Raw genomic sequence first — 50,264 nt, forward strand, 5'->3', positions numbered from 1 at the left:
GGTGCCGACTGCCGGAGTCGAACTGGCGACCTACTGATTACAAGTCAGTTGCTCTACCAACTGAGCTAAGTCGGCACACAAAGACTGTGTGCGATAAATACATTCTAAGAATTATTTACCTTGGCACCGAATTAATGATTGTTATCAACATATCACTAATTCAAAATGATGGTGCCCAGAGGCGGAATCGAACCACCGACACGGGGATTTTCAATCCCCTGCTCTACCGACTGAGCTATCTGGGCGTACTTGCAAAACTTGGGCTTTCACCGCGTTGTCTTGAAGACGGGGCGTATTAAACTGTTTTTCGTTTCTTGCGTCAACACTTTTTTTTCAAAAAATGTTTGTTTGGTGCTTTTTTCTTCGTATTGTTGTCATTTGAAGCGAATATCGGTTGATATTATAGCTAATGCTAATTGAATTAATAGTATTAGCTATAATTTAAAACCATGTTTATTTTTTCTCTGGTGTGTAACCTTCAATATTCGGCTCAATATTATTAAATAAAAAATCTACCATCGACTTTTCTAACACAGCACGATCGTCAGGATTCATCATATTCATTTTGTGCTCATTAATAAGCATTGTTTGTTTTTTTTGCCAATCGGTCCACGCTTCTTGACTGATGTTTTCAAAAATACGTTTACCAACGTCTCCTGGATACAACTGAAAGGCTAAACCTGGCGCTTCTTTTTGTAATTTTTGGCAAAAAACCATTCTACTCATAATTGTTCTCTATCAAGGTGTATCGAATTTGGGCGCATTATAACGTTATTAAGCTAAAATTTCCTGCTTTATCGTGTGCTTGTGAAACTGTAAATGTTTAAACGCAAAGTGAAAAGGGTGTGCGTTTTGTAGGGTGTCCGTTTGTCCGCAAAAAATAAATGTGTCCGTAAGTTAGGTGTCCGCGGACACTTATTATATAGCGACTATTAATTAAAGCTCTTTTTAAACAGTTAGTTATAAAAATGGTACGTTGTCTGCAATATCAAGTCAGTACTGATAAATGAGGATGATTGATGATCAGGGATACTAGCCAACAAGATACGCAAGTCGTTTCAAAAAGCTCAAATAAAGTAAAGAAATTTACATATATTGCCATTATAGGCGTGATGTTGTTCATTGCTTGGCAAGCGACATCTTCTTGGTTAAGTGCAGACAAAAGTATTGCACGTGACCAATTGAAATTAGCAACAGTAGAGCGCGGTGATTTATTAAGAGATATTGTCGCTTCAGGAAAAATAGTGGCAGCCAATGCGCCGATAGTTTATAGCCCTGAGCAGGGGTTAGTAACATTAAAAGTTAAACCCGGAGATATGGTTGAACTAGGGCAATCAGTTGCGGTCATAGATAGCCCTCAACTAATGGCAACCCTAGGGCAGCAAAAAACCTTAGTTCAGCGATTGAGCTCGGCATTAAATCGAGAAAAACTCGCTTCACGCAGAAAACAGCTTGAGTATCAGCAAAAGTTAGAATTAGCTAAAGTTGATTTAGCAGCCGCAGAACGTGAAGCCCGCCGTGCTAACCAATCGATTGAGCGCAATATTATTAGCCAAATTGACTTTGAACAAGCACAAGATGAACTCGCAAAATCACGTTTACGTACTCAGCATGCCGAGCAAGAAGCCACTTTAGCTATAGATACCCTAGCATTTGAAGTTGAAAACAAAGCATTAGAACTTAAAGCAGAGCAACAGCGTTTAGCTGAGTTACAACGAAAAGTTGATGAACTTGATATTTTATCACCTGTTAGCGGCATTGTTGGCAACTGGTTGGTTGAACAAAAGGCCAAAATAAATAACAACGATTCATTAATGATGATTGTTGATTTATCTGCCTATGAAGCTGAGTTACAAGTACCGGAAGCTTATGCGGATGAACTTGGTTTGGGAATGACAGTAGAAGTAAGCATGGCAGGTAAAACGTTATACGGCCAATTAGCGTCAATTTCACCTGAAGTTATAGGTAGTCAAGTGACAGCAAGAGTGCGTATGGATAAAACAAAAGGTGCTGGCTTAAGGCAAAACCAACGGGTAAGCGGGCGGATCATTTTGGAGCAAAAAGAAGATGTATTAATGGTACGCAGAGGACAGTTTTATCAAAGCGGAGCAGGAAAGTTAGCTTACTTGGTGCGTAATGATTCTGCTGAACGAATCGCCATTGAAAGCGGCGCAACCAGTATGAGTCATATTGAAATTAAAAACGGCGTGAAAGAAGGTGACACTTTAGTCATTTCAAGCCTAGAACTCTTTGATGATAAAGCGCGTGTCTTGCTTTATTAGTCTTGTTGATAACTAAAAATCAAAAAAGGAAAACAATATGTTAGTAATGTCAGATATTAATAAAGTGTATCAAACGGAATTAGTGCAAACCCACGCGTTACGGGATTTTAATTTAACCGTCAAAGAAGGTGAATTTATTGCGGTTACAGGGCCTTCTGGTTCTGGTAAAACCACATTTTTAAATATTGCCGGTTTATTAGAAAATATTTCTTCAGGTGACTATCAGCTAGATGGACAAAGTATTGTTGGTCTAAGTGACAAAGAGTTATCTCGTTTAAGGAATGAAAAAATTGGTTTTATATTTCAGGGATTTAACTTGATCCCTGATTTAAACCTTTTTGAAAATGTAGATGTTCCGTTGCGTTACCGCGGCTTTAACTCTAAAGAACGAAAGCAAAAAATTGAACATGCGCTAGAGCTTGTTGGTTTAGCGTCACGAATGAAGCATTTACCGTCACAACTTTCTGGTGGTCAACAGCAACGTGTTGCTATTGCAAGAGCATTAGCCGGTGAACCTAAGTTTTTATTAGCCGATGAACCAACCGGTAATCTTGATAGTTTAATGGCGAAACAAGTGATGGAGCTACTAGAAAAAATAAACAAGCAAGGCACTACGATCGTCATGGTAACGCACGATGCAGAACTTGCACGCAGAGCAGAACGTAATATCCAGATTGTTGATGGTCAATTGTGTGATTTTACCATGTATCAAGGTGGTGCAACCGCGAACGAACAGGAAGCAATCGCCTAAAAGGCTAAGGAAAAAGCATGTTTAGCTATTATATACAACTTGCAATAAAAAGTTTAAAAAGCACTATAGGCACTACGCTGTTAATGGTGCTAGCCATTGCCTGTGGCATTGGCATTTCAATGACCGCGTTAACGTTAAATCACATGACGGGCAATAATCCGATAAGTGAAAAGTCGGATCAATTATTTGCAGTTCAGTTGCAATCAACGGGTAGCAGTTCTACGTGGAGTACTACAGACAATGTGCCTGAACAGTTAACCTATCAAGATGCAACTAACCTGATGCGAGCATTACCTGAACTTAAGCATACACCAATGTATAAAACGGGTTTTTCTGTACGTACACTTGACCCTGAATTTGCTCCTGTTTTACGTTCAAGCCGTGTTACTACACGTCATTTCTTTTCAATGTTCGATGTTAATTTTTTATATGGTGGACCATGGAGCAAAACCGTAGATGAAAATCCTACCTTTCAAGTGGTGATCAGTGAAGAATTAAATGACAAGTTATTTGGTGGCGGTGACAACACAGGTAAAGAGATTTTCTTAAATGCAACGACCTATCAAATTGTTGGTATTACAGAATCATGGCAACCAAAACCTAAATTTTATGATGTTAACAATGGAGCATTTCAAAGCAGTGAGCAGTTGTTTATTCCCTTCGTATTATCCAGCGTTTATGAATTACAATCTTGGGGAAATAATAATGGCTGGAAAGAAGAGCGCGTTAATAACTATCAAGAAAAACTCGCTTCTGAAATCTTATGGACACAATATTGGGCCGAACTGCCAACGAAAAAAGACCAAGACAAATTTTCACAGTTTTTATCAGGGTATGTTAGCCAACAACAAAAACTAGCGCGTTTTGAGCGTGACGATGCGAAGGGTATTATTCGTAATGTTCAACAATGGTTAGACTATAACGATGTAGTTGGTGATGATTCTTATGTATTAGTTGCGGTTAGCTTTATGTTTTTAGTGGTGTGTTTAGTCAATAGTATCGGTTTATTACTTGCTAAGTTTTTACGAAATGCGCCGCATGTCGGTGTTAGAAGAGCATTAGGGGCAAGTCGTGGACAAGTTTTTGCACAGCACTTAGTTGAGGTAGGCATGCTGGGTTTGCTCGGTGGACTACTTGGATTAGCGTTTGCGTATTTTGGTTTGTCGCTATTGAAAAATAACTTTGATGGTTTTGATTTTGTTGCCTCAATGGATATCACCATGTTTTTAGCTGCGCCAATCATTGCCGTTAGCGCAACAGTTTTAGCGGGTATTTACCCAGCATGGCGAGTGTGTACTACATTGCCATCAATTTATTTAAAAACACAATAGGAGCTGCATTATGTTACATATTTCTCCCATTTTTAATGCCATGATGCGAAACAAAAGCAGTGTTGTTTTGATTATTATGCAAATAGCGCTAACGTTAGCAATCGTGAGTAACGCAGCTTTTATTATTAAAGAGCGTATCGATGATATGCAGCGCGATAGTGGTATTCCTGAAACGGAAATTGTTGGTTTTTCAATGTATTTCTATGATGAAGACGTTGATATCACTAAGCAATTACAAGTAGATCAACAAAAAATTATGGAATTACCTTACGTTGTTGAGGCAACTGGTATAAATCAATTACCGCTTTCTGGCAGTGGTGACTCTTGGGGTTTTAGAAATCAGCTTGAAATGGAGGGAGCGTTAACGTCTGGTGCAGGTGTTTTCGCCGGTAACTCAAATATTACACAAGTATTCGATCAACAAATCACCAAAGGCAGAAGCTTTCGCCCCGATGAATTAGTACTTCGAAATAGCGGCGCAGATGCACCAAAAGTAGCTATCATTACACAAGCGTTAGCAGATGAACTTTTTCCAGACGGAGATGCTTTAGGAAAATACATTTATAGTATCGATTTACCTTTTCAGGTTGTTGGCATTATGGACAAAATGCAAGGGCCTTGGGTGCATTCATCGTTAGTGGAAAAAACAGTGTTATTACCTGTTCTTTATAACCAGCAATTTATCCGTTTTGCTATTCGTGTAGAACCTGGTGAAGCTGATACCATGATCAAAAACGTGCAAGATATTCTATTGAAACTAGAAAATCGTCGCGTGATTAATACAGCATCTACCATCGCTGAGATGAAAGCGACGAGTTATCAACGTGATAAATTGATGACCAATATGTTGATGGTTATTATTGCAGTACTAATCTTTATTACCGCCTTAGGTATAGCAGGTATGACAATTTTTAATGTTAATCGCCGTCAAAAACAAATTGGTACACGTAGAGCACTAGGTGCTAGTCGCGCTGATATTCAAGGATACTTTATGACAGAAAGTGCCATGATAGCTGGCTTAGGAATCGTGTTAGGTATTATTTTAGCACTTGTGCTAAATAACTATTTGATGACCTATTTTTCTTCAGAGGCTCTTTCTTTTAATTATATTGCTGCAACATTAGTTGGGATAATTCTAGTGATAGAAGTAGCCGTATTTTTACCCGCGTTGAAGGCGTCAAAAATTTCGCCAGCAATTGCAACCCGTTCGGTATAATTTAGAATGTACAAAAAGCATTAGTGCTTATCACTAATGCTTTTAAGTAAATTAACCATCATTGATATGAATATTAATGTAATTCAACCGTTGAATTTGCTAGGCTAACATTCTTACTGGTAACCCAGTTAACCTAAGGTAACAAACTGATTTATGGAAAAAATATTAGTTGTCGATGACAATCCGTCGGTCTGTAATGCGTTAAGCATTTTATTAGAATTACATGATTATCAAGTTGTCACGGCAAGTTGTCCTGCTGAGGCTATGCCAATACTCAATTATCAGCGAATTGCATTAGTCATTCTTGATATGAACTTTACCCAAGACACCACCAGTGGTGAAGAAGGAAAGCAAGCATTTTACCAAATGCGAGAAATGTTACCCGATTTACCGATTATTTTACTCACCGCATGGACAGATTTAACAACCGCTATTGAGCTTGTTAAACATGGCGCAGCAGACTACCTTGCAAAGCCATGGGATGATGAAAAACTACTAGTGACGATTAATAATTTAATTGAACTTTATGAAGTGCGTCAAACCTCTCAAGCATTAATGAATCAAAGTAGAGAACGTGAATCGCACTTAAGCGCTGCTAAACTTTGTGGGTTAATTTTTAAAAGTACCAATATGCAGCGTTTGATTGATATGAGTATTCAAGTTGCAAAATCAGACGTTAGCGTCTTGATCACTGGCCCAAACGGTGCAGGCAAAGAAAAAATTGCTGACATTATTCATGCAAATTCATTACGTAACAAAGAACCTTTCATTAAAGTGAATGTAGGTGCGCTTCCCATTGATTTAATGGAGGCCGAGCTTTTTGGCGCTGAAGCAGGCGCTTATACAGGAGCCAATAAACGCCGTATAGGTCGTTTTGAGGCTGCCGATGGTGGCACACTTTTTTTAGATGAAATAGGTAATTTATCGCTTTCTGGGCAAATTAAGTTATTACGTGTGTTACAAACTGGCGAATTTGAACGTTTAGGCAGTCATGAAACAATAAAAGTTGACGTTAGAGTGGTTAGTGCCACTAACGCAAATCTTGCTCATGATATTAAACAAGGCACTTTTCGTGAAGATTTGTTTTATCGCCTCAATGTCATAGGCCTTGAACTACCTGCATTAAACCAACGTACCGATGATATTCTGCCTTTAGTGGAACATTTTACAAAGAACAGTAAGGTGATGCCTAAAGTAACTGCACATATACTTGAAGCGCATCCTTGGCCTGGTAATGTTCGAGAATTAGAAAATGCCTGTCAGCGCGCTATGTTACTGTCTAAATCAGAGGAATGGTTACCAGAAGATTTTGGCCTTAATAACGATGTTATGCAATCATCTCATCAAACAGAAGATGTAATCACCCAGCACATGGTTGAACAAGCTATCACTGACCACCAAGGCGTTATCTCTCGCGCTGCTAAATCATTGGGTTTAAGTCGACAGGCTTTTTATCGCCGCATGGAAAAGTTTGGGATCAACAAGTAATGTTCACTTCGTTAAAAGGGCGATTAATTGCTACGGCGCTCGTTGCTACTTGGCTTTCAAATAGTCTTTTATTTTTGTTTTTATCAACCTCCGACTGGCTGTTACTATTGCTAGTGTTAACCTTTAGTGGTTTGTTTGTTGTCGCTATCGTGCATTATTTTTTCACCTTTATTGAAAATAAGATCATCGCACTCGAGGCGGGACTGTTAAATTTTAAAGATAATGAATTTTCTAACAGTTTAGCCATTACAGGCACCGATGAATTGAGCGAATTATGTTATTTATATAATGATGTCGCAGACAAGTTGCGCGCAGAAAAACAAAGTATTTATCAACGAGAACTATTGTTAGATAAAGTGATTGAAAGCTCGCCTATTATGATGTTCTTGGTTGATGACGATGATTATTTTGTTTATTCAAATAGTGAAACGCGTCACTTTTTAAATCAAGGTAAGCGAATGGAAGGGGAGCAATTAACCCAGTTAATGAAATGCTGGCCAAAAACGCTATGCCAAGCGATAACAGAGCACCAAGATGGTTTATTTGTTATTGAAGAGCAAGATAATAGCGAAACATGGCATTTATCACGAGGCGACTTTTTGCTCAACAATAAAGGGCACCAGTTATTTTTGTTAAAACAAATGACGCGTGAATTGAATCGACAAGAAGTTGCTGTATGGAAAAAAGTGATCAGAGTGATCAGCCATGAACTTAATAATTCATTAGCGCCAATTTCTTCGGTAACACATTCAGGTCAATTGATTGCGAAAAAATACCAAGATAATAAATTACCGTTAATTTTCGACACCATTAAAGAGCGAATCGATCACTTAAATAGCTTTATAAGCGGTTACGCAAAGTTTGCAAAATTACCGACACCAAGGCTTGAACCAATTAATATAAAGGCTTTTGTTGAGCAATTGCAGACACAGCTAGAATTTAATGTGCCTGAAAAAATTGCCAATGTTGAAATCATGTTTGACCCTAGTCAATTAGAGCAAGTGATGATCAACCTAATCAAAAATGCGCAAGAGTCAGGCTCTGCGTTGTCGCAGGTATCTTTAAATATCACGGTGACGAGTCAACAAGCAATATTTGAAATTAATGATCGTGGCGCAGGTATGTCAGAGCAAGTATTAACCAATGCTTTGATCCCGTTTTATTCTACTAAGCAGTCTGGAACCGGTTTAGGATTAGCGCTTTGCCGAGAAATTATAGAAGCACACGATGGTAAAATTTCTTTGCATAACCGCGTTGGTGGAGGCCTTGCTGTATCGGTGAGCATACCTATAAAATAAATGCTTGATGTTACAATTTTAGCTTTATTGTACTTGAGTTGAGCGAAGCTCAACGGTATTTCCTTGCGGGTCTTCAATATATACAGATTGACCAAAACCCTGCGCGCCATAGCGGCGTTCAAAGCCATTAAAAGGTATATCATGGCTTTTAAGGTGTTGTTCTATGGCTTGCTCGCTGATCAATTCAAGTTGTAAACAAAAGTGATCAACGTTTATGCCGCTATCAGATGGAGCAGCTCCACCCATTTGTCCTAACTCACTATCAATTGTGACAATATCAATTAATGCATTGCCTGCACGTAACTGCGTTAATCCTAAGTTATCTTCGGTTTCGCGTTCTATTTGACAACCAAGCACTTGACAATAAAAGTGCAACATTTCATCAAGTTTGTTAGTACGAAGAACAATGTGATCAATCGCCTTTATTTTTAACATGTTAGCAGTACCTGTTGAACGTTCGAGTGAGAGTTTATAAGTTTTATCGTGATTAAATTAATTACTATCAAATACTTTGTAAACGAGTTGCTAGTAAAGTTAGCTTAGGTTAAAGCATGGTATAGCTCACGAACTTCATCAAGTATTTTACAACTAGCTGCTGCCAAACCTACGGTGTCACGGCTTGCTATGTTGTACCATAAATGAGATTCACTTTCTGAAATACGTAACTCATGCTGTTTAGGCTGGCACTCAATTAAAATTGGCGTGATATCTAAATGAAAATGACTGAATGTATGACGAAAAGCAGTAAGTGTGCGTTGTTCAATAGCTTTTACGCCTAATTCTATTAACTCGTTATCAATATTGTCTATCGTTTTTGTTTCAGGAAAACCATATAAACCGCCCCAAATTCCGCTAGGTGGGCGCTTTATCATCAGTATTTTCTCTCCTTGTTTTAATACCAACATAGTGACTGATCTTTCAGGTACTTTCTTTTTAGGTTTTTTTTGTGGAAAATGCTGTTGTTCGTTACTAGCGTTGGCTAAACAAGTTGTTGTAATTGGGCAGTGGGGGCAATCTGGTTTCGAACGGGTGCAAAGTGTTGCGCCTAAATCCATCATTGCTTGGTTAAAAGCATCAACATGTTTTGCTGGCGTTAATACTTCAGCAATCGGCCATAGTGTTTTTTCGTACTTGCTTTGGCCGTTGTACCCTTCGACCATGTAATGGCGCGATAGTACACGTTTAACATTACCATCGAGTATCGGGTGGTGTTGTTTTAATGCCAAACTTAATATTGCGCCAGCTGTAGAGCGTCCAATGCCAGGCAGTGCAATAACCTGTTCAATATGTTGAGGAAATTCACCGTTGTATTCATCCCGCATGATTTGCGCTGCTTTATGCAGGTTTCTTGCGCGAGCATAATAACCTAAGCCAGTCCAATGGTGCAGTACAAGATCTTGCTCTGCATTTGCTAAGGCAGTGATATTAGGAAAGCTTTCCATAAAGCGTTGATAAAAAGGGATCACAGTTGCTACTTGTGTTTGCTGTAACATAATTTCAGAAATCCAAACCCTATACGGGGTTTTGTTCTGCTGCCAAGGTAAGTGTTTTCTACCCTGTTTGTGGTACCAGTTTACAACTGCATTACTAAAGTCAGTTGCTGATGTTGAAGAAATCGTAATACTTTGCGTCATAGGGGCGTCAGTGTAGCGAAATTGAGCACGAAAGCCAGTGATTTCAGTGAAGAAAGTTTTTACTTACATTTATCGACTTTGGTGGACTTTTTAATACCTAACCACTATATTTGGCGAAAAATAGCCTATTAAGGATCACCATGAAATTTCAAGCTAAAAATCGTTCAAAAAGGTTGCGTAAAAAACTTAGGGTAGATGAATATCAAGAATTTGGTTTTGATGTTGCGTGGAAATTACCTGAAGACACTGATTCAGAAGGCATCGATAATTTTATTGATAAGTTCTTTATTGAAGTTATTCAACCAAACAAGCTAGGCTTTGGTGGTGAAGGTGACACTATTTGGCACGGCTTGGTGTGTACCGAAAAACTAGGTAGTTGCACTGATACACACAGAGACATAGTCGAAAAGTGGCTGAAAGAAAACGGCGCTGTTTCTGTTTCTGTTAGTCCATTATATGATGTGTGGTGGGCTGAATAGTACGCAACACCCACCAAATTGATGAGTGAACGTTAGAAATGATACTTCAAAAGTAAATTAACATTTCGCTCATCCACCCCTTTAATACCAAATTTGTTGTCCCAATGTACATATTCAATGCCAACATAAAATTTTGATTTAAGGTTTAATGCTGGCGCTAAATCATATTTTAATTGAGAAGTGAAATTCATCTGCGCATTGGCATTATCGGTTGCTGTCATATAGTCTAAGAAACCGTCGTACATTAACGGACCTATTGGCACAGCCCAACTTATAGTGCTTTGAATGTTATTATCTCCAAAATCGTTATTTTTATAATAAACATTCGTTTTAAAATACAAAAAGTTAGCTAATTTAATATTAGTGCCTAGACCGACTAAATAATTAGTAAAACCATCACCTGCTTCGGCGGTGGTTGCTAAATAAATATTTTCGAACAGGGTATTTTGATAAGAAGATAATTGAAAGCGTGGTGATATTTCAATGTAGGTTTCGCGGTCGCCATTATTTGAATGTAATCTATCGACAAATAGAAAACTATCCCCCCAACTGTACCCAGCAGCATGCTCAAAAGTAAAGACAGTGCGGTCGTTATCACCGACTTCGTAATGGTTACCTTTCAGTAGGGTGACGCTGTAATCTGACCATAAAGTTTCCGCACTGGCTTGCACAGAAGCGAACATTGCAAAAAGAACACTTGCTTTGGTTAAATTGCGCATGAATGTAAACAGTTGCTTCATAGTGATTTCCTATTCGGTTTTAAACTGAGCAACTAATTGCTCAAGCTGATGCTTTTGATGATCTAATTCGTTAATGATATCTGCTGTTGTATTAGATAAGCTTGAGATCTCTATCGCCATATCGGCAATTCGAGTAACATTTTCATTGAGTTCATTGATGACACTAGATTGCTCTTGGGTTGCGGTAGCAACTTGCGTGTTCATTGCGGTAATTTCATTGATATCAATCACAACTTCGCCGAGTACTTTTTTGGCTTCGTTAGTTTTCTCTAAACCTTCACTTACTAAAGAAGTATTCGCTTTCATAGCTGTTACGGTTTCATTAGCTTGATGTTGTAATCGTTGAATAACATCATTTATTTCTTGTGTTGAACTTTGTGTTCTGCCTGCAAGAGTACGTACTTCATCGGCAACAACCGCAAACCCACGACCTTGCTCACCTGCTCGGGCAGCTTCAATAGCAGCATTTAACGCAAGTAAATTTGTTTGCTCAGATATGCTACTAATGGTATCAACCACAGAACTGATCATTTGTGTTTGGTCGGCTAACTGAGTGATTTTTTCTTGAGTGCTCATATTACTTTTTTGTAACTGGAGCATAACCTGGCTAGTTTCATCAACTTGATGATTTGAGAAATTTATTTGTTGTTCAGAGCCTTCGGTTTTGGTTGCCGTGTTGGTCGCAAGTTCACTGACTTCCTGAATACTATGGCTCATTTCATTAGTTGCAGTAGCAACTGAGTCTGATTCCGATTGTTGATTAATGACTAACTGGTTAACGTTGCTTGCCATGTCATTTAATTGATTAAATGAAGAGGTCATAATGCGTTCAGTTTGTTTAATTTCGATCATGATTTCACGCACTTTACTGAGAATAGCGTTAAACCCTTTGGCGAGTTGACCAAGCTCATCACCACGTTCATCATCAAGATTCTGTGTTAAGTCACCGCCTTTTCCGGCCATTTCAATAAGACGCTGGCTAATTTCAACGATCGGTTTGGTGATCCTTTTAGCAAGTAGCACCATTAAAAAAATGAAAACAGCAACAATAATTAAATTAAGTAACGCCGTTTTAGTTAACGCTGAATATACCTTTGATAAAGGCTCTGAGCGTGGCAGCATGGCAATAATTTTCCAATTTAGCTCTGATAATCCAACACTTGCCACATAGTACTGTTCACCTTGATGATGAACCGTATCAAAAACATATCCGTCATTTTTACTTAATAATTTACCTGCTTTGCTAGTAAAGCCATCAAAATTGCTGAGGTTTCGTTGCGACAACGATGATAGTTTTGGATGAATAATCACCTCACCTTGATCATCAGTAACGAAAACATAACCACTCTCGCCAATTTTATTCGATAAAATATCAGCACTTATTTCATCAACACCGTACCCTAAGCCAGCAATGGCAAGATTTTTTCCTTGGTAACTAACACGGTAATTTACAAAAGCGGTAAGTTTTGTTGTGCCTTTTTCAACATCAAATGAAATTTCAAAAGGAGCATCTTTTTGTAAAAATTGATAAAACCAAGGGTCGTCTTGACGACTTATTTGTCGGGAAATACCTTGTTGAGTGTAATAATTTTGACTAATGTTAGACACCCAAAAAACGGTTAATGCATTATTTTCTGATTGTAAATAGGATAAATAATCGATTACGTTTTGTTGCTGTTCTTCGGGTTCTCCATTAATGGCCCAATCGAGCAAAAAACGGTTTTGACTTATTGATTTGGAAAGCGTTAATGGAGTACTTAGTTGTTCTCTAATTCTATATTTAACTTTATCGAGTTGATTGGGTAATAAATCCTGTTCAATATTTTCTTGGAAAAGGTCGCTAAAAATATAATTATTTAAAGAAATGCTCAGTAATGACAAGGTGATCAGTGATAGGGTTATAACGGCGATCAGCAATCGTCTAATTGACACGTTACGTAGCCAGTGAGTGGTGTTCATCGGAAAGCTCTATAGAAGTTATTGTTATTCTTTAAGTATTGCTGAAAAATTGAAATTTTCATCATTAGCAATAAAATAAAATAAGCTATTTGTGTTTAAATAGATAAACGTAGATAATATGCGCCCGTAATTTTAGCGTGACCAAAGATAATTCGTGATGACAGAAAGAACTCATAAGACTGTTGAACAAGCCGAGCAAGAAGGTAAATACATTCGCAAAGTACGTAGCTTCGTAAAGCGAGAAGGGCGGTTAACCAAAGGCCAAGCAGCTGCATTAGACTTGTATTGGCAAGAGATGGGCTTAAATCATGAAGACGGTTTATTATCTTTTGAATCTGTTTTTGGCAATGATAACCCTGTGGTGTTAGAAATTGGCTTTGGCATGGGCACTTCATTAGTTGAAATGGCAAAAAATGCGCCGTCATTAAACTTCATCGGTGTAGAAGTTCATCGTCCGGGGGTTGGTGCATGTATTGCTTTAGCAAAAGAGCAAGAAGTCACAAACTTAAGAGTGTATCAGCATGACGCTATTGAAGTATTAGCTGATTGTATTCCTGATGAATCATTGGCAACCGTTCAGTTATTCTTTCCTGATCCTTGGCATAAGAAAAAACATCATAAGCGCCGTATTGTTTCACCTGAATTTGTTGAAACTATTCGTCAAAAGTTAGCGATTGGTGGCGTTTTTCACATGGCAACAGACTGGGAAAACTATGCAGAATGTATGTTAGAAGATATGCAATCATCACTAGGCTATAAAAATTTATCTGAAACCAATGATTATATTCCTCGCCCAGATAACCGACCATTAACTAAGTTTGAACAACGTGGCCATCGTTTAGGGCACGGCGTGTGGGATTTACAGTTCAAACGAACGTAACTGCTCTCTAGTTATTGTAAAAAAGCGGCAATGTTATTTGCCGCTATTCTTCAAAAAAATGACCTAGCTTTTCCCATTCGTTGGCTCCTCACTAGACATTTGATATACATGCATGTGATTCGCTTCAATATGAAATAAGTGCTGACAGAAGCGGTATCTGCCTTGTTGTTTTAATTGTTGTTCTGTTATCAATTCTTCTGCGAGTGCATATTGTAATATGCGACTGGCATGTTTAGTCCAATATTCTGTAGCGGCTTGAATATGAATAGCGTTATTTGGATAAATATTGGAGCGTTGCTCGACTAATTGTTGTTCAATATTTGCTGCAACAAGAGGTTTAATATCTGAAAATAAAAAACCTTTAAAAGCGGTAAATTGTTTCGCTCGCCACAGTTGCCATGACATCCAGCAAAGCACTGCTACGGCAATAATTATGATTAATTCCATCAAAAACCAGGTTACTACTTATTCATGGCGATAAAATAAAGCATTTTTAGTTAAATAGCACCCTCAAATTTTAGTAACTTTTCTTTTAACGATAAACCACCAGCATAACCCGTTAATGAGCCATTGCTACCAATCACGCGATGACAAGGAATAATGAGTGCGATTGGGTTTTTTCCATTAGCACCTCCGACTGCCCTCACGGCGTTAGGATTTTTAATTTGCTCTGCTAACCAGCGATATGATTTTGTTTCACCGCAAGGTATGGAGCAAAGTGTTTGCCATACTTGCTGTTGAAAATTAGTACCTTTTGGCGCAAGTGTTAGATCAAAAGTCTTTCTTTCGCCGGAAAAGTATTCTCTTAGCTGTGTTAATGATTGCTCAAAATGATCGTTATTTTCTTTATAAGTGCTGAGTTCTACTGAAGCTGCATTTCCTTCTGTAAAGTACAAACCAGTTAAGCCTTGCGTTGATGCCGTAAGAATAATATCGCCAAAGGGTGATTGTGTTTTGGTGTAGTACATATTTATTAATCCTTTTTAGCCAGAGAATGCCATAAATAGATAGCGGCATAAGCACGCCATGGGCGCCAAGATTCAGCAAGTGCTAATATGGCTTTATTACTTGGCTTTTGTTGTTCTTGCGTTAAAGCCTTGATAATACCTAAATCGGCGCTAGGAAATGCATCAGGATCACTCAAACCACGCATAGCAATATAGTTAACGGTCCAAGGACCAATACCTTTTAACGTGCAAAGTTGTTTCTCTAATGCTTCTATAGATTGGTAAGTGTTAAAAGTTTCCTTATTTTCTTCAAAAAAATGTAGCCAAGTATAGAGGGTATTTTTGCGTGATTGCGTTAATCCAATGTCGTTAAAGTCTGCTTGTTTTAAAAGGGTGAGTGAGGGAAAGCTGTATGCTATTTCTTCGGCTAATTCCGCATTGTATCCGCCATATTGTTTTACAATGCGTTTTGCTAATGTAGTGGCTGCTTTTACCGAAACCTGTTGCCCCAAAATTGCGCGTATTGAAAACTCTAATATGTCCCAGCAGCCAGGTAACCTCAGGCCAGGCGATGTTGAAATCACGCTTGCTAATGCAGGTGTTTTTCGCAGAGCTTGGTGGATCAAGGACATATCAGCATCTAAATCAAACATTTTACGAACGCGCTGTATGACTTCATTTAGGTAGCGATAGTTAGATAATGAAACTTGTAATATTAATGCATGTTTGTGTTTATGTTGCGAGACTTTAAGCCAACCTGTACATTGTTCGATGGTGATATTTCTAGCGTAAAAACGGCTAGTGACATGCTCCATTCCTATGATTTGTCGATGTTGAAAAAACGATAGCATTAACGACCAGTCAAATGGCGGACGATAAGGTAGCAAAATTTCGATGGTTTTTGATGACGTTTTTTCTACCTGTTGTCGCAAAGAATTTGGGGTGCAGCCATATTGCTGTTTTATTGCTTCATTAAAACGTCGAATGCTTTTAAAGCCACTGGCAAATCCAATATCACTTAGCGATAATTGTGTGTTTTTTATTAATTTCCTAGCTAATAACAAACGTTGATGTTGAAAATATTGACTTGGTGATATACCTAAATGTTGTTTGAAAAGTCGGTGTAATTGCCGAGTGCTGATGTTAAATTTTTCCGCTATCGTGGCTAAGTTATCTTCGTGGTAATCAAAGTTAGCAAGCAGTTTATTTAAGTGAGTGGGAAGCACACGACCCGGAGCTAATTCAGGAAAACAACGCTTACAAGGTACAAAGCCTTGTTGTTGTGCTTGTTCTGCGCTGAGATAATATTGAACATTTTCTGGTTTTGGGGGCCTTGCTGGACAAATAGGCCGACAAAAAATACCTGTGGTTAGTACGGCAGTATAAAACTTGCCATCAAATCTAGCATCTCTACTTAAACGAGCCTGTTCACAGGTATGAATATCTAACGCCAAAATGTTTTAACCTTTTAAGGAAACTTTCGAATAAGCATATCGCATCATAAAGGATTTTCTCGCGATAATCGGACATCAATGTAAAAAAGATTGCGTAAAAGTTAATAGCAATTTTTGTAGAGTCTTTTAACTGCAATATTAACAAGGTTCATTTAAACGCACTATTTTAAAGAATGACTCAGGCGTTTTTAATTATTCGTCAGTGTTTTTTATCTTTTGATAAGCTTTTGAATTATTACGGCCATATAGTCAAAGAGACAATAAAAAAAATGACAACAAATGATGTTGATGAAAATTACCAATAAAAGGTAACAAAGGGGAGAGCAACATGGGCCAACTTAATCGAGCCGCAAAAAAGAGTAATAACAGAATCAATACGAGTAGAAGCTTAATTGCAACAGCAGTAGCTTCCACGTTCTTTATTACAACAACAGGTTTTGCACAACAAGAGAAAGCCGACACCAGTGATATTGAAGTGGTAACGGTAAATGCGCAAAAAAGAGTACAAAATATCTTAAAAGTACCTGTAACAGTGGGCACGATAAGTGAAAAACTCATTAAAGAGTCAGGATCAGTTCTTTTATCAGAGGTAGATAAATTTATTCCAGGCTTTGACTTTTCTGACAGTAATATGACGCAAGCAGGCATCACAATGCGTGGTATTTCAAGCCCGAATATTAGTGTTGGTGGAGACCCTTCTACGGCAACCTTTTATGATGATGTGTATATGCCAAGAGCTGCGCAAAATGTGTTGTTTTCTGATATGGAACGTATTGAGGTTTTAAAGGGCCCTCAAGGAACGCTATTTGGTAGAAATGCAGCGATGGGTGTGGTGAATATGGTACCTAAATCGCCAAGAGATGAAAACGAGGGCTTTTTAAAAGCAACCCTAGGTACTGATAATTTACAAAAAGTTGAAGGAATGGCTAATGTCACGCTAGGTGACAGTGTTTATTTGCGTGCCAATATTTTAGATGTATCACAAGATGGCGTAGTGAAAAATGTTGCTGAACCAGATTGGAATGATAATCATAAAATATGGGATCTTGGCGAACAAAACCATCGAGCTGCGCGTGTATCATTATTGTGGGATATATCATCTGCGACTAGCTTTCAAATTGCTTACGACTGGGATGATTTAGAACAAGGGCCTCCTATGGCTGTAGGTGTCAGTGAATATGCTTATAACGCTGGGAAAACGCCGTTTTCATCAAAAGCAGAAAATGACGTACGTAACGGGATAGAAGCGCGTGACATGTACGGTGTTACTGCCAAGTTACAGCACGAATTCGATCAGCATTGGTCAATGAAGTACGTTATGGCATTCCGTGACTGGGAAACTGAAAATCGTCAAGACGAAGATGGTACAGGTGATAATACTCGTTATTTTGATACCTCAAATAACGAAGATTCAGATATTTTTTATAATGAGTTACAAGTTAACTACGTATCAAGCGACATAAATGCTGTTGCTGGTTTCTCATACTCAAAAGAAAAAGTACACCAGACCACTGAACTGAACATGACGACTGATACAGCGGCCCGCTTAGTGACCGGAGAGGTCAATGCCTTTATAAAAGGTGGTGTAGCAGAAGAGCTTGTTTCGATGATTGGCGGCAACACTGATGCACATGCCGAAGCAGCATTCGGTCCAGGGGTTACTTTTGCTGGCGCTGTTGATAGTTTGTATGCACTTTCTGGCTTCCCAATGACGCATATTTGGGATACAAACGAGTGGTCAGGCGCGTTAAATGCATTGGGGTTTGCTGATGATATTATGGCTGCCATCGGTATGGCTGGAATGCCACTAACGCCTGATGTGGTAGCACTTACCGGTGATGTCACTTATGATATTGTTGCAATGCAATTAGGCTTTCCTGAAATATTTGGCCCTGGCTTAGGTGGCCAATTTTGGGAAGAAACAGTCAACAATACAGGTGACTTTACTAATTTTGGGGTATTTGCTGATGTTGATTACAAAATTAATGATAAGTGGAGCATAATCGCAGGGTTACGTTATTCCAAAGATAAAAAAGATTTCACTTGGCTGATCCCGCAAAATAGCTTTAATACCGTTCGCCCAGGTGTTGGAAACTTGGTTTTCCCGAACGTAGACCTTGCTGCATCCGATGAATGGGACAAAGTAACGGGACGCTTGGTGACAAGCTATCAGTTAGATGACGATCAAATGATTTTTGCGTCGTACTCTACTGGTTATAAATCAGGAGGTTTTGATTCATTAGCGCCTAGCACTTCTGCGTTTGCACCTGAAGATACCACTAACATAGAGTTCGGCTATAAAGCAGTGTTAGGCGGAAGTTTTATTGCTAACTTAAGTGCTTATTATTTAGCGCTTGATAACTTACAACGCTCCATAGATTCAAAAGCGCCAGAAAGCTCTCAAGCTATACCGACTATTATTAATGAAGATAGAAAAATAAAAGGTTTCGAGGCGGATCTTCGTTGGAAAATGTCTGATTCAGTGCAGTTAGGCATGGTGACAGAAATTCGCTCTACTGAAAACGCTTCACCTGACTTTTATAATGGTGAAGGGGACTTAGTAGTCGCCACTAAAACATCATCAAAGGCTGCAAAGAATTACACCTTTATTTTTAATTGGATGCCTGACATAGGCACTGGCCATACCAATGTTCATGTTGACTATGTCTTTAGAGAAAATACCAACAAAGACATCGCTGGATTAGAAAGTTATAAGTTAGCTGTTGACGAATACTTTGAAGATGAAGAGTTACTTAACGCACGAGTTTCTTGGTCAGATGCGAGCGATACTTATGAAATAGGTTTGTGGGGTAAAAACTTACTTGATAATCGTTACATGTTAAGTATTGGTGGTTTAACCGCTGATGTACTTGGCACACCTCAGGGACGAATAAATCGTGGCTTAGAGGCAGGTATTGATTTTAAATACTCATTTTAACCAGCTAAACAAAACCTTTTATATCGCCGCATAGTTTGTCTATGCGGCTTTTTAGTATTTAAATAACAAAGCTTTTCATTCAGTTAATTACTGATTAGACTGTAGAAAAACAAATAGACAATCTTCCATGACCACATTTTTTTTTCATGTTGCGCTAACACAGATGCTAATGTGTGCATTGCTATTATCTGCTACTCGTCATCGCAGCACACCGATTAAACTTTTTATCCTACTGATGTTCTGCGGTAGCGGCTACTTGTTAAGTTCTGTCTATGCTTCATCTGAAAATAACACCTTGTTATGGTGGCTAGGGCATATGGGCGGTAATGCACTACCAGGCGTTTTTTGGTTGGTTAGCATTAGTGTTTTTGGCGAACAGAAGTTTATTAAATCTTGGCAATATGTTGTTGCATCATTAACGCTTGCGGTGCCGTTAACTGCAAAGCTTTTTGAGTTAGCATTTAGCGTTTCACTTAGCCAATTTGAAGCGATTCACGGCTTAATAAAGTACGGAGCTTTACTATTAGAACTTGTATTAATTGGTCATGCATTATTCATTTCTGCCGTTCAATGGCGAAACGATTTAGTGCAAGACCGTCGATACATTCGCGGCGGCGTGATCACGGCTGCTGGCTTTTATATCATTATGGTGATTATCTTAGAGCAGTTATTACAGATTGAGTGGCAAGGACTAGCGTATTTTAAAGGGTTATTGCTTGCTATGTTAACAACCGCTGTTAATTATGTTCTTTTCCAGTTAAAAAGCGCCAGTCTCTTTGATATACCCGAAAAGGCGGTAAGTCTACAGAAAAAGGTGTCGGTAGAATCTAAGGAGATTCAAAAAATTCTCCAATCAATGGAGCAAGATAAATTATACCGACAAGATGGTTTAACCATAGCGGGTTTATCGAAGCATTTATCAATACATGAATATAAACTCAGAAATTTGATCAACGGTGAACTGTGTTATCGTAATTTTAATGATTTTTTGAACTACTATCGCATTGCAGAGGTGAGTGAACAACTCACTCAAAACAACTTTAAAACAACGCCAGTTTTAACTTTAGCGTTGGAAAGTGGCTTTAGAAGTTTAAGCTCATTTAATAAAGCTTTTAAGATAAAACATGGCATGACACCAACTGAATATCGAAAAAAACACGTATTTAATGATGAACCAACGTAAAATTCACCCAAATAAAATGTATTAAATAACAGTTAGTTATGAGTTTTTTTTAATATTTCGTGTACCCATTTTAGAATCACTCAGCTTTTTTTCACATTTCGTCAGACTCCATAGCTCTTCATCCCTATAGTTAAGACCATAATTAATGACTATTGGGTTGCGATGCGCGTGTTATCTTTTTTTAAAATGTTAATATTAGGGCTACTTTCAATAGCAATTGTTCCAACAGCAGCAGCTAACGAAGCGCCCGCAGTTTATGCTCAGTGTATTGCTTGTCATGGAGATAATGGCCAAGGTAATACTGCGCTTTCATCGCCAGCCATTGCGGGCTTATCTGAAAGTTATATTACTCGGCAGCTTAATAATTATGCGTCGGGAAAACGTGGCCAGCATCCAGAAGATGTGTCTGGTCAGCAAATGGTGATGATCAGTAAACCGCTAGATTTGAACAAGGACGTTCCTGCATTAGCGCACTATATTGCTAACTTACCTCAAGTAAAAGCAGTATCACAAGTATCAGGCGATTTAAAAAATGGCAGCCGATATTATCATGCAAAATGTGGTGCATGTCATGGCGGACAAGCACAAGGTAATAAATCGTTTAATGCCCCCAAGTTAGCAGGGCAACATAGTTCATATCTATCGAAACAAATGCGTTACTTTAGTTCAGGCGTTCGCGGAACTCATGCTGATGATAAGCTGGGTCGCCAAATGGCTATGATGGCAAAAACAGTGAATGAAAAAGAACTGAAAGATATTTTGTTCTTTATTAGTCAGCAATAGCCATGATAAACCAACGTTGTGTAATACATACGCTTTTGTTCATAATTAGTTTTTTGTTCATGAACGTGAGTTTTCAAGTAATGGGTAAAAAAACTGATTTTATATTGAAGTCAGATTGTCCGCCGAGTTTCGAAAAGTCAGCTGATGGTACTTGCCGACTGGTTAATCTGTATCAATTTTATAATTCAGTACAAGGACGTGGGGTTGGTGGTACTCAAACCGCTTTGCCCAAGCATCGTGATGGCTTTACACCTGCTGAGATTGATTTAGGTCGTTATTTATTTTTTGATCCGTTGCTTTCAAAAGATGGCTCTTTATCTTGTGCAAGTTGTCATCAACCTGATAAAGGCTTTAGCGATCAACGGGATCGCAGTATTGGTGTATCAGGTGAAAAAGTATCGCGTTCTGCTCCAACTTTATGGAACGTTGCCTTCCTAGATAAATTCTTTTGGGATGCTCGTGCAACAACGCTTGAAGAACAAGCCATAGGGCCATTGTTTGACCCCAAAGAAATGGGGAATAACCCTGCCAACTTATTACAGGATATAAATGCTAATAGAGTGTATCGGGCATTATTTAAACGTGTTTATCCGCAATCAACGAATATTTCGTTAGTGCAAATAACACGTGCACTATCGGCATTTCAATCATCACTAATTTCACTAAATAGCCGTTACGATCGATACGCACATGGTGCACATCATGTGTTAAGCGATAGAGAGATAGCAGGAATGAATGTGTTTCGTTCATTTGTAGCAAGGTGCGCTGAATGTCATCAACCGCCTCTTTTTACCAATAATCAAGTTGCAGTAATAGGTACACCTGAGCCTGAAGGTATGCCATTTGATGCCGGCGCAGAAATAACATTTAACGCGAAAAAACTGCGTGGGGGTTTTAAAGTACCTACTTTGAGAAATATCACTAAAACAGCGCCTTATATGCATTCAGGTGGCTTCGATAATTTATTCGATTCGGTAGAGTTTTACACCAAAGGTAGGGGGCACGCAGTACCAGAGGAAGAGTCTTTACAACTGCATTGGCACATTTGGGAACCGAATCTGACAAAAGAAGAAATTCAACTGATTGTTGAGTTCTTAGGCACATTAACAGATGAAAGCTTATCACCTGCAATTCCAACATCGGTGCCTTCTGGTTTACCGGTAGTCGATCAACAGTATCAACAACAATTAACTATGACAGAACAAAACAACAAAAACTCAGCAATAGGCAATGGGGAATAATATGAGCTCAGGTAAAATATTAGGCGCTATATTAGTGGTAGGGGCATTTGCCGGTGGTATGTATTTTGGCAGTAATCAGCAATCACCAACGATCACTAGTAGTAGCGGTGGTGCTAGCTATTCAGGTGGCTATGACCAATCAACTGATACTTTGGTAAAAAATGCGAATAAAAGTGCTGTTGCAGCCCGTACTGTAGAAGGTGTAACACATGTGATTAAGCCCGGCGACTTGATCATGGAAGCAGTTAAAAACGCAACACCAGGCGACACTATTCAAATCATGCCAGGTACATACCATGAAACTGTTTATATCGATAAAGACGATATACGCATTGTTGGTGTAATAGACCAAGGAAAACGTGCTACGTTAGACGGTCAAGGAAAACTTAATGACGCTATTTTGTACTCTGGAAATAATGTTGTTGTTGAGAACTTATTGATCACAAAATATAAAGGCAACGCCATTATGGGGCAGGCTGGTAATAACTTTGAGATCAGAAATAATATCATTGTTGATACGGGGGTATACGGCATATTCCCACAGCTAGGTAAGAACGGTATTGTAGAGCATAATATAATTTCTGGTATTGAAGATGCCGCTATTTATGTCGGTATGAGTGATAATATTCATGTCGCGCATAATGAGGTGTTTGATAGTGTTGCAGGGATTGAAATAGAAAATTCACGTCATGCAATAGTTGAAAATAACTATGTACATAACAATACGGGAGGGATACTTGCTTTTATCACTCCCGGTTTGCCGATAAAAACAACTTTTGACGTCATTATTCGTCATAACTTCATCGTCAACAACAATACGGCCAACTTTGGTGCTCCGGGCTCAACGGTGGCTGGTATTCCAGCAGGAACTGGTATTTTGATCATGGCTGCAGATGAGGTGATCGTTGAAGGCAATATTATATCAGGTAATAAAACCGCTGGTATCGTTATCACAGACCACCAGAATGCACCAAACACAACGATTGATCCTGAGTCTGATCCCTCACCTGATAAGGTGATGATTTTAGATAACTTAATGGTTAATAATGGCTACGATACCATTGATGAAGCGAAAGCCTTAATGTTGACAGAGTTCAAGCAAGGAAACCCAGATATTGTACGTGTAGGAACAAGCAGAGATAGTTGTATTATTAATCGTCACCGTTATGTAACCGTAGGTGTTAAAAACTGGCAAGAATGTAATTTCACAAATACAGCGAATGTTGATAGTTATATTCTTGATGAGCCTGTACCCGCTCGCGATATAGACCCTTCAGAACGTGGTAAAGTTGTTTATATGGGCATTTGTGCAGGTTGTCACACTTATACCGGTCGTATGATTGGTCCACCTATTCAAATCATTCAAGCATTATATATGGATAACCCTCAAGGGTTAGCTGACTGGATTGCGAAACCAACGAAAAAACGTGACGATTATCCAGAAATGCCACCACAAGATTACCTTGATGAAGACACTCGATTAGCGGTTGCTAAGTACTTGCTAAGTGTTACTCGTTAAATACAATCAAGTAAGAATAATAGCAAGTTAAGCGCTGCTATTATTCTTACTGCTACACCCTAGCAATTACCTAGGTCTACATGCTCACTTGTTTTATCAAAAGCAAGATTAAATACCTTCTTTTTTATCTGTCTCTAATGAGCAACACTGCAAGTTACTGAAAATATTGTAATTTTTATTTTGGTTCTTTATGGGTGTCCCCTAGAAGCAACACTTTTTGATGGGTTTTTCTTACTTTCTGATAAATAATTCTTTCTCTTATTTTCAAGTTGTTGATTTTATGTGTTTTTATAATGTTGGCACCAAAGTTGATACATTCTAATTGAAGCACTGAAAAATAATGGCAAGCACAAAGTTATTTGCCTTATCTAAGTGTTAAAGAAAATTTACTTAATTATTTAAGCAATGAGTTAGAGGAAAAAATTATGAAAAATTTAGCGATTATTTTATCAACTGTAATGATGTTAGCTTCTATTAATGCATATGCTGGTTCAGACTTTGACAAGTATGACATTGATGGTAATGGTGTTATAAGTGCAACAGAAGCAAAAGTGGACGCTGCACTAGCTGAACAATTTAATGAATTAGACACTAATGCTGACGGTGAATTAAGCAAAGAAGAGTTCGCAAACTTTTCAGGTGAATAATTTATTATTTAACCTCGGCTTAGTGTAAGTCATAGATATCGATAGTTATCATTTTACTGAGATTAAATAGGTTGAAGAATGTAGGGGGCTATCGTTTCTTCAACCTACTTTAACGTTAGGTTAACGAGATAACTTCAAATTTAAAAAATGGATTTTGTAGTTTGATTTGATTTATTGATACTTCTTACACTGGTTGAGGTTACTTAGTATTAAGTATTTACCTTGTATTTGTAATTCCCAACCAGTACTAGTATTTCAAATAATACGATTGATAGATGATTAGCTGCCTTTAAGTCATAAATTTAAAGGCAGCTTTTAGTTTGTTATTTCTTACATTTAAACAACTTTTAGTTTCCACAAGCCTTTATTAAATAACTTCCAGCCTACATAAGCAAAAACTGCTTGTGCTATTGTAACTGAGAGAAAAACACCGTTTGGCCCGAATGCAAGTAACTTAGCTAAACTATAGGCTAATGGAATTTGAATTAGCCAGTAGCATAGTAAGTTAACTTTCGTAGGGGTTTTTGTATCTCCTGCGCCGTTAAAAGCTTGTACTAAGATCATGCCAAGTGCGAAGAATCCGTTCCCAAGACTGATCAATCTCAAGCAGTCAACACCATATTGAATCACTAATGGATCTTGTGAAAATAAACCAATAATTTGTTTAGGTATGACTAAAAAAACCACAGCAACACCTACCATATAGTAAATATTATATTTAGCGATACGCTTTACTGATGACTCAGCTCGGTCGGGTTTATCAGCGCCTAGGTTTTGACCTACCAACGTTGCTACAGCATTACTAAGCCCCCATGCAGGTAGAATTGCAAACATAAAAATACGTATTGCAATGGTATACCCTGCTGTTGCCTCACTGCCGTAAGTTGAAACAATTCTAACTAATGCAATCCAGCTTGCGGTAGCAATTAAAAATTGAATAACGCCAAAAAATGATAAACTCAGTAATTGTTTAATTAAACTTAATTTTACAATTAAATGCTTTATGTTTATTTGAATGCGGCCAGCAATACCAAATAAGTGGTTTAATTGATATAAAACACCTACGCCTCTACCAATCGTGGTGGCAACTGCAGCACCGGTTAAGCCCATTTCAGGGAATGGTCCAATGCCGTAAATTAACATCGGATCAAGTACGATATTAATACCATTTGCTAACCATAAAGACCGCATTGCTACTGAGGCATCTCCAGCACCGCGGAATATTGCATTCATTAAAAATAAGTACAAAATCGTGATCGAGCCAGTTAACATGATAGTGGTATAGCTCTTACCTGCAGCAACAATGGCGTCATTGCCGCCCATTAAAATAAGAATATCTTCTGCAAAATTTAACCCGATGAAGCCGACAATTAGCGCAACAGCCAAACCGATCCAGAGGGTTTGCCCTGCTACTGCATTTGCTTGCTGGACATTTTTCTCGCCATATCTACGTGCGATAGTTGCCGTGACCGCCATGCTCAAACCAATAGCAACAGCGTACAACAGTGTTAACACTGCTTCTGTAAGACCTACTACAGCAACAGCTTCTGCACCTAAACCTGAAACAAAAAAGATGTCGGTAATAGCAAATATCGACTCCATAAGCATTTCAAGTACCATAGGTACTGCCAGAATAAAGGCAGCTACGCCAATTGAACCTGAGGTTAAATCTTGATGTCCACCCTTTAAAGCTTGTTTGAAAAGAGCAAAAATACTGACTTTTCTTTTTATCGCTGGAGGTGTTGTTAAATTATTATGTTCTGTGGTCAAAACGTTAAACCTTTTCCGTGTTTACGAATATTTCATTTATATAGCTATATAAATAAAGTGAATTGACTAAAATATAGATGGGATCGATTTTCTCAACGACACAGATTAAGTCATTACTTAACAGGTGTTTAAAGTGTTAAATATAGGTCGATGAGTCTTTGAATTGTAATGTAATTTAGATCAAAACCGAAAGATTATGATGGATTGATACAACTAAAAAAGATCCCAGAAGCTACAATATCAGCTGAAGCGATAGCGTTTATATTGTTCATTGTCTTACTCTCCGAGGATTTATGAATAGAAGAATAGAATGGCAGTCGTTGCTGTTAAAGTCAACGACTTTTTCATGCCTATTGAGGTCTAGATTCAAGCATTAAAAACCATAAGTGATCGCTTTAATGATTAAGTAATCATCAAGGCCATATTTAGAACCTTCTTTGCCAAAGCCTGAGTGTTTAATACCACCAAAGGGCGCAATTGGATGTGAAATTGCCGTATCATTAACACCTATCATGCCATAGTCTAAAGCGGTTGTAGTTTGTTGTAATCGGTTAATATTTTGACTAAATACATAACTGGCTAAACCAAACTCGGTATCGTTAGCTTGTTCAATGGCTTGTTCAGGTTCATCAAACGTAATTAAGGAAAATACCGGGCCAAATATTTCGCATAGGGTAATATCACTACTGTGAGTGACATTATCAATCACGGTTAGCGGAAAAAAACTTGAATCTGGAGACTGCGATAATCCACCAATCAATATTTTACCACCATCAGCTTTAGCAGATTCAACTAACTTGTGTACATTTTCAGCTGCTTCTTGATGTATTAAACAGGCAACATCGCTTTCTGCTGCTTCACCGTTGCCTTGTGTTACTTTTTCTAAGCTTGCAACTAATTGCTTTTTGAACGCATCAGCAATAGGGCGATGTAAGTAAATTCTATTAGGGCTTATACATGTTTGGCCACAATTTCTTAATTTAGCATCGACTAACGCCTTAACTGCTAAGGAAATATCTGCATCATCGTAGACAATAAAAGGGGCGTTGCCACCTAGTTCTAATGATACTTTTTTAATTGATTCAGCACATTGTTTGTTCAGCAACTTTCCAACTTTTGTTGAGCCAGTAAAAGTAAACTTTTTAACTAAAGGGTGCTGCGTTAATTGTTCACCAATTGATCGAGAATCTTTGCCAACGACAATATTAAATACGCCGTCAGGTATACCTGCTTGTTTAGCGAGCACAGCTAATGCAAGTGCGCTATAAGGTGTTTCTGAGGCAGGTTTAATCACAATAGTACAACCTGCAGCTAATGCAGCTGCAGCTTTTCGGGTGATCATTGCCGTTGGGAAATTCCATGGTGTAATTGCTGCCACTACGCCAACAGGTTGTTTAATAACACTGATCATTTTGTTATCAGCATGTTTTGAGATGGTATCGCCATATACGCGTTTTGCCTCTTCGGCAAACCAGTCGATAAAACTTTTTCCATAAGCGATTTCACCACCGGCATCAGCAAGTGTTTTGCCTTGCTCACGTGTCATGATAAGGGCAAGGTCGTCTTTGTGTTCATTGATCAATGCTGCCCATCGCTGTAGTTTGGCTGCTCGTTCGTAGCTTGTTTTTTCTTGCCATAAAGGTTGAGCCGTATTAGCGGCAGTAATAGCTTGTTCTACTTGGCTAGCAGTTGCCTCTGCTACTTTAGAAATCACTTCGTTGGTTGCTGGGTTAACAACCGGAAAACAATCATCAGATGTTTGCCATTGGCCATTGATAAACGAGCCGTGTTTCAGTAACTCGGTGTTTTTTAAATCTTTCATGTTCACCTCCGTACAATTTCCATTTCGGTTAGTTTCTCAAACAGAGCATAGTTTATAAAGTCTAGAAAAGAATATATTTATTAAATGTATACAGTATGCAATAATTGATGTGATTAATTGTTATAGAGGCTTTTATGTTAAGTATTGACGCAAGTAAGGTAAATGAAGCTCTTACATTTCCTAAATTAGTTCCTGCTTTGGAACATGCATTTGCCAGTGATGTTACGGTTCCCCCACGTTTACATTTTGATATTGAGAATCCGAAAGCTAGCAGAGAAACAACGCTATTGATTATGCCCGCATGGCAATCAGGAGAAGTGGCTGGTGTTAAGCTTGTGACTGTTGCGCCAGAAAATGCTGCAAAAAACTTACCGTCAATTCAGGGTAGTTATTTATTATTTGATGTTGATGATGGTCAATTAATTGCCATCATGGATGCACCTGCAATAACGGCTAAGCGTACAGCTGCAGCCTCAGCGTTAGCCTCAAGTTATTTATCTCGTACTGACAGTGAAACGTTGTTGATTATTGGTACCGGTACTTTGGCATCGCAGCTTATTGAAGCGCATGCATCTGTGAGACCAATTAAACAGGTTAAAGTTTGGGGGAGAACGCTCGAAAAAGCGCAATTAATTTGCGATAAAGTCGCGCATTTAGCAATTGATTGTCAAGCTGTTAGCGATATTGAAGGAAATATCGCAGATGCTGATATTATATCGTGTGCCACTTTAAGTCAGTCACCGTTAATAAAAGGTGAGTGGTTGGTACCTGGCCAACACTTAGACATGGTTGGCGCTTATCGCCCTGATATGCGTGAGATGGATGATGATTGCGTAAGAAGAGCAGCTATTTATGTCGATAATATCGAAAGTGCATTAAGAGAAACAGGAGATTTAGCAATACCTTTAGCTGATGGGGTTATTACACTTTCCGATATCCAAGCTGATTTATTTTCGTTGTGTAAGAAAGAACAAGTAGTGAGTCGCAGTGCTTCACAGATCACGCTTTTTAAGTCAGTGGGTCATGCACTTGAAGATTTAGCTGCGGCTAAGTTAGTGGCAGAACATGTAAATGCACTTAAAGTGAAGTGATATTCAAGACGATTAGCGTCAGTGAAGTTAATAAACAATGTTAACAGTTTGTAATATAAAGGAGTATTTGTTGACTTTCGTCACCTAGCTGCTTTTAATTAGGCTATCGCTGATGGATATAAGCTAATTTTAAATGAGTTCGACAGTTTCTATTAATAATAAATTAAGCCGTAGGGTATTAATTTATATACTATTATGTAGCTCATTATTGTCATTAGTGTCAATTTCTATACAGCTATACTCCGCTTTTCAAAAAGATATTGTTCGTTTGAATCAACAAATGGACAATATTGAATCGAGTTATATTAAATCAATATCTACCAGTCTATGGGATTTTAATGCGCCACTTGTAAAGCAACAAATTCAAGGGATTGTTAATTTACCTAATGTGAAATTTGTTGAGATAACCACGGGTTTTGGCAAAATATACCAGCATGGTGATGCACAAGTTGAAGCAATGAAAACGGTTGAATATCCGATCTTTTATGGCGAGAACGATCTTGGAGTGATAAAAATCGTATCAGATTACGAAGATATATATCTAAATATTCGAGAACAAGCGGGTTTTATTGTGATGTCTGAATCGATAAAAACCTTTATCGTCGCGTTCTTTATCATGTTTATTGTGCACTGGGTGGTCACCCGTCATATTTATCATATTACTTCATATTCTCAGAAAATTAGCACGGATACGCTAGACACACCATTGGTTTTACAGCATAGAAATGAACACACTGACGAGCTTGATGATTTAGCTGACGCTATTAATAACATGCGTATCGCATTGAAAAATGACATTGTGAAACTTGAAGAAGCTGAAAATGCACTAATCAAGTTAAATGGTGAGTTAGAAATTAAGGTGTACGATCGTACAGCTAAACTTGCAGCAAGTAATCAGCAATTACAGCAATCATTAGACGATTTAACCTTAGCTAAAGATCAATTGGTTCAAGCTGAGAAAATGGCGTCATTAGGCCAGCTTGTTGCAGGTGTTGCTCATGAAGTTAATACTCCTTTAGGTATATGTGTTACTTCTATTTCGGCATTAAAAGAAAAGGTTATCGAACTAAATGGCGCAGTTGAAAGTGAAAACTTAACAAAAGCGCAATTAACCAATACATTGGCTTTGTTAGTCGAATACCAAGAAATAATAGAGCGTAGTTTAAATAAAGCCGTTGAATTAATCAGAGGTTTTAAATCTGTGGCTGTTGAACAGCACACAGATCCTGAAATTAATATTAATTTAGCGCAGCATGTGAATGATGTAGTTAATACGGTTAAAACGTTGTTCAAACGAAAACACTATACGATTAATTTATCAGTTGACGAACAATTAAATCTTGTCACTTACCCTAGTGCTTGGAATCAAATTTTAACTAATTTTTTAACAAACTCACATATTCATGGTTTTGAAGACAGGGATAAAGGTGAAATTTGGATCGAATTCACTAATAAAAATGGCTTTTTGACCTTACTTTACCGTGATGATGGAAAAGGTCTGTCTGCTGATATTCGTAAACGTATTTTTGATCCGTTTGTAACCACCAAGCGCGGGCAAGGTGGTTCAGGCTTAGGAATGAACATTGTGTATAATTTAGTCACTGTGAAGTTAGGTGGCACAATTACCTGTTTAGCTACAGAGCAAGGCTGTGGCTTTCAAGTAAAAGTACCTATTGCCGAAAAAGCTCACATTGCATAAATGCGTTTGAAGATAAAAAGCTAAGCTTTAAACATACGTAACAATCAAAAGCGCGTACTTTTGTTAATTAAACCGACTGATACAAAAAGGCCTGATATCAACCTCGGTTTTGTCGTTATCGATAATTTGACCTACTAATGTCCCAGTAATAGCACCTAAGGTAAGGCCTAAATGCTGATGACCTAATGCTAAAATAATATTTTCGTGCTTAGGTGCTTTGCCAATCACAGGTAATGAATCTGGTAATGAGGGTCTACAACCTACCCATCCTTCTGAGTTAACTGCTTTTCGTTTGATTATATCTTTAATAATATAACTTGCATTGTTGTAGAGCATTTCTACTCGTTTTACATTCATTGGTTGAGTAAGACCCGCAAATTCAGCCGTGCCTGCTAAGCGCAAACCATCACGCATTGGGGTGATAATGAACTTTCTTTCTGCAGAGGCTATGGGCCGCGAAAAAGTATGTGCTGTGTTTTTGGGTAAATCTAAGCTATAGCCTCTTTCACTTTCTATTGGTAGGCGATAGCCTAATGCGCTGGTAAATTTTTTCGACCAAGCGCCAGTAGCTAATACAAGTTTGTCGAAACAATGAGTTTGATGCGCCGTAACAAGGTTTATTCCTTGATCATAATGATTTACCGCACTCACTTCTTCCTGGCATAGTTTAACACCTATAGAACGTGCATATTTTGCCAATGCTTGAGTTAACGCTAAAGGATTACAAGTATGTGCAACTTCTGTAAAATGTAACGCATAATTTATGTTATCTGAAATGTTGGGTTCAAGTTGCTTCAATTGAGTTTTATTTAAAAGCTCAACTTTGACATTCTGCGCTTTGTAGCGTTGTTGCTGTTGCTTAATTTGCTCCAGTGGTGTGTTTTCAAAAACTAATAAGCTGCCTTGATTTATAAATAAATCGCTAGCGTTTGCTTCTTGTAATAGTAATTGATAGCTTGCAATCGCTCGTTCATTTAATGAACGTAATGCTTTAGTGTTTTTTTCACGTTTTGATTTACGCATATTACCTATAAACTGGCAAAACCAAGGTATTGCTTTAGGGAAATAGCGCATTGATATAGCCACAGGCCCTAACGGATTTAACAACATGTAAGGTAACTGCCCGAGTAAACTAAATTCGGCAAGAGGGAATATTTGTTCGGTAGCAAAGTGACCAGCATTGGCTTTTGAACAACCTTCGCCTACAGGGCGATGATCAAATATCGTTACTTCGTAGCCACGCTTTTGTAATGCAATAGCGCAGTTTATTCCAATGATCCCCGCACCAATAATGGCGACTTGTTTGGTGTTATTTATTGTCATGCCTTTACCTTAATAAGAAGCCTTGCGGGAAAATATCTTGCTTATTTAGTAGGAATTCGTGAATTCCTGTGATGTAAGATCGCCCACTGACACGAGGGACCACTGCATTAATACCGTGGTAATCAAGTGATTGTGTCGCACTAACGGTCATTTTGCTACTAACGATACTTTCAATCGTAATAGGTGTACCTAAATCGACTAATTGTTGGTGATTTAGTAAGGCAATTCTTGCTGAAACACCAGTGCCAGTTGGAGAACGATCCACTTCACCGTCGGCAAAGATGCATACATGTCGAGAGTGTGATTTTGCATCTGTGGTTTTATTTGAATAGAAAATGGTGCCGTAAATAAAGCTCAGATCTTGTTCAACAGGGTGGTTTACTTGGTACTGTTTTGCGACTAGCTTTTTAATGGTCTGCCCTAAATTGATCAACTGAAGTTGGTTTTCTGGTGTACATGAAACAGAGATTTTATCAGCATCTACAAACACATAATATGCACCGCCATAGGCAATATCAAAACTCACATTACCGATACCTTCTACAAAAATTGTTTGATTGGTTACCTCTACAAAAGCGGGCACATTATCAAAGCTGACTTGTGTCGTTTTATTATGTTCATTGACGTAAGCTTTTATTAACCCAGCCGGTGTATCAATGCCAATATAATCCTTAGTATTATTATTTAATTCGATTGCTTGGGTTTCAACAGCAAGAGAGACAACAGCGAGAATGCCATGACCACACATGCTTGAGTAACCCTCATTGTGCATGAATAAAATTCCGAAATCTGCATTAGATGTACAAGGAGTGGTAATTAATGCGCCGTACATATCAGCGTGTCCCCTTGGTTCATACATCAGAAACTTGCGCAAATGATCTAAGTGCTGGGTAACATATTGACGCTTAGCTAAAATTGTATTGCCTATTATCTCTGGATATCCAGCTAGAATAATCCGTAGCGGCTCTCCTTCAGTGTGCATATCAATAGTTTTTACTGATTGGTAACCTGTTAATTTGTTAAGATTAAACTGCATTTTTCACGCTCAAATTAAAAAATTTTATATATTATACTTGTCTCGATGAAATAATTGTATACAATATTCTATGTTGATTCTAGCAATTAATAACAAAAGCTAGTTCCTTTTCATTATGTGGTAAAAATAGATGACGAAAATTAATTGGCGAGGTGTTTACCCACTGGTAATAACACAATATAACGTACGCTTTGCAATTAACTTTTCGGCAACGAAAACCATGGTAGATTCTCTTATTTAAGAAGGTATTGACGGTATCGTCGCCTTGCTTATCTGTAGGTGAAAATTGTTACCGATGAAGTATTGTTATAAGCGAAAGTAACCTCGCTTAAATGTTAGTTAATGATTTTAGGACTTAAATGAACAAAGGCACATTTTTTTGTATTGATGCACATACGTGCGGTAACCCTGTGCGTTTAGTGACAAGCGGGCACCCAGAGCTAGCTGGAAAATCAATGAGTGAAAAACGCCAAAGTTTTTTAGCTCAATATGATTGGATAAGACGAGGGTTAATGTTTGAACCTCGTGGTCATGACATGATGTCTGGTGCTTTTTTATACCCTCCATGCAGTAATAATGCTGATGCCTCAATTTTGTTTATTGAAACATCTGGCTGTTTACCTATGTGTGGCCACGGTACTATTGGTACAGTCACAACCGCGCTAGAAGCTGGTTTATTAACACCAAAAACTCCTGGGAAATTGATCATTGATGTACCAGCAGGGCAAGTAAATGTTGAATACGGTATGCAAGGCGATAAGGTGGAGTTTGTCAAAATCTACAATGTTGCTGCTTATTTGGCTCATCAGAATATTGCTTTAGATATTCCTCAGTTAGGTACAATAATTGTTGATGTCTCTTATGGCGGCAATTATTACGTAATCGTGGAGCCGCAAGAGAATTTTCCTGGGATTGAACACTGGAGTGCAGCAGATATATTACGTTGGAGCCCAGTTATACGCCAAGTTGCCAGCGAAGTATTAATTTGTGAACACCCTGAAGACCCAACCGTAAACGGTATCAGCCATGTGCTATGGACAGGCACACCAAAACATGAAAGCTCAAACGGTGCGAACGCCGTTTTCTATGGAGATAAAGCAATTGATCGTTCGCCATGCGGTACTGGTACAAGTGCTCGTATGGCACAATTATTTGCTAAGGGGTTACTTAAAGTAGGAGATAGCTTCACTCATGAAAGCTATATAGGGAGTCAATTTGTTGGGCGTATTGAAGGTACCGTCACGCTTAATATTGCTAATGAAGAAATACTCGCTATTAAACCCAGTATTCAAGGTTGGGCAAAAGTATTTGGTAAAAACTGTATCACCATTGATGATGATGATCCTTACGCATTTGGTTTTACAGTTAAATAAGATAATTGATTTAAATAAAGTAATCACAACGAAACGAAAGTGAGGCAAAATGTCTATTTCAGGAAAAAATTTAATTGCCGGAGAATGGTCTGGTGATACTTTAGGCGGTTTTACAGCAATTCATGCCGCTGAAAATAAACCGATGCAAACTACCTTTGCTGATGCAACTGAACAAGAAGTTGAAACGGCAATTCAACAAGCTAATCAAGCGTTTGAAAGTTACCATGTATTACCTGCATTACAACGCGCTAACTTTTTACGAACAATAGGCGACGAAATTTTAGCGCTTGGCGATGAATTAGTTGACATGGCGTGTGCTGAAACAGGCTTACCTTCGGCGAGAATTCAAGGTGAACGAGGCAGAACCGTAGGTCAGTTAGGTTTGTTCGCGGATTTACTTGAGTCAGGTGAATATCAAGGTGTGATAGATTTAGCTGATGATAATAGACAACCATTACCTAAACCTGATACGCGTTTAGGATATTTACCTTTAGGGGTTGTTGGTGTATTTGCTGCAAGTAACTTTCCGTTAGCATTTTCAACTGCTGGCGGAGACACAGCGTCGGCATTAGCTGCCGGCTGTCCTGTGGTAATGAAAGCGCATGCTGCGCATCCAGGAACTGCTGAGTTAGTCGCTCTAGCCATGAGCCGTGCAATTGCTAAGTGCCAACTTCACCCAGGCATTTTCTCTTTACTGCAAGGGAAGAGTTACGCAATTGCAAGTCAAGTGGTAACACATCCATTGGTTAAAGCGGTAGGCTTTACTGGTTCAGAGCGTGTTGGCATGATCTTGCAAAAACAAATTAACGAACGTGAAGAGCCCATTCCTTTTTATGGTGAATTAGGCAGTATCAATCCGCAATTTATTATGCCTAATAAGTTGAAAGCTGAGGCTGTTTCAACGGCGCAAGCACTTGTTGCTTCGTTAATGATGGGACAAGGGCAATTTTGTACTAGTCCTGGAATTTGGGTGTATGTTGAAGGCGAAGGTAGTCAGGAGTTTGAAGCAGCGGCAGCCGAAGCTGTTGCTAATACAGAAGCCGGCATTATGCTGACGCCAGCGATTGCTGGTAACTATCAAAATACAGTTGCACAATGGCAAAAGTTACCTAATGTTTCGCTCCTTGCTCAAGGCAAGTCGGGGGCCGAACATCATTGCTCTGCGGCTTTATTTCATACAGATTTCGCAACGTTTAAAAATACTGAAATGTTAAGTGAAGAAGTTTTTGGTTCTTCCGCATTAATGGTACGGGTGAAAACACTTGATGAAATGTATGAATTTTCACGATTATTAAAAGGTAATTTAACCGCGAGTATTCATGCCATAAATGATGATTTAGCACAAAGTCAATCTCTTGCTAGATTACTTGCACATAAGGTAGGGCGCTTAATATACAACCAAATGCCAACTGGTGTTGAAGTGTGCGCATCAATGAACCATGGCGGGCCATTTCCTGCGTCAACTGATATTAGAGCGACTTCTGTTGGTAGTGAAGCGATTAAACGTTTTCAACGACCGATTTGTTATCAAAATATGCCATTGGAATTATTGCCTGAGCAGTTAAAAAATTGATAAAATTTAGATAAGAAAAGGAGCTAATTTCACTAGCTCCTTTTTTTTAATGCACAAATGCTTATAATGGGCACCATCTTAAGTAGGAAAACGTTTATGAGCATAGTTTACAAAACACGTACCCAATTGGTTGTTGAGACTTTAAGGGAAAAAATTCTTAATGGTGAAATTAAGGCTGGCCAACCATTACGTCAAGCTGCGTTAGCTGAAGAATTAAATGTTAGCCGAATTCCTGTCAGGGAAGCCTTATTGCAATTAGAAGCTGAAGGACTCGTTGCGTTTGAACCGCACAAAGGCGCTACTGCGACAGAATTAAACATTGAACAGGTAGATGAACTATTCGAATTACGGGCAATGCTAGAGTGTGATCTACTGGCTGCATCAATTCCTAACCTGAGTGACGAAACACTAGAGCATGCAACACAACTACTTGGTAAATTAGATAAAGCCTTAGGCAAAGAGAATGCAGCAAATACTTGGAGTGAATTAAACTCTGACTATCACAACTGTTTATATTCAGGCGCTAATCGACCACAAACACAAGAACTTGTGAATATGCTGAATAAAAATGCTGATCGTTATATTCGAATGCATTTACTGTGGGCGGGCGGTATTTCCAAAGCAGAATCTGAACATAACGAATTACTTGCGTTATGTAAGTCAGGCGATATTGAAAAAGCTATGGTGTTAATGAAACAACATATTTTAGGCTCGCGTGACGAAATTAAAGAATTTTTATTGCAACGTGAAAATGGCTAAAATTTTCTATTTAAAATCAATAAAATAAATGCTGATTTTGACGGTTAAAAAATCAGCATTTATTGACTTTTTCTCTTCGAGTCTATAGTATTCCCGCGCTTTTTAACGCTTATCATCTTGTTTTCATACTTTTCTTCTAAGCTTTATAGATAGTAAGCGACTCTTTAATTATTTTATTTGCCGACTTTTTGGCATAGCCTACAAAACACGGGAAACTCATGTTTGAACTAAAAGCCAGCAAAGTTGGCAATTTAAAAAATGATGTCTTATCTGGTTTAACTGTTGCTTTAGCATTGGTACCAGAAGCAGTTGCATTTGCATTTGTTGCGGGTGTAGATCCATTAGTTGGTTTATACGCGGCCTTTATGGTTGGCTTAATTACGTCAATTTTTGGCGGACGTCCAGGTATGATTTCAGGTGCTACTGGTGCAATGGCTGTTGTTATGGTCAGCCTTGTCGCGCTTCACGGTGTTGAGTATTTATTTGCCTGTGTGGTGTTAACCGGTATTTTACAGATACTCGCGGGTATATTTAGGCTGGGTAAGTTCATACGATTAGTACCACACCCTGTTATGTTGGGTTTTGTGAACGGTTTAGCTATCGTTATTTTCTTAGCTCAGTTAGGCCAATTTAAAGTCGCTAACAGTGAAGGCATTTTCGTATGGATGCAAGGCAATCAATTAGCAACCATGATTGGCTTAATCGTACTTACCATGGGTATTATACATTTCTTACCGAAATTAACTAAAGCGGTTCCTTCTTCTTTAGTTGCGATTATTGTGGTTACGGTGCTGGCGCAAAGCTTAGATTTAGATGCTCGCACTGTTGTTGATTATTTACGTGATATGACAAATGATCCTGCTGCTTCTATTGCTGGAGGCTTACCAACGTTTGCTATTCCTCAAGTTCCGTTTAATTTTGAAACATTACGCATTATTTTCCCATTTGCGTTAGTGCTTGCTGCTATTGGTTTAATCGAGTCATTGTTAACGTTAACGTTAATCGATGAGTTAACAGGCACTCGCGGACGCGGCAATAAAGAATGTGTCGCTCAAGGTATGTCTAATACGGTCAACGGCTTTTTTGGTGGTATGGGTGGTTGTGCCATGATCGGCCAATCAATGATTAATGTGAATTCAGGTGGCCGTGGCCGTGCGTCAGGTATTACTGCTGCACTTGGATTGCTTTGCTTTATCTTATTTGCATCAGGGCTAATCGAACAAATACCGCTGGCGGCGCTGGTAGGGGTTATGTTTATTGTGGTGATTGGAACCTTTGAATGGTCAAGCTTTCGTATTATGCGCAAAGTACCAAAAGCTGATGCATTTGTTATTGTGTTAGTTTCTGGCGTTACAGTTGCCACTGATCTGGCTGTCGCTGTGGTTGTGGGTGTAATTGTTTCAGCTTTAGTATTTGCTTGGGAACATGCAAAACACGTTATTGTTGAACGCTTTGAAAATGAACAAGGCTCTACCGTCTACGAAGTTAACGGACCACTGTTTTTTGGCTCTGTATCAAGCTTTTTGGAACAGTTTGACATTGAAAAAGATAGCGACGATGTCATTGTCGAGTTTAAAAACTCACGTGTTGCAGATCATTCAGCGATTGAAGCGATAGACACACTTGCAGAGCGTTATATTGCACAAGGTAAAAAAATGCACTTGAAACATTTAAGTAATGAATGTTTAGAGTTGTTGGAAAAAGCCGGTGATTTGGTAGAAGTTAATGTGATCGAAGATCCAGATTATCATATTGCCAGTGATAAGCTTGCTTAAGCGAAAGTTTTGTTTAATAGGTCTATAGGTTATAGTTAATCTATAGACCCTTAACTGCGTGACGTATGCAATTAGAATTTTTTGATGTTCCAAGCCCTTGTATCGGTATTTGTCAATCAGATGACAAAGGCTATTGCTTAGGATGCATGCGTACTCGCGATGAAAGACAACTGTGGATAAATTTAACTTCGGATGATAAACAAAAAGTCATTAAACGCTGTATTCAACGTAAAAAGCGAAAAGATGGCAAGCTCAAAGCGAAGGAAAAACCACATACTACTGATGAAGATCAGCCCTCTTTATTTGACCCCCCTAGTAAAAAGTCACTCGATAGCAACAGCGATATAGATTTCGGTGATTTTGAACTGTAATACCACGTTCGCTTATATTTTGTTAAATGGTTTCTAAAGCCGCTTATTGATTTCTCGTCTATTCTTAAATGATATAGATAGTAAATGAGCAATGTTTAATTGAGTGAACAAAACACTAAACCAAGTTACCAACAATTAGAGCAAGAGCTACTGGCACTTACTTATAGTGAAAAGTTGCAGCATGCTTTATTTAAAATCGCGTCAATTTCTCATGATGATCTTGAATTACAAAGTTTGTATCAGCAAGTGCATCAGATCACCAATGCGGTTATTGAAGCGAATAATTTTTTTATCGCGCTTTTAAATGAAGAAGAACAACATATTGAACTTGTTTATTTTGTGGATGAAAAAGACGTTGACGAGAAAGACTTAACCGGCGAAATAATTCCCTTAGATCAGGGGTTAACCTCTTACGTGATCAAAACCAGAATCCCCCAACTTTTGAACCAAAGTAGTATTGAAGCCTTAATCGAGAAAGGTAAGATAAAAGACGTATTGGGTTCAGCCGAATTTACTAGTTGGATAGGTGCACCAATGCTTAGCGGAGAAACACTCCATGGTGTTATTGTTGCTCAAACATATCAAGACAGTAACCTATATACTGACAACGATTTAAAGGTATTGAATTTTGTTGCAAATCAACTTGCTAGTGCGATTGAAAGCCATGTAAATGAAAGTCAACGAAGAGATGCACAGCATAGGCTTGCCGAGCAACACCGGTTACTTAAGCAACAAAATAAGCAACTGAATATCACCATTAAACATTTACAAACTACGCAGCAAGAATTGGTGCAAAAAGAAAAGATGGCTTCATTAGGTGGTTTGGTTGCGGGGATAGCTCATGAAATTAATACGCCGTTAGGTATTTGTGTTACCGGCGTTAGCCACTTGATGGAAGAATTTAACTTTATTAAAAATAGTTATGAAAAACAAACGTTATCAGAAGAAAGCTTACAAGAGTTTTTTGCTGAACTTGAACAAGGGTTAACGATACTAAAAAGTAATACGATACGAGGCGCAGCTTTAGTGAAAAGCTTTAAGCAGGTTGCTGTTGATCAGTCTTCTAATGAAACGCGTAATATCAATGTAAAGGCATATATTGATGAAATATTATTATCGTTAAAACCTAAATTAAAACGAGTCAATCATCAGGTGATTGTTGAATGCCCTGAGCAGATAACCATGAACATTAATGCAGGCGCATTATCACAAATATTGAGTAATTTGATCTTAAACTCACTTATTCATGGATTTGCTGAGCATGATCATGGCCGTATACAAATTGTTGTGCGAGGTAAAAAAACTGCGATTAATATTCACTACGCTGATAATGGAAAAGGATTAACCGGCGAACAATTGTCTTGTTTATTTGAACCTTTCTTTACGACTAAGCGAGGTCAAGGAGGAAGTGGTCTGGGAACACATTTAATTTATAATTTGGTTCAATCTTTAAAGGGAAAAATTAAAGTAAAAAGTGAAGAAGGCAAAGGTTTAGCTTATTTAATTAGTCTACCGTACTCTTCTGATGAATAAATAAACTTTATGACTATTTAAGTGTTAACATGATTTAAAACTAAACATCTTGATACTTTTGGTTAATGTCAACGGCCAAAGCAATGTTTTCTAACATAATGCCAACTATATTGGGATCAAGATGCGTTCCAGCAGCCTCACGCAAAAAAGATTGTACTTGTTCGAGCGGCCAAGCATCTTTATAGCAACGTTTATGGGTAAGTGCATCGAATACGTCTGCAACTGATACAATACGTGCGAATAGATGGATATTTTCACCAGCTAGCCCTCTGGGGTAACCTGTACCATCAAATTTTTCATGATGTTGAGCTGCTATGATGGCGGCAGCTTGCAATATAGGCCTTTTAGAACCATGAAGAATGTTTTCACCTATCGTGGGATGTAACTTCATTTCATCCATTTCATCATCAGTTAACTTCCCTGGTTTTAATAAAATACGGTCTGGAGTGGAAATTTTACCTATGTCATGCATGGGAGCAGCTTGTTTTAATAATTCAGCTTCAGAAACATCCATGCCTGATTTGATCGCTAACATATAAGATACTTCAGCCATTCGGCGAATATGGTTACCTGCTTCATTGGAGCGAGACTCTACAACATCACCAAGACGGTAAATAAGTTCTTCCTGAGTTTCAACAATCTCTCGATTAAGTAATAAATTATCGAACGCTAAGCTAATATTTCCTGAAAATACTTCAAGAAGCTTCGCATCAATATCTGACAGTGACTCAATACCGCTTAAATAAAGTAAGCTTATTTTCTCGCTATTACTGGGAAAGTACCCAACTAACACGTTGTTTTTAAATATACTTCGCTTCTCTTTGATTGCTAAATTTAGGTATTCAAATGCTTGCTTTTTAGCAACGTTTTCATCGTTATTAGATATTTCTGCGATCACTTGAAAATCATTTTCAGTGTAAATTGCCCCTAAACCTTTAACTTGCAGTAGCATGCTTTGTTGGTTAATTTGTAATAAAGACATGATTTGTTGTAATAACCCATTGAAAAACTCTCTAAGTGAACGCTGCTCTAACACATTACCTGTTGCATCAATAACGCGTTCTAAGCCTGAACGGTATCGTTCTTGATATTTTCGCGCTTTATCGACTTCAATAATATCTCGATAAGCACGCAGTGCAGTAAATACAGTTGTGAATAGTTTTTTACGATCTAATTCTGTTTTTTCTTTGTAGTCATTAATATCAAATTCGACAATAACTTTTTCTTCGGGGGCCTGTCCGGGTTGGCCTGTGCGCAAAACGATACGGGAAAATTGATTATTGAGATCTTGGCGAATCCATTTGGCTAGCAATAATCCAGCATCGTCTGTTTCCATCACTACATCTAAAAATACCAGCGCAATATCTTGTTCTTCCATTAACACTTTTTTTGCTTCTTCTGCAGAATATGCATGCAAAAAAGTGAGTTTACGTTCATCTAATTCAAAGCGTTTTAATGCCATTTTTGTGATCTGATGAATATCTTCTTCATCATCAACAATGAGAACACGCCATGGGGGTGAGTCTACGGCTGCTTTTTGTGACAAAAAAGATAAAGGCATAACAAGTGTGTTTTAAGTTAGGGTACTTTAATGTATAGCGTACTCTTAAATATTTTGCCTAAGAAAATAAGGAGATATGTTAAATATTAGTCAATTGTTTATTGCATGATCCATGTAAACAAACGATTTGGCGGGTTAATATGTCAGTGTATTGATAATCATACTGTAGTGTAAACATATATGTGCAAAGAACAGTGACAAACATTATCTTGCAGTTCAACCCACTACATAGCGTTTATTTCGGCCACTGTTATAATGAGAAAAATTTTATCGCATGTTATTAACGATTACTAGCCATAGTAACATGCTGACTTATGGAGTGTTTTAATGTCATCTAATCTCAAGTTAAATGCGACGCATAATCCATCACTAAAAAGCTGGGTAAGCTCTGCTAACCAAGATAAATGTGATTTTCCGATTCAAAACTTACCTTTTGCTATTTTTCGTAGAAAAGGCAATGAGGAGTCTTTTCGAGGTGGCGTAGCGATTGGCGATAAAGTAGTAGATTTAGCTGCAGTGAAAGAAGCAAAAGTTTTTTCTGGCTTAGCCGCTGAAGCTATTTCTGCTTGTGCAAAAGATCAATTAAATGATTTTATGGCAATGGGTAAAGAAGCATGGAGTGAGCTTAGAAAAGTTCTATCTGACGCATTAGCAGAAGGCTCTGCGCATCAACAAGTGTTGGAAAATTGCCTAGTAGATATGTCAGATGTTGAATATGCATTACCATGCAATATTGGCGATTATACCGACTTCTATACCTCAATTCACCATGCAACCTCTGTCGGTAAAAAGTTTCGTCCAGATAATCCATTATTACCTAACTATAAATGGGTACCTATTGGGTATCATGGACGCTCATCTTCGATTGCAATTTCAGGTAGTAGTTTTAAACGACCTAAAGGGCAAACTAAAGCACCCACGGCAACAGAACCGAGTTTTGGCCCTTGTAAACGCTTAGATTATGAGCTTGAAGTTGGTATTTTTGTTGGTAAAGGTAATGAGCTTGGTGAACCGATTAGTATCGATAATGCAGATGATCATGTATTTGGTTTATGTTTATTTAATGATTGGTCAGCGCGCGATATACAAGGCTGGGAATATCAACCATTAGGTCCATTTTTATCGAAAAGCTTCGCCTCAACAATCTCTCCTTGGATAGTCACAACGGAAGCGCTTATGCCATACAGAGGTGCTTGGACGCGTGATTCAGATGATCCACAACCTATGGATTACTTGGAATCAGCAGAAAATCGTGAAGCGGGTGCTTACAACATTCAATTACAAGTGCTACTTGAAACTGAAAAAATGCGCGCTGCTAATCAAGAGGCTACACCACTGTCAACATCTAACTTTAATGACTCTTACTGGACTGTTAATCAAATGGTGGCACATCATACGGTTAACGGTTGTAATTTAAGAGCTGGTGATATGTTTGGTTCTGGTACTCAGTCAGGGCCAAATCCAGAAGAAGCTGGCTCGTTGCTCGAGCTATCTAACGCAGGATCTGAGCCTTTTAACTTACCCAATGGTGAAACTCGTACCTTTTTAGAAGATGGTGACAACGTGGTAATGAAAGGTTGGTGTGAAAAAGCAGGTGCGGTAAGAATTGGCTTTGGCTCTGTTGAGGCATTAGTGTTACCCGCTGAATAGTTTTGTGAACACTCTCACGAGCGTTCGTTGAAATTTGATCATAATTGTTAGCAAGATTTGCGCAATATATTGCTGAAAAAGTTCAATGCATGCTCGTGTTATCTTTATGTGTTTTTTGCATTATTCGCTTCTATTAAAAACGCTTCACTGTCACAGTAATTTCGATTATTTTTTATAATCTCCTTCAATAAAACTTACGCATCATATTAATATTAACTTTTGAATAAATTTAAACTTTTCTAGCCTATATATATGATTCAAGCATTATTTTTTCTTATCAATTCGGTTATTTTATGGATCTATCACCCATTTTATTGGGGTGTTTTTAAGATTTTTTTGCTATTTTATTCAGCATTTTAATATCGATATTTTATAATTTTAAAAGTATAAATTACGTCATTAACTGAAAGCTCTTCTTTATCCTCAATACTAATAACCTTTGTTTTATAAAGCTTTCTACAAGCTTTATTGAATTCAATGAGTCACTTATAGCTATTTAATATTGTATACATAATGCTTATTACGAATTATTAAAAGTTGTTAATTAAAAACTGCAAACTTGTAAACCCCTAAATCGTAGCTTATACCCAATATAGGTCTGAATTCGTGATTAAACATGAATAGACTAGATCGATAAAACTATAAAAATTAAATAAGTAAATAAGTAAATAATTAAAACGCCAGGAAGGAAATAATATGTCTAAGTTAAATCGTGCTACTAGGCTAGCACTTGCTATTAGTATAGCACTTGGTACATCCCCCTCATTTGCTGAAGAAACTGAATCGTCTAATGCTGAAAAAGAGGTTGAGCGAATTGCTGTTGTTGGCACTCGTTCAGCACCGCGTTCTGTTGCAGAATCTCCGGTTCCTGTAGATATTGTTGGTGCAGACGAGCTTGGAAAAAATGCATCAACAGATATGCTTGATCAATTACAAGCTGCAGTGCCTTCGTTTGCAGCTAGAGCACAGCCAATATCAGATGCCGCATCTTTTATTAGGCCAATAAATTTAAGGGGCCTTTCCTCAGATAGTACATTAATCTTGGTAAACGGTAAGCGTCGTCATCGCGCCTCTGTCATTGCTTTTCAAGGGGGTGGGGTAAATGATGGTGCACAAGGGCCAGATATTTCTGTTATTCCGTCTATTGCGCTTAAACAAGTTGAGGTATTGCGCGATGGTGCAGCCGCTCAATATGGATCTGATGCGATAGCGGGTGTGATGAATTTTGTATTAAAAGACGATGCAGACGGTGGCTCTATATCTGTTCGTAGAGGTGAATATGGTGAAGGTGACGGTGCCGCAACGACTGTTGATGGTAATATCGGATTGCCATTTACTAAATACGGTTTCGCGAATTTAAGTTTTCAATATAAAACAGCTGATGCCACTAGTAGAAGCGTACAGCGTAATGATGCGTTAGCACTTAGTGAAGCGGGCAATACTCATATTAATGACCCTGCAATGGTGTGGGGGAATCCTGAAATTGATGACGATATAACGGTATTCGCTAATGTTGGTCTAGATTTGGGAGATGATAAACAATTTTACATGTTTGGTAACTACTCTGAACGTACTGCAACCGGTGGTTATTATTACCGAAACCCACAAAATCGTGGGGGAGTTTTTAGTAAAGATGTTAGCGATTTCTTTTGGGATCCTGATGGCGACGGTGAAGGGAATACCACAAGAAAAGTATGGCTTGTTGGAGACTTACAAGGTTTAGATAGTAGTGGTAACAGTATTAGTGGTTGTCCAATTGACGTAACCTTAGTTGACTATGTTAATAATACGAGTGTGCCAAACATTCTTGATACTTCTGCTTATCAACAAGTTGCAAATAATAACAATTGTTGGGCGTTTAACCAGTTATTACCCGGCGGTTACACTCCTCAATTTACGGGTGATATTAATGATACTTCGTTAACAATGGGTGTTGACGGTGAATTTAAATCAGGCTTTTTAGACGGTTGGTTTTTTGATCTAAGTGGTGGTGTAGGTCGCAATGAATCAGAATATACCTTACGTAATACCGTGAACCCTTCAATGGGACCAGAGCAAGGTGATCTTTCTTTCAAAACAGGTAGTTATGTTCAATTAGAAAAAACGTTTAATTTCGATATCAATAAAACTTTTGACTGGGGCTTAGAAGACGATGCTAGCGTGGCGATGGGCATTGAGTGGCGTGAAGAAAGTTTTGAGATCAAGCCTGGTGAAAGAGCTTCGTGGGATAGTGGTGTATTAGCATCTCAAGGGTTTAGCGTTGGTTCTCATGGCTTTGCTGGTTTTAGTCCAGAATCTCAAGGTACAAAAGAACGTAGATCTTTTGCTGCATACGTTGATGTAGAAGCCCAAATGACAGATGATTTTTTATTAGGAGGCGCATTAAGGTATGAAGACTTTGATTCTTTTGGTGCTACAACCAATTATAAAATAACCGCGCAATATCAATTGACAGATAATTTATCCGTTCGAGGATCTCATAGCACAGGGTTTCGCGCACCAACAGTGGGACAAGCTAACGTTGTAAATACGCAAACGTCGTTTGTCGAAGGGGAACTCGTTCAATCAGCAACATTCCCTCCGACAAATCCGTTATCTATGTATTATGGCGGTAAAGAGCTTGAACCTGAAGAATCTAAAAGTTTTGCTGCAGGTTTAGTTTACCAACAGGGTGATTTCTTCTTAACTGCAGATATATATCAAATAGAAGTAACAGATCGTATTCAGCAAACAGACAAGTTTGAAGTGACGCGAGCTGTGTTAGATCAACTTGGTATTGAGGATAAGTCAATTTCTAGTGTTACCTTCTTCGCGAATGACTTTGATACCACCACGAATGGCCTTGATATTGTGGCAAACTATTCAATGCAGTTGTTTGGTGGGGATACTGCATTTGCTTTAGCGTATAACTTTAATGAAACGGAAGTAGATAGATTTTCTGACGCAACGGGTGAAGTTAAAGTTCGTCGTTTAGAAGAGGGCATTCCAGAGCATCGTGGCACGTTAACGATGTCACAATCTTGGGATGATATATCTATGTTTATTCGTGGTAACTATTACGGAGAATACTGGGCCGTTCATGCTGACGATGGCGGTGCAAGTGCCGATGCGGATGCTGCTGTTACTTTTGATGCAGAAATTAGTTATTTCTTCAGTGATTCTTGGACATTATCTGCAGGAGCAAATAATATTTTTGATCAAGAAGCAGAAGAACTTCCTTATGAATTAAGTGAAGATTATGCGGGAGCAATGTACTTTGAAAGTGGGCCGTTTGATTATAACGGCGCCTTTTATTACGTAAAAGCGACTTATAAATTTTAGATCGACATTTAAACGATAAAAACCACGCTATTTTGCGTGGTTTTTATCTTGATATTATTAATCAAGTTAATGCATTGTAAGTGGTTGTTTATATAATAAAAATTCTTTACCCATTGCAAGGTTGGCAAAATAGCTAAAGATAAAGAAATAGATTGTACATATTGTGTATCATATGAATTGCAATACATAAAAGAATGTTATTTGTTTTGTATCTAACAATCCCGAGTAATACACCGTAAACAAAAATATAGGCTAGTTGTGGACCATCATATTGTACGTGGATAAAAGTGAAAATTGATGTTGTTATTAGCAGTACTAATGAAATGTGCAACCCTGAGCGTTGTAGTCCAACAAACAGTATCCCTCGAAATAGAATCTCTTCAAGTATCGGTGCTATGAGACAAACAACAATAAAGCCTAAAATTAAGCTTAACGCTGTATCACTAATTCCATCAAGAAAGTTTGATTGCTCAATTTCAAACAATTGATAGCAAAGGGTAAAACATATACTGATGAATGTACAAAATATAATAATACGAGTAATGTATTTTGTCGGTAGTTTTTGTACACAGATAATATTAGGGTCGAGTTTATAAACATGATGAATGAATGGAATTGATAACACGGCCACTAAAATGTTATTCATAAATACCGTTTTCAAACTTGCTAAACGAAAATCTGTCGATTCAATCTCTAACAGAAAATAAAAAATCATATCGCTTAATATAGCGGGTACAATCATAAGTATGACAAACCATTTAAGGTATTGAAATGATGATAGTTCACTATGTTTGGTAGGTATTGTGTTACTTTTTTGAGTGATAATGCTAGTCATGTTGTGCGTCCATTCACAGTTAAAATTGGCAAAGTTAATTGTTAGTAAGTACAGCACAAATAACTAATCAGTCTTGTCTATTTTATTTACTCTAAGTATATAATTCTTATCTTTTAATTAATTGTTTATTGAGTATTTTCCGATGGTGTTTCTGAGGTTTTTTGTTCTTTTTATGACCTTTAGACCAAAGGATTGCACAAAGGAGTATTAGTAGAGTCATTACTAGATAGGAGCCTTCTAAACCAAAACTTCCGCCAGTTAATGTTGAGCTACCTGCTAATTTTTGCGTTAACATCCCCTCAATTGGTAGACCGCTTACAGGAAATCCTAAAACAGGACCTTGCATAAAGTTCCATGTTAAATGGAAGCCAATAGGGAACCAAAGATCTTTGTATTGTGCATAATATAACCCTAAGAAAATACCTACTAACAATAGGTTCACAAAACTAAGTAAGGATACATCGTTATTTCCAGAATGAAGAAGCATAAAAATTAAAGCTGAAATTATTATAGATACATATTTTTGTTGAGATTTTAATAAATTATTTAAAATGTAGCCTCTTACAAGAAGTTCTTCATTGATAGCAACTATTGAGAAAAAGCCGAAATACAAAGTAAAGCTATATAAATTCAAAGTATTTACCGAGGTTTCAATATAATTTGAAAAAAATAAAGTAAGATAAATGACTAGTATTGATATGATGCCTATTATTGATCCTAAACCTAATTTCTTTAATAACATTTCACGAGAAAAACCAAGTTGATGAAAAGGCCGCCCATCATAGTTTGTTTGTAGCTGATAAATTAACAATATATTAGCCGCAGCTTGTAACATTAAAATGAGTGTCATTAACTCAATGCCTATGGTTTCTATATTATAATTATCAGGTTTAATAATATTCAGGCTAAAGAAAGGAATAAGTATCAACCCTGCTATAATCTGTGAAAGAATGAGCAGTGTAACAATTCTTGCAATTGGGCTTTTTTTTAACATGTTTAACATACTTTCCTCCGTAATTATTTGAAACCAGCGAATCACTCACTGGTTTCATGGTGACTGGTTAATGAGTTATCTCATAAAGCCAACCACCCAACTCTTTACCCCATTCTCCAGCTAATCCACTGCCAATTTCATAACCAATCTCTCGCATCAGACCACCACCATTAACAGTTTTGATCTCATCTGTATTTAGCTCTTTCATCGTTGATTCCTTAATGTGTTGCATCGTAAACGCCAGCACCGATGCCTCTTCCAAGTTCGTTTAGTGCTTCATGGCCAAGAAGTAAAATGGTCCATAAGATTAGAGCTGCGCCACCATTTACAGTGGTTAATTCATTCATGCTTAATTCACGCATAATTAAATTCCTTTTTGTTTCAATTAAATTTACTAATTCCATGTTGAATTAGCCTGTTATTCTCCACCCTGCAGACGCAGGAATAGAAGAATTGCTAAGTAGCTTCTTAATGCGACAAATATGGTCTTGAAGCAAGAATATTGAAAGTCTAACAGGAATGTTTTTGATTAGTACTTGTAGAAAGGTTGTGAATTAAAAACATTAAGTTAATTAGGCAGTTGAATATAGTTTTTAATAAAAATACAACAAAAATCTTCAGCTATTATTGAGTATCTTTACTTTATTTCGCTTGTAAGTGATGAATAACGACTAGTTTTTTAGTTAAAGTAATTACGTGTTCAACGTGTTGTTGGTGACGATATACTGTAATCGTAAGCCATTTTATGGTGTTTGGAATTTGCAACTTACAAAAAAACTTCAAAAGTAATAATGATATTTTTTGAGAAATAATTAAAGCAGAGCGTTAATAAATATCGCTATCTTTTACTTTTTCAAGCGGGAAGTATATGCCGATACTCGTTTTAAAAAGTACTCCATAAATAATGGTAAAAAGAGCAATAAAAATAACTATGATCTGCTTTAATTAAACAGGACACTTTAATAATGGAATATAATCCAATTATTGAGGTGTTAAATGACAAAAAGA

At 37.9% G+C, this 50,264-nt stretch carries 41 protein-coding genes and 2 tRNA genes; 24 read left to right on the plus strand and 19 right to left on the minus strand.

All coding sequences use genetic code 11. The features are described from left to right. Positions 1 to 2: 2 nt before the first annotated feature. The 3 genes from Q4489_RS15060 to Q4489_RS15070 form a co-directional block, all read right to left on the minus strand. Positions 3 to 75: transfer RNA gene (locus Q4489_RS15060), tRNA-Thr, on the minus strand. 94 nt (positions 76 to 169) lie between these two features. Continuing rightward, positions 170 to 245: transfer RNA gene (locus Q4489_RS15065), tRNA-Phe, on the minus strand. A gap of 208 nt (positions 246 to 453) precedes the next feature. Next, the gene (locus Q4489_RS15070; protein WP_303481780.1) at positions 454 to 726 is read right to left on the minus strand and encodes an oxidative damage protection protein; all 273 of its coding nucleotides are present in this window, start codon (positions 724 to 726) and stop codon (positions 454 to 456) included. 293 nt (positions 727 to 1,019) lie between these two features. Between Q4489_RS15070 and Q4489_RS15075 the strand changes: the two genes are divergently transcribed. From Q4489_RS15075 to Q4489_RS15100, 6 genes are all read left to right on the plus strand, one after another. Then, entirely contained in the window at positions 1,020 to 2,282 is a 1,263-nt protein-coding gene (locus Q4489_RS15075) for an efflux RND transporter periplasmic adaptor subunit (protein WP_303481782.1), read from the plus strand. A 37-nt stretch (positions 2,283 to 2,319) separates the two neighbouring features. Beyond that, positions 2,320 to 3,033: an ABC transporter ATP-binding protein gene (locus Q4489_RS15080; protein WP_303481784.1), complete on the plus strand. Its 714-nt coding sequence runs from the start codon at positions 2,320 to 2,322 to the stop codon at positions 3,031 to 3,033. Between the two features lie 17 nt (positions 3,034 to 3,050). Next, the gene (locus Q4489_RS15085; protein WP_303481786.1) at positions 3,051 to 4,364 is read left to right on the plus strand and encodes an ABC transporter permease; all 1,314 of its coding nucleotides are present in this window, start codon (positions 3,051 to 3,053) and stop codon (positions 4,362 to 4,364) included. A gap of 10 nt (positions 4,365 to 4,374) precedes the next feature. Further along, complete coding sequence (locus Q4489_RS15090) at positions 4,375 to 5,580, plus strand: ABC transporter permease (protein WP_303481788.1); 1,206 nt, start codon at positions 4,375 to 4,377, stop codon at positions 5,578 to 5,580. A 153-nt stretch (positions 5,581 to 5,733) separates the two neighbouring features. Continuing rightward, positions 5,734 to 7,068: a sigma-54 dependent transcriptional regulator gene (locus Q4489_RS15095; RefSeq protein ID WP_303481791.1), complete on the plus strand. Its 1,335-nt coding sequence runs from the start codon at positions 5,734 to 5,736 to the stop codon at positions 7,066 to 7,068. After that, a complete protein-coding gene (locus Q4489_RS15100; RefSeq protein WP_303481793.1) occupies positions 7,068 to 8,366 on the plus strand; it encodes a PAS domain-containing sensor histidine kinase in 1,299 nt (432 codons plus the stop codon). The genes Q4489_RS15095 and Q4489_RS15100 overlap by 1 nt, the downstream gene beginning before the upstream one ends. Positions 8,367 to 8,390: 24 nt before the next feature. Here Q4489_RS15100 and Q4489_RS15105 read toward each other — a convergent pair whose 3' ends face one another. Both Q4489_RS15105 and mutY read right to left on the minus strand, forming a co-directional pair. Next, a complete protein-coding gene (locus Q4489_RS15105; protein WP_303481795.1) occupies positions 8,391 to 8,801 on the minus strand; it encodes a VOC family protein in 411 nt (136 codons plus the stop codon). Positions 8,802 to 8,905: 104 nt separating this feature from the next. Further along, positions 8,906 to 10,000 carry an A/G-specific adenine glycosylase gene (mutY, locus tag Q4489_RS15110; protein ID WP_303481797.1) on the minus strand — a complete coding sequence of 365 codons (1,095 nt, stop codon included), beginning with the start codon at positions 9,998 to 10,000 and terminating at the stop codon, positions 8,906 to 8,908. Positions 10,001 to 10,140: 140 nt separating this feature from the next. Between mutY and Q4489_RS15115 the strand changes: the two genes are divergently transcribed. Beyond that, positions 10,141 to 10,479 carry a YggL family protein gene (locus Q4489_RS15115; protein WP_303481800.1) on the plus strand — a complete coding sequence of 113 codons (339 nt, stop codon included), beginning with the start codon at positions 10,141 to 10,143 and terminating at the stop codon, positions 10,477 to 10,479. A gap of 32 nt (positions 10,480 to 10,511) precedes the next feature. Here the strand turns inward: Q4489_RS15115 and Q4489_RS15120 are convergent, their stop codons facing one another. After that, positions 10,512 to 11,219, minus strand: coding sequence for an outer membrane protein OmpK (locus Q4489_RS15120; protein WP_303481804.1), 708 nt, complete (start codon positions 11,217 to 11,219; stop codon positions 10,512 to 10,514). A gap of 9 nt (positions 11,220 to 11,228) precedes the next feature. Continuing rightward, the gene (locus tag Q4489_RS15125; RefSeq protein ID WP_303481807.1) at positions 11,229 to 13,178 is read right to left on the minus strand and encodes a methyl-accepting chemotaxis protein; all 1,950 of its coding nucleotides are present in this window, start codon (positions 13,176 to 13,178) and stop codon (positions 11,229 to 11,231) included. A gap of 157 nt (positions 13,179 to 13,335) precedes the next feature. On the opposite strand from Q4489_RS15125, the gene trmB reads away from it, so the two are divergent. After that, positions 13,336 to 14,058, plus strand: coding sequence for a tRNA (guanosine(46)-N7)-methyltransferase TrmB (gene trmB, locus Q4489_RS15130; RefSeq protein ID WP_303481810.1), 723 nt, complete (start codon positions 13,336 to 13,338; stop codon positions 14,056 to 14,058). Between the two features lie 63 nt (positions 14,059 to 14,121). On the opposite strand, the gene Q4489_RS15135 is transcribed toward trmB, so the two are convergent. The 3 genes from Q4489_RS15135 to Q4489_RS15145 are packed head-to-tail and all read right to left on the minus strand — an operon-like array spanning position 14,122 to position 16,459. After that, positions 14,122 to 14,505, minus strand: a complete 384-nt coding sequence (locus tag Q4489_RS15135; protein WP_303481813.1) for a hypothetical protein — start codon at positions 14,503 to 14,505, stop codon at positions 14,122 to 14,124. Positions 14,506 to 14,555: 50 nt separating this feature from the next. Beyond that, complete coding sequence (locus Q4489_RS15140; RefSeq protein ID WP_303481816.1) at positions 14,556 to 15,026, minus strand: methylated-DNA--[protein]-cysteine S-methyltransferase; 471 nt, start codon at positions 15,024 to 15,026, stop codon at positions 14,556 to 14,558. Positions 15,027 to 15,031: 5 nt separating this feature from the next. Continuing rightward, positions 15,032 to 16,459, minus strand: coding sequence for a DNA-3-methyladenine glycosylase 2 (locus Q4489_RS15145; RefSeq protein ID WP_303481819.1), 1,428 nt, complete (start codon positions 16,457 to 16,459; stop codon positions 15,032 to 15,034). Between the two features lie 328 nt (positions 16,460 to 16,787). Here Q4489_RS15145 and Q4489_RS15150 point away from each other — a divergent pair, with 328 nt between their 5' ends. The 6 genes from Q4489_RS15150 to Q4489_RS15175 all read left to right on the plus strand — a co-directional run bounded on the left by Q4489_RS15150 (position 16,788) and on the right by Q4489_RS15175 (position 24,770). After that, entirely contained in the window at positions 16,788 to 19,397 is a 2,610-nt protein-coding gene (locus Q4489_RS15150) for a TonB-dependent receptor (protein WP_303481822.1), read from the plus strand. Positions 19,398 to 19,524: 127 nt separating this feature from the next. Continuing rightward, a complete protein-coding gene (locus Q4489_RS15155; protein ID WP_303481824.1) occupies positions 19,525 to 20,580 on the plus strand; it encodes an AraC family transcriptional regulator in 1,056 nt (351 codons plus the stop codon). 162 nt (positions 20,581 to 20,742) lie between these two features. Next, complete coding sequence (locus tag Q4489_RS15160) at positions 20,743 to 21,363, plus strand: c-type cytochrome (protein ID WP_303481826.1); 621 nt, start codon at positions 20,743 to 20,745, stop codon at positions 21,361 to 21,363. 59 nt (positions 21,364 to 21,422) lie between these two features. Further along, the gene (locus Q4489_RS15165) at positions 21,423 to 22,604 is read left to right on the plus strand and encodes a cytochrome-c peroxidase (protein WP_303481829.1); all 1,182 of its coding nucleotides are present in this window, start codon (positions 21,423 to 21,425) and stop codon (positions 22,602 to 22,604) included. A gap of 1 nt (position 22,605) precedes the next feature. Then, on the plus strand, positions 22,606 to 24,123 hold the full coding sequence (locus Q4489_RS15170) for a parallel beta-helix domain-containing protein (RefSeq protein ID WP_303481831.1): 1,518 nt from the start codon (positions 22,606 to 22,608) through the stop codon (positions 24,121 to 24,123). A 425-nt stretch (positions 24,124 to 24,548) separates the two neighbouring features. Then, a complete protein-coding gene (locus tag Q4489_RS15175) occupies positions 24,549 to 24,770 on the plus strand; it encodes an EF-hand domain-containing protein (protein ID WP_303481834.1) in 222 nt (73 codons plus the stop codon). Between the two features lie 336 nt (positions 24,771 to 25,106). On the opposite strand, the gene Q4489_RS15180 is transcribed toward Q4489_RS15175, so the two are convergent. Both Q4489_RS15180 and Q4489_RS15185 read right to left on the minus strand, forming a co-directional pair. Continuing rightward, a complete protein-coding gene (locus Q4489_RS15180; RefSeq protein ID WP_303481837.1) occupies positions 25,107 to 26,540 on the minus strand; it encodes an MATE family efflux transporter in 1,434 nt (477 codons plus the stop codon). Positions 26,541 to 26,913: 373 nt separating this feature from the next. Then, positions 26,914 to 28,362 carry an NAD-dependent succinate-semialdehyde dehydrogenase gene (locus Q4489_RS15185; RefSeq protein WP_303481840.1) on the minus strand — a complete coding sequence of 483 codons (1,449 nt, stop codon included), beginning with the start codon at positions 28,360 to 28,362 and terminating at the stop codon, positions 26,914 to 26,916. Positions 28,363 to 28,496: 134 nt separating this feature from the next. Here Q4489_RS15185 and Q4489_RS15190 point away from each other — a divergent pair, with 134 nt between their 5' ends. After that, a complete protein-coding gene (locus tag Q4489_RS15190; protein ID WP_303481845.1) occupies positions 28,497 to 29,453 on the plus strand; it encodes an ornithine cyclodeaminase family protein in 957 nt (318 codons plus the stop codon). A gap of 133 nt (positions 29,454 to 29,586) precedes the next feature. Further along, positions 29,587 to 31,152, plus strand: coding sequence for an ATP-binding protein (locus tag Q4489_RS15195; protein WP_303481848.1), 1,566 nt, complete (start codon positions 29,587 to 29,589; stop codon positions 31,150 to 31,152). Positions 31,153 to 31,215: 63 nt separating this feature from the next. Here Q4489_RS15195 and Q4489_RS15200 read toward each other — a convergent pair whose 3' ends face one another. Both Q4489_RS15200 and Q4489_RS15205 read right to left on the minus strand, forming a co-directional pair. After that, on the minus strand, positions 31,216 to 32,475 hold the full coding sequence (locus tag Q4489_RS15200; protein WP_303481851.1) for an FAD-binding oxidoreductase: 1,260 nt from the start codon (positions 32,473 to 32,475) through the stop codon (positions 31,216 to 31,218). Positions 32,476 to 32,479: 4 nt separating this feature from the next. Then, a complete protein-coding gene (locus Q4489_RS15205) occupies positions 32,480 to 33,511 on the minus strand; it encodes a proline racemase family protein (protein WP_303481853.1) in 1,032 nt (343 codons plus the stop codon). A 359-nt stretch (positions 33,512 to 33,870) separates the two neighbouring features. Here Q4489_RS15205 and Q4489_RS15210 point away from each other — a divergent pair, with 359 nt between their 5' ends. From Q4489_RS15210 to Q4489_RS15235, 6 genes are all read left to right on the plus strand, one after another. Then, positions 33,871 to 34,884: a 4-hydroxyproline epimerase gene (locus Q4489_RS15210; protein WP_303481854.1), complete on the plus strand. Its 1,014-nt coding sequence runs from the start codon at positions 33,871 to 33,873 to the stop codon at positions 34,882 to 34,884. A gap of 49 nt (positions 34,885 to 34,933) precedes the next feature. After that, positions 34,934 to 36,457 (plus strand): aldehyde dehydrogenase (NADP(+)), encoded by a 1,524-nt coding sequence (locus Q4489_RS15215; RefSeq protein WP_303481857.1) that lies wholly within the window; start codon positions 34,934 to 34,936, stop codon positions 36,455 to 36,457. Positions 36,458 to 36,553: 96 nt separating this feature from the next. Beyond that, complete coding sequence (locus Q4489_RS15220) at positions 36,554 to 37,216, plus strand: GntR family transcriptional regulator (RefSeq protein WP_303481860.1); 663 nt, start codon at positions 36,554 to 36,556, stop codon at positions 37,214 to 37,216. A gap of 218 nt (positions 37,217 to 37,434) precedes the next feature. Then, positions 37,435 to 38,991 (plus strand): SulP family inorganic anion transporter, encoded by a 1,557-nt coding sequence (locus tag Q4489_RS15225; protein WP_303481864.1) that lies wholly within the window; start codon positions 37,435 to 37,437, stop codon positions 38,989 to 38,991. A gap of 65 nt (positions 38,992 to 39,056) precedes the next feature. Continuing rightward, a complete protein-coding gene (locus Q4489_RS15230; RefSeq protein ID WP_303481867.1) occupies positions 39,057 to 39,362 on the plus strand; it encodes a DUF1289 domain-containing protein in 306 nt (101 codons plus the stop codon). 99 nt (positions 39,363 to 39,461) lie between these two features. Next, positions 39,462 to 40,895 (plus strand): sensor histidine kinase, encoded by a 1,434-nt coding sequence (locus tag Q4489_RS15235; protein WP_303481870.1) that lies wholly within the window; start codon positions 39,462 to 39,464, stop codon positions 40,893 to 40,895. A gap of 40 nt (positions 40,896 to 40,935) precedes the next feature. Here the strand turns inward: Q4489_RS15235 and Q4489_RS15240 are convergent, their stop codons facing one another. Then, positions 40,936 to 42,456 carry an HD domain-containing phosphohydrolase gene (locus Q4489_RS15240; protein ID WP_303481873.1) on the minus strand — a complete coding sequence of 507 codons (1,521 nt, stop codon included), beginning with the start codon at positions 42,454 to 42,456 and terminating at the stop codon, positions 40,936 to 40,938. A gap of 327 nt (positions 42,457 to 42,783) precedes the next feature. Between Q4489_RS15240 and fahA the strand changes: the two genes are divergently transcribed. Then, entirely contained in the window at positions 42,784 to 44,106 is a 1,323-nt protein-coding gene (fahA, locus tag Q4489_RS15245; RefSeq protein WP_303481877.1) for a fumarylacetoacetase, read from the plus strand. Positions 44,107 to 44,802: 696 nt separating this feature from the next. After that, entirely contained in the window at positions 44,803 to 47,427 is a 2,625-nt protein-coding gene (locus Q4489_RS15250; RefSeq protein ID WP_303481880.1) for a TonB-dependent siderophore receptor, read from the plus strand. Positions 47,428 to 47,560: 133 nt separating this feature from the next. On the opposite strand, the gene Q4489_RS15255 is transcribed toward Q4489_RS15250, so the two are convergent. From Q4489_RS15255 to Q4489_RS15270, 4 genes are all read right to left on the minus strand, one after another. Beyond that, entirely contained in the window at positions 47,561 to 48,262 is a 702-nt protein-coding gene (locus Q4489_RS15255; protein ID WP_303481883.1) for a CPBP family intramembrane glutamic endopeptidase, read from the minus strand. 106 nt (positions 48,263 to 48,368) lie between these two features. Beyond that, a complete protein-coding gene (locus Q4489_RS15260) occupies positions 48,369 to 49,256 on the minus strand; it encodes a CPBP family intramembrane glutamic endopeptidase (RefSeq protein ID WP_303481886.1) in 888 nt (295 codons plus the stop codon). A 67-nt stretch (positions 49,257 to 49,323) separates the two neighbouring features. Further along, the gene (locus tag Q4489_RS15265; protein ID WP_303481888.1) at positions 49,324 to 49,488 is read right to left on the minus strand and encodes a hypothetical protein; all 165 of its coding nucleotides are present in this window, start codon (positions 49,486 to 49,488) and stop codon (positions 49,324 to 49,326) included. Continuing rightward, positions 49,475 to 49,618: a hypothetical protein gene (locus tag Q4489_RS15270; RefSeq protein WP_175573142.1), complete on the minus strand. Its 144-nt coding sequence runs from the start codon at positions 49,616 to 49,618 to the stop codon at positions 49,475 to 49,477. The genes Q4489_RS15265 and Q4489_RS15270 overlap by 14 nt, the downstream gene beginning before the upstream one ends. Between the last annotated feature and the right edge of the window lie 646 nt (positions 49,619 to 50,264).

This window comes from Thalassotalea sp. 1_MG-2023 (genome assembly GCF_030546745.1).
Lineage (GTDB): Bacteria > Pseudomonadota > Gammaproteobacteria > Enterobacterales > Alteromonadaceae > Thalassotalea_C.

Bases quoted from the DNA above. Each gene is read 5' to 3' on its own strand.
- Q4489_RS15070 (WP_303481780.1), bottom strand. From the start codon at position 726: ATGAGTAGAATGGTTTTTTGCCAAAAATTACAAAAAGAAGCGCCAGGT.
- Q4489_RS15075 (WP_303481782.1), top strand. From the start codon at position 1,020: ATGATCAGGGATACTAGCCAACAAGATACGCAAGTCGTTTCAAAAAGC.
- Q4489_RS15080 (WP_303481784.1), top strand. From the start codon at position 2,320: ATGTTAGTAATGTCAGATATTAATAAAGTGTATCAAACGGAATTAGTG.
- Q4489_RS15085 (WP_303481786.1), top strand. From the start codon at position 3,051: ATGTTTAGCTATTATATACAACTTGCAATAAAAAGTTTAAAAAGCACT.
- Q4489_RS15090 (WP_303481788.1), top strand. From the start codon at position 4,375: ATGTTACATATTTCTCCCATTTTTAATGCCATGATGCGAAACAAAAGC.
- Q4489_RS15095 (WP_303481791.1), top strand. From the start codon at position 5,734: ATGGAAAAAATATTAGTTGTCGATGACAATCCGTCGGTCTGTAATGCG.
- Q4489_RS15100 (WP_303481793.1), top strand. From the start codon at position 7,068: ATGTTCACTTCGTTAAAAGGGCGATTAATTGCTACGGCGCTCGTTGCT.
- Q4489_RS15105 (WP_303481795.1), bottom strand. From the start codon at position 8,801: ATGTTAAAAATAAAGGCGATTGATCACATTGTTCTTCGTACTAACAAA.
- mutY (WP_303481797.1), bottom strand. From the start codon at position 10,000: ATGACGCAAAGTATTACGATTTCTTCAACATCAGCAACTGACTTTAGT.
- Q4489_RS15115 (WP_303481800.1), top strand. From the start codon at position 10,141: ATGAAATTTCAAGCTAAAAATCGTTCAAAAAGGTTGCGTAAAAAACTT.
- Q4489_RS15120 (WP_303481804.1), bottom strand. From the start codon at position 11,219: ATGAAGCAACTGTTTACATTCATGCGCAATTTAACCAAAGCAAGTGTT.
- Q4489_RS15125 (WP_303481807.1), bottom strand. From the start codon at position 13,178: ATGAACACCACTCACTGGCTACGTAACGTGTCAATTAGACGATTGCTG.
- trmB (WP_303481810.1), top strand. From the start codon at position 13,336: ATGACAGAAAGAACTCATAAGACTGTTGAACAAGCCGAGCAAGAAGGT.
- Q4489_RS15135 (WP_303481813.1), bottom strand. From the start codon at position 14,505: ATGGAATTAATCATAATTATTGCCGTAGCAGTGCTTTGCTGGATGTCA.
- Q4489_RS15140 (WP_303481816.1), bottom strand. From the start codon at position 15,026: ATGTACTACACCAAAACACAATCACCCTTTGGCGATATTATTCTTACG.
- Q4489_RS15150 (WP_303481822.1), top strand. From the start codon at position 16,788: ATGGGCCAACTTAATCGAGCCGCAAAAAAGAGTAATAACAGAATCAAT.
- Q4489_RS15155 (WP_303481824.1), top strand. From the start codon at position 19,525: ATGACCACATTTTTTTTTCATGTTGCGCTAACACAGATGCTAATGTGT.
- Q4489_RS15160 (WP_303481826.1), top strand. From the start codon at position 20,743: ATGCGCGTGTTATCTTTTTTTAAAATGTTAATATTAGGGCTACTTTCA.
- Q4489_RS15165 (WP_303481829.1), top strand. From the start codon at position 21,423: ATGAACGTGAGTTTTCAAGTAATGGGTAAAAAAACTGATTTTATATTG.
- Q4489_RS15170 (WP_303481831.1), top strand. From the start codon at position 22,606: ATGAGCTCAGGTAAAATATTAGGCGCTATATTAGTGGTAGGGGCATTT.
- Q4489_RS15175 (WP_303481834.1), top strand. From the start codon at position 24,549: ATGAAAAATTTAGCGATTATTTTATCAACTGTAATGATGTTAGCTTCT.
- Q4489_RS15185 (WP_303481840.1), bottom strand. From the start codon at position 28,362: ATGAAAGATTTAAAAAACACCGAGTTACTGAAACACGGCTCGTTTATC.
- Q4489_RS15190 (WP_303481845.1), top strand. From the start codon at position 28,497: ATGTTAAGTATTGACGCAAGTAAGGTAAATGAAGCTCTTACATTTCCT.
- Q4489_RS15195 (WP_303481848.1), top strand. From the start codon at position 29,587: ATGAGTTCGACAGTTTCTATTAATAATAAATTAAGCCGTAGGGTATTA.
- Q4489_RS15200 (WP_303481851.1), bottom strand. From the start codon at position 32,475: ATGACAATAAATAACACCAAACAAGTCGCCATTATTGGTGCGGGGATC.
- Q4489_RS15205 (WP_303481853.1), bottom strand. From the start codon at position 33,511: ATGCAGTTTAATCTTAACAAATTAACAGGTTACCAATCAGTAAAAACT.
- Q4489_RS15210 (WP_303481854.1), top strand. From the start codon at position 33,871: ATGAACAAAGGCACATTTTTTTGTATTGATGCACATACGTGCGGTAAC.
- Q4489_RS15215 (WP_303481857.1), top strand. From the start codon at position 34,934: ATGTCTATTTCAGGAAAAAATTTAATTGCCGGAGAATGGTCTGGTGAT.
- Q4489_RS15220 (WP_303481860.1), top strand. From the start codon at position 36,554: ATGAGCATAGTTTACAAAACACGTACCCAATTGGTTGTTGAGACTTTA.
- Q4489_RS15225 (WP_303481864.1), top strand. From the start codon at position 37,435: ATGTTTGAACTAAAAGCCAGCAAAGTTGGCAATTTAAAAAATGATGTC.
- Q4489_RS15230 (WP_303481867.1), top strand. From the start codon at position 39,057: ATGCAATTAGAATTTTTTGATGTTCCAAGCCCTTGTATCGGTATTTGT.
- Q4489_RS15240 (WP_303481873.1), bottom strand. From the start codon at position 42,456: ATGCCTTTATCTTTTTTGTCACAAAAAGCAGCCGTAGACTCACCCCCA.
- fahA (WP_303481877.1), top strand. From the start codon at position 42,784: ATGTCATCTAATCTCAAGTTAAATGCGACGCATAATCCATCACTAAAA.
- Q4489_RS15250 (WP_303481880.1), top strand. From the start codon at position 44,803: ATGTCTAAGTTAAATCGTGCTACTAGGCTAGCACTTGCTATTAGTATA.
- Q4489_RS15255 (WP_303481883.1), bottom strand. From the start codon at position 48,262: ATGACTAGCATTATCACTCAAAAAAGTAACACAATACCTACCAAACAT.
- Q4489_RS15260 (WP_303481886.1), bottom strand. From the start codon at position 49,256: ATGTTAAAAAAAAGCCCAATTGCAAGAATTGTTACACTGCTCATTCTT.
- Q4489_RS15265 (WP_303481888.1), bottom strand. From the start codon at position 49,488: ATGCAACACATTAAGGAATCAACGATGAAAGAGCTAAATACAGATGAG.
- Q4489_RS15270 (WP_175573142.1), bottom strand. From the start codon at position 49,618: ATGCGTGAATTAAGCATGAATGAATTAACCACTGTAAATGGTGGCGCA.